The sequence below is a fragment of the Sphingobium lactosutens DS20 genome (assembly GCF_000445105.1).
Taxonomy (GTDB): domain Bacteria; phylum Pseudomonadota; class Alphaproteobacteria; order Sphingomonadales; family Sphingomonadaceae; genus Sphingobium; species Sphingobium lactosutens.
In genome coordinates this window covers 2,501-60,171 of record NZ_ATDP01000088.1, presented here as the reverse complement: position 1 = coordinate 60,171, position 57,671 = coordinate 2,501, and the positions used below count along the sequence as shown (strand labels likewise).

The window sequence follows — 57,671 nt, the reverse complement described above, 5'->3', positions numbered from 1 at the left end:
GCCGACCAGACGGCCTCCTTCACCTCGGGCGTGACGGTGACCTTCTCGTGCGCCAGCAAGGCGCCGACCCATTCCGCCGCCCAGCTTCGCGTCGCGGGATCGTCGATGTCGCGAAGGGGCTGGAAGGCGAGCGCGTTCGTGATGTCATCGGGGGCGGCGCCAAGCGCATGATGTTCGCCGCCCATGGCCAGAGTCGCCGCTCGCGCGGAATTGCCCTTGTCGAAGATATAGACCTGAGCATCGGCATAGCGTCGGAACTGCAGCGTGATCAGCGACAGGAGAACCGATTTGCCCGCACCGGTCGGTCCGACGATCAGCATGTGGCCGACGTCGCCGACATGGGTGGACAGGCGGAACGGCGTCGAGCCGGAGGTTTCCGCATGGAGAAGCGGCGGGCCGTCGAGATGGGCGTTGCGCGACGGTCCGGCCCACACCGCTGAGAGCGGCATGAGGTGGGCGAGGTTCAGCGTGTGGACGAGCGGCTGACGGACATTGGCGTAGACATGACCCGGCAGGCTGCCGAGCCAGGCTTCCACGGCATTTACCGTTTCCCGAATGCAAGTGAATCCGAGTCCATTGACGATGCGCTCGACGGCGCGGACCTTTTCGTCCGCGGCCTCCCGGTCCTCGTCCCAGACGGTGACGGTGGTGCTGAGATAGCCGAAACCGACATGATCGCCGCCAAGCGCCTGAAGCGCCGCATCGGCATCGAGCGCCTTGTTGTCGGCGTCGCTGTCGACCAGGGGTGCGGCCTCATTGGTCAGCACCTCGCGCAGAATGGCGGTGATGGACTTGCGCTTGGCGAACCATTGCCGGCGCAGGCGCGTGAGCACCTTGGTCGCTGCGGTCTTGTCGAGGGGCAAGAAGCGCGTCACCCAGCGATAGGCAAAGTCCTGATGGTTCAGCGCATCGAGGATTCCGGGGCGGGTCGCGTTCGGAAAGCCGAGGATCGTCAGCGTCCGCAAGTGCCAGTCGCCCAGCATCGGCTCCAGGCCGCCGGTTAAGGGCGTATCGACCAGCACGCCGTCGAGATACATAGGCGTTTCGGGCACGGCGACGGGATGGCGTTTCGTCGAAATGACCCCATGCAGAAAGCTCAGCATTTCGGCATCGTCGAGCGCACGGATCTCGGGCAGGAAACCGCTAAGCAAGTCCAGAACCCGCTCGGTCTCGTCCCGGAACCGGGCCAGTTCCTGCCGCCAGTTCCGGACGCCGCCCTCCCCTTCTCCCTTCCGGTCGGAATCTAGCAACGCATTCTCGGTGCGCGCCTGCGCGTCCGGCGGCGGCATATATAGAAGAGTGAGGTGATAGCGGCTCTCGAAGTGGCGGCCTTGTCTCCCTTCCTCAAAGGCCGCGCGGCGTTCCTCATCGACGATCCATGAGGCGGCATCCGGGAAGTTGGACTGCGGATAGTGCTGCGCCTCAAGCCGCTCCGCCTCGAAGAACAGCGCCCAGCCAGAACCGAGGCGCTTGAGGGCATTGTTGGCCCGTGCGCAACGGCCGACCAGTTCCGCCTCCGTCGCGCTTTCGAGATCGGGACCGCGAAAGCGGAAGGTGCGCTGGAAACTGCCGTCCTTGTTGAGGACGATGCCGGGCGCGATCAGCGCCGCCCAGGGCAGCAGATCGGCAAGCCGGTCGGCCCGATTGCGATATTCGGCCAGGTTCAGCATCGCCACCACCCCCGTTGACGCAGGTGGCGGGCTAGCACGGGCAAGAAGTCCGGATCGCGCCTGGCCGCAAACACCGCCAGGGTATGCCCGGCGACGAACAGGCCAAGCCCGGCAATCCACTGCTGGAGCCCGAGGCCGATAGCAGCCGCCAGCGTGCCGTTGAGGATGGCGACGGCGCGCGGCGCGCCGCCGAGCAGAATCGGCTCGGTCAGCGCGCGATGGACGGAGATTTCGAAGCCTTCGATGTGGCGAGCAGCATCCATCAGACGAGCGCCCCGCCGCCGAAGGAGAAGAAGGAGAGGAAGAAGCTCGACGCCGCGAAGGCGATGGACAGGCCGAAGACGATCTGGATCAGCCGCCGAAAACCGCCCGAAGTCTCGCCGAAGGCGAGCGTCAAGCCGGTGATGATGATGATGATCACCGCGACGATCTTGGCCACCGGCCCCTGGACCGACTCCAGGATGCGCTGGAGCGGTTCTTCCCACGGCATGCCGGAGCCCGCCGCATAGGCCGGGGCCGTGAGCAGAAACGTGAGGGCGGCGGACGAAAGAAATCGAAGTTTCTTGCGCATGAGATGTCCTTTCAAGAGTGCTGGAGCTGCGGGAGGGAAAGGGCGTTGACGACGTAATCGCCGTTGGCGTCGAGGCCGGTGACTTCGGCGATGGTCTCGATGCGGCGGGATGAGCCGCGGCCCGCGATAAACACGACGAGATCGATCGCCTCGGCGATCAGGCGACGCGGGATGACGCTGACGCTCTCTTGGATGAGCTGCTCGATCCGGTAGAGGGCGGCGTGGGCGGAATTGGCATGCACGGTGGCGATGCCGCCCGGATGACCGGTGTTCCACGCCTTGAGCATGTCGAGCGCTTCGGCACCCCGCACCTCGCCAACGATGATCCGGTCGGGGCGCAGGCGCAGGGTCGAGCGCACGAGATCGGCCAGAGATACGACACCCGGCCGCGTGCGCAGCGCCACGCAATCCACCGCCGCGCATTGCAACTCGCGCGTATCCTCGATGAGGATGACCCGCTCGTCGCAGTCGGCGATCTCGGCCAGCAGCGCATTGGCAAGCGTGGTCTTGCCCGAGGAGGTTCCGCCCGCGACCAGTATGTTCCTCCGCTCCCGCACCGCGTGCTTGAGGGCTTCGGCCTGGATCGGGACCATGATCTGGGCACGGACGTAGTCGGCGAGGGTGAATATCTTCGCGGCCGGCTTGCGGATGGCGAAACACGGTGCCAACGCGACCGGCGGCAGCACGCCCTCGAATCGCTCTCCCGACGGCAGCTCGGCGCTGACAATGGGATTGTCGGCATGCACCTCGGCGCGGACATGGGAGGCGACCAGGCGGATGATCCGCTCGGTTTCGGAGGGGTGAACACGCAGGCCGGCATCGCTTCGCCCCTCACCAAGCCGATCAATCCAGAGTCTGCCGTCGGGGTTGATCATCACCTCGATGACGGCGGGGTCACCGAGGGCCTCGTTGATCGCCGGTCCCATTGCTGTCTTGAGCATGGCGCGGCGGCGTTCTTCGGCGGTCGTGCTCATGGGATTTCCTCCCCGTCCCTGGGGCCGAGCGAGCGCTTGCCGCCCGCGATTTGGCGGCCAACCTGCTCGACGAATTTCTGGTAGCGTTCCTGCGCGACCGCCTGCGTCGCCTTGTCCGGGATCGGCGTGTGCGCGTTGAAGGTGAGGTAGAGCCGCACGAAGAAGGCGAGGCTCTCAGTCAGGACATCGATGTCGCGCCGGATCAGATTGTTCTCGCGCGTCAGCCGGTCGAGGCGGATCCTCAGCGCCTCATCGAGCGCATGGGCGCCGCGGTGACGGATGTAATGGCGGATCGCGTCGGTGATGATCGCGGATTTGGAGACGCCGGGCCTGGCCGCCAGCGCTTCGAGCTCGGCGCTCGTTTCCTCGTCGATGTAGATGTTGTGGCGCGGCTTCATGCAGTCTTGCCCTGACGGTCTTGAAAAAGTCAGGACAAGGATCGCCGGATGCGCCGGAATCTCTTACGGCCTTTATGTACGACGGAATGCGACGATGCGCGGGAGACGCGGCTCGAACGTCTTGGATGTGTTGGGTCAGCTACGATTGATCGCCGGGTGTCAGTGACATCAGAAGCTCAAGGCAAGCGTCAATCATGGACCATCGATTTCTGTAACAGCAGGGAAGCGGCCGTTCGGATGCCGCGGAGTCGGCGACCCAATTACGTGGTCAGGAGATCAAGCACCTTCCAGCAATCCAATACCGGTTGGAGAGCATCGTTGAGCTCGAGCGGCACCGGCGGAGCAAGCTACTCACCTGTGCTTTTGCCAAGCTCCGGCACGGTTCAGCTCTTAGCGGGCGGGCCGTATTGCAAGACCTTGACCTTCTCCAGCGTAACCAGGCCGCTCGTCATCAGGCCGTCCAAGGTCGGCAAAAAGGCGTTGATCTTCTCTTCGCTGTCGACGATCTCGATGATCAGGGGCAGGTCCTCTGATAGCCGCAAGATCTTCGCCGTATGCAGCCGGCTCGAGTGACCGAACCCCATGGCGCCGCGCAGCACGGTAGCGCCGGCCAGGTGCAGCTCTCGCGCCTTCAGGACAATCGCCTCGTACAACGGGCGGTTGCCGTCGCGATCATCCTCGCCGATGAAAACGCGAAGCAGAACCGCCTCCTTGGGAATTTCCATGATCATGCTCCTCCTAGTTTGTTGATACGCGTCGCCAATGCGTGGCCGAGCCAGGCTGCGGCAAGCCAGGTGACGAGCGACAAGCCCACATAGACCGCAGCCATCCAATAGAGCCCCTCTACGGCGAAACGCAGGGTCTCCAGGCTGAACACCGAGAAGGTGGTGAAACCGCCGCAGATGCCGGTCATCACGAAATGGCGCTGCCGCGCGCCGACAAAGAGTCGTCCATCCGGCGCCGACAGAGTCGCATAGAAGCCGATGATGAACGAGCCCACGAGGTTTGCGGCCAGTGTTCCCCAGGGAAGGCCGGGACCGGCAAGCTCGATCGCCGCCAGGGAGACCAGCGCCCGGGCGACACCGCCGATCGCGGTGCCCAGCGCCACCGCCAGATACAGCAGCAGGCCATCGCGCAGCGCCCGCCAACGAGGGTGCGTTGTCGGCGCCGCCGTCACGGGCCGCTTCCTCTGGTCAATTCAAGGGCCGCCGCCATACCCAGCGCCGCGGCGGTGAGACAAAGGGCGAGAGACAGCATGATGTTGCCAGCCGCCCGGAACCACTCTCCCTCGCGTGCAAGAGTAAGCGTCTGAAGGCTGAAAGACGAGACCGTGGTGTAACTGCCGAGGAACCCGGTGACCGCGATGGGCCAGGCCTCGGGAAGGGTCAGCAACCCCTGGCGCCGGGCCAAGGCCGCCAACACGCCGATGGCGAAAGCGCCGCTGACGTTGACGACCATGGTGCCCCACGGAAAGGTCTCGCCGAAAGCGCGCGCCACCAGGCCCGACACGAAGAAGCGTGCGAGACCGCCCAACGCACTTCCGGCCGCCACCCAGGCGGCCAGCCAGACGATCTCCAGCATTATGCGGAATCCCGCTGGTTCCCCGACCCCGGATCGGTCGCACGCAAGGCGGCTCGCCGCACGGCTGCGAGCAGGACGATAAGGCATCCGACCAGCAGGACACCGCCACCGATGAGGGGTTCGACACGACCAATCTCGATCAAAAGCGCAGTGCCGGCGACGACCGCAAGAATGGCGGCTGAAAGTCTGGCGTCGCCGACGAACATACCGATGAGCTCGGCGAGAACATCTCTGAGAATGGTCATTTCACCGCCTCCGCGAAGGGGCGCCGAGCGATCGACGTCGCCAGCAGGCCGGTGCTCAGGAAAAGGATGGCGAAGACGAAGAGGGCAAGGTCGTGCCCGGGCCATTCAATGCCGAGGCCTTCGCCCGTCCAGAACACGCCGAAGGCCGAGAGCATGACCCCGACGCCGAACTTCAGCGTGTTCTCGGGAACGCGCGAGAGCGGCCGGTGAACGACGGTGCCGACCAGCAGGACCAGCGCGCAAGCGGCCAGCGCTCCGAGACTGGCCGGGCCGAGGAGGCCGCGACCGGCGCCGACCGCGATAACGATGAAGACCACTTCCATACCTTCGAGAAGAACCGCCTTAAAGGCGGTGATGCCGGCAATCCAATCGAGGGAGGTCTTGCGGCGCCGAGCCTCCTCGCTGAGTTGAGCCGTCTCGGCGGCGAAGATCGCGTCCTCATCGTGCAGCGGGATGACGCCGGCCGCCTTGAGCGCCGCCTTGCGCAGCCAGCCGATGCCGAACAGCAGAAGCAGGATGCCGACCACCAGCTGCAGCAGATGCAGCGGCACGCGGTCGAGCAAGGGCCCGAGGGTGAGGACAATGGCGCCAAGCACGGCGAGCGCGCCGACGGTGCCGAGCGCTGCCGGCCGCCAGCCGCGCAACGTGGCGACGGCAAGCACAATGGTGAAGGCCTCAACGACCTCCACGAGGGAGGCTAGGAAGGCCGCGCTGATGGCGGGCGCGGCAGTGGACCAGGTGAACATGCGCTACTCCTTCCCGATTAGGGTTCCGATCAAGTCGGGCAACCGGGAAGCAGTGTGGGCAGTAAGCTCCTACCTGCGTCCCAGGACGCCCGGTAGGAGTCATCAGCCTCATCGGCGGTTATCGGGGGACCCCATCCCCATCATCATCTACAAGCTTGTCCTGCTTCGCTTTCTCTCCCTCAGCCGTTTTCTTCGAGGGCCTCAAAAACCTGCTTGGCGTAGGCGTCTAGCACGGCCTCGCAGCCCTTGAGCCGCTCTTCCGCCTCGGCGGCCCGGGAGGCACCGTAGAAGTCTAGCTTGCGGATCTTGGCCAGCCAGCCCTGCAACTTCTTCAGATCGACGTCGTTCTCCTCCAGCTCCGCGTAGGTGAAGTGATTGGCCTCCACCTCCTTGGCGACTTCGCGTTCGAAGTCGTCGCACTTGTCGATGAACTCCTCGTAGGCGTCGTCGCGGTCGGCCTTGAAGCGGGCGATGACCTTTTCCTCCTGACCTCGGTCGAGGGCGACCGTCTCCAAGATCACACACTCCCCTTTGGCCTCGGCCACATCGTTCTCCAGCATCTTCAGGCGCCGCACGTGGTCGTCCGTCTTAGGCAGCAGGCAGACACCGTTCTGCAGGTAGACCGCCCCCATGCCCTTCAGCCGCCGCCAGATCGCGATCCGCCGCGCCGCGGGTTCCGGCGGCACTTTGTAGGTAAGCAGCAGCCAAGCAATCTCAGACATAGGTACATGAATAATGTAACAGCCGTAACAAATCAAATGAAAATTTCGTTCATGCTCTCCGTTGCCCGGCAACAGTGCCTCCGATGACGATGGAAGTGGAGCCTAAGCCGGAGCTTGCAGGACGATAGCTAACCATCAGCAGTCGGCATCAGGAGTGGGCGTGAGGCGGCATCTAGTTGCAAGGACCTGCATCATCGGCTTTGGGATCAACCGCAGACAGCCCGCGCTCGCCGCCAAAGGTCCAGCCTCGGCCGTGATGCGATCTTAACCGCTGATATAGCTGGGCGTTCCGTGTTCACGACGAGAGAGACCGCGTTGCCCGAGGCGAGGCTCCCTGCGCCCGGAAGCGACGGGCGCGTCGCTCGTTCTCAAAAGCCGTCCAGAATGTCGCGGTCCGGTCCCATCGCTTCATTGACGCCATAGACGCGCGCCGGCTTCGACAGCCGATCCAGGGCGCGCTTGTCGGCGACGACATCCGACTCGTCCGCGTCAAGCCCCGGAAGATCCGGCTGCCCCGGCTCGATGGGTTTCGCGATCTGTTCCTCCACCAAGCCCGGATGGCGCTGCTGCTGAAGCCCGCCTTCCTCGCCAAGGGAACCGCGCTTGGTGCCGTCCTCGTCGGATGGCATCAGGCGGTCGTCGGTATCGCGCACCTGGCCGCTCCAGTCGTCGGGGCGCGGTGCGGGTTTGTCCTCGTAGCCGCCTTCGGAAAGATGTGGGGCCGCCAGAACACGCTGCGTAAAGTTCCGATCTTCGTAATAGCGGAGCTTCTTCGCCCGGATCGGCGGCAAGCCGGAGACCAGCACCAGTTCGTCCGCGGGCGGCAATTGCATCACCTCGCCGGGCGTCAAGAGCGGACGCGCCGTCTCCTGGCGGCTGACCATGACATGCGACAACCACGGCGCCAGCCGGTGGCCGGCATAGTTGCGCTGAGCGCGCAGTTCGGTCGCCGTTCCCAGCGCGTCGGAGATGCGCTTCGCCGTCCGTTCATCATTTGACGAAAAAGCAATGCGGACATGGCAGTTGTCGAGAATGGCGTTGTTCTCGCCATACGCCTTGGAAATCTGATTGAGCGACTGCGCAATGAGGTAGGCGCGGATGCCATAGCCGGCCATGAAGGCCAGCGCCGTCTCGAAGAAGTCAAGCCGTCCCAGCGCTGGGAACTCGTCGAGCATCATTATGAGTTGATGCCTGCGGGTCTTCTTCGGATCGCCCTCCAGCCGCTCGGTCAATCGCCGTCCGATCTGGTTCAGGACCAGTCGGACTAACGGCTTGGTGCGGGAGATGTCGGACGGCGGAATCACCAGATAAAGCGAGACCGGATGTTCGGCATCCATGAGATCGGCAATGCGCCAGTCGCAGGCCGAGGTCGTCGCCGCGACGGTCGGGTCGCGATAGAGGCCGAGGAAGGACATGGCGGTGGAGAGCACGCCCGAGCGCTCGTTCTCCGACTTGTTCAGCACCTCCCGCGCGGCAGACGCTACCACCGGATGGACCTTCGGATTCTCCGGCGTGCCGAGATGGTTGGTCGCCATCATTCGCCGCAGCGTCGCGGCGAAGGACCGGCGCGGATCGGACAGGAAGGTGGCGACACGCGCCAGCGTCTTCTCCTCCTCGGCGTACAGTACGTGCAGGATGGCGCCGACCAGCAAGGCGTGACTGGTCTTTTCCCAATGGTTCCGGCGTTCGAGCGCACCCTCCGGATCGACCAGAATGTCGGCGATGTTCTGGACGTCGCGCACCTCGTCCGGCCCCTTGCGTACCTCCAGCAGCGGATTGTAGCGGGCAGAGCGTGGGTCGGTCGGGTTGAACAAGAGGCAGTGCGAGAACTTCGCGCGCCAACCAGCAGTGAGCTGCCAGTTTTCGCCCTTGATGTCGTGGATGACGGCCGAGCCGGTCCAGGTGAGCAGCGTCGGCACGACGAGGCCGACGCCCTTGCCCGAGCGCGTCGGCGCGAAGGCCATGACATGCTCCGGTCCGTCATGGCGCAGATACCGGTCCTTGAGCCGCCCGAGGAAGACCCCTGCCGGTCGGAACAGCCCGGCCCGTTCGATCTCGCGCGGCAAGGCCCAGCGCGACGAGCCGTAGGTGGTGACGAGCCGGCTCTGCCGCGCCCGCCAGAGGGAGCCGGCGATCGCGGCGGCACACCCCATGAAACCGCTGCCCGCCGCCAGCATACCGGCCTTGTCGAAAACCTCCGGCGCGTAGGCCTCGTAGAAATACCACCATTCGAACAGCTTCCACGGCTCATAGACCGGCCTGCCGAACAGAACGAACCAGGGGGCGCCGAGCTGCGTCTGATAGCCCAGCATGTCCGCGCACCACTGCGTCGCCGCCCACACGCCCAGAATGACGATGGCGAAGACAACGGCGATCTGGCCGATCAGGAGCTTGGTGGGTGTCATGGGCGTCGTTCCGTTGATCGAGGCAAACGGAACGAGCATCATAAGAAATGGCGGAAACGCTTATGGCCCTTATGTACGCTGGAATGCACTCAGAACGCCAAAGTATCGGCGTGATCCCAACGCGCCGCTATGATCCTTTCTGTAGAAGATTGAGGTTCAGCCCGCCGCATCCACAGCGAAGGGCCTCTTTCTGGCCGCGATCAGGTGTCACAAAGTACATCTCTCCGCACGTCGCGCAACCGAATGAGGCAGTGAAGGCCTTGAAGGCGGCCACGACGGGCGCAAAGTCTTCCTTCTTGAGGTCGGCCCAGGCATTGAAGTGAACGGCGGTGTTGACCTGCCATTGCTCGTGGTTGGTCTTGACCTTTGCCTCCCCGAAGGTGGCCTCAAGGGATCCGACCTTCTCGATAACGTCATTCTGATTCCAAGAGTTCGCAGCCACCTTGGCCTTTTTCAGCAACTCGCCAAGGGCATTGGTCGCGTTTGGCAGGAGGTCGCCAAGCATGAATTGCGCGTCGCCTCGGAATTCCACGCGCGCTCTCAGGCGGTCACAAGCCTCCTTCGCGAAATGCTCCAGATAGTGACGCAGAAGCGCGGCCGCGCCCCTCACATCGCTTTTGGCGAGATAGTCCTCGATTTCACTCCACACATCGCGGTCGTCCCATTCGGTGGGGCCAAGATCAACCGTCCACGTGCGGAAGTGGGCAAAGTTTCGCCCTTTGATCAAGCCCTCGGATTTCATATGCCGCAGCCAGATCTCGTCATGCGTCGTGAAAATGAACTGCGTGTCCGGAAAGCTCTCTTTGAGGAGCGTGCAGACTTGACGCCGGTGGCCAGCATCCACCGACATCAACACGTCGTCCAGTACGGCGAACGTAAAGCTCTTTCCAAGCAGGTGACTCATGAGTGCCAGATAGAGGCAGAGTCCCATCCCGTCCTGATGCCCCTCGCTGTGATAGGCACCCGGGGGAAAGTGTCCACGGCCGTAAAAGTCGACATCAAAGCCGAGCTTCCCGATCGACGGCATCAACTTGGCGGTAAAGGCGCTTTCGTCATCCTCGTTGATCTTACGGTAGTAACTTGAAAAAGCGGCCTCGACGTCCTTGTAGATCTTCTCCAGGCCTGCCGTAGTTACCCGGCCAAAGGTAGTGAAAACCTTCGTAGCACGTTCCGACCGCATCTTGGCCGCCGCGACCTTAAGCTTTGCCGCTCTGTACTGTTCAAGCCGCTCTTGGGCAAGGACGAGAAACTCACGCGCGGCATCCTGCTTCGTTGGCTCCGGGATAGCATTGATAGCGGCTGCGAGTGCATCCAGTGTCGGCACCAATTCGGGGACGACATGCGCCTTTGTCAGCACGGCGCGCGTATCGTCTAGTGGGAGGAGCTTCTGAAGCTGTTGGTAGCGACCGAGAAGGACAGCCTTAAAGGCCCTAAGTGCAGTCGCATCGACCTGCGGTGACAACTGCGACGCATAGCCAATCATGGTCGCCAAGGCTGTTCCTGCCGCGTGTAACGTGTCGAGGATCGGCTTAATCTCCGCTTCCAAGGCAGCCCGCTTCTTGGTGACGGCATCGAGATGGCTGAGCTTGGCTGCCAGATGCTCCTCGAAAACACCTGGTTCGAAGGGAGTATCACAGACCGGGCAGGTAGTTCCGTCATAAAGTTCGACGGCCGATTTGAGCAGCGCTTCCCGTGATAAGCCGTTCAAGCTGTCAGCGTCTTTCTCAAGCTCGGCCGCAGACGCCTCTGCTTCCTTGCAAACCCTTTGAAATGCCTCCGATCCGATCTTCTCCAACGCTTCCTTCAATGTCGATAGATCGGCATTGGCCTGAACTTTGGGAACACGCCCTGGGGCGCCAATCGCAGCGGTCGTCGCCAATCCGTCTTTCAGAGACGTCGTAGCCTCGAGGTCGGCCAGAGGAGCAAGCCCGAGCATCTCACGCCGTGGGTTCACCGCATCGAGAATGGCCTTTTTAGTCAACTGCGGTGCGCCCAGTGCAGTCAGCAGACTCGTCTTCGCATCGGCTTCGGCACGCTCGAAGCCAGGCAATTCCCTGCTGCAGGCATTTGCTATTTTCTGCAGTACAACGCGCAGCCTCTCGATGTCGTCGAGACGAAGCAGCGCTTGAACTTCCTTCGCACGCTGGCCAGGTTCGGAGAGGACGTAGCGGATCAGTTCCCGTCGGGAGAGAACGAATTCAGGATGCAAGTTCACGCTGTCAAAGGCGGCGGCGACATCGGCGTCTGCCGGTGTGATCTTCGGGCTTCCCGCCGCCTTCACTGTGCGATGAATGGTCGCCTTCTTGCCGCCGAGCGCCGGGATGATGACGTCCAGCGTAACGAACGCCGCCTCTGGTTTGTCGCGGCTATCAACGTGAGGGCCGTGAGACTTGACTGACAGGCCGCCTGTGCCGCTGCCGGAAAGCCGTGAAATGTTGCCTGTCAGGGCGAATTCGATTGCATCGACGATGCCGCTCTTACCCGTCCCGTTCGGCCCGCAAGCGGCGAAGTTCTGGCTCTTAAGGTCGAGCTTCAGTTCCCGGATACCGCGGAACTCATGAATATGGATCCTCTCGATGCGAATCATGATGCCTCAGGGAACAGAGCCGCGCGTATCGCAGGTTCGCTGAACACGCCGTCGTCCAGAACAGTTTTTCGGAGGACAGGCGCGATCTCGCTCAGCGACTCGTCCTTTGCTAGTTCATCAAAAAACTGCTTCAAGATATTCTCCGATACGGTGGCGGTCTTCGCACCGCACTCTTTCGCATCATCTTGTGTTGGCGATGTTTCCATTTGCACACCCCGACATTAACAGGTTCAGTTAATATCCATCTCTATGAATTCCCCGTGTTGCCCACCACTCAATTCCGCGCCATCAACACGTGCCTTAAGCTGGCGCTCGCGAAGTACATCTTCTGGCAGGGAGTGAACCGTCACCGCCGGGCAAACCTGACGAGCGATCTCGCAGAGGTGGCGATGATGGGTGAGGTAGATGACTTGTCCCGTCTCCGCCATTTCCGCGAACAGGCGGAAGGTTTCCTCCGCGCGGAAGTCGTCAAAGGTCTCCATGATGTCGTCGGCGATGAAGGGAACCGGGCTTCTGGCTTTGGCGAACTCGGAATAGCCGGCGACGCGCAAGGCAAGGTAAAGCTGATAGCGGGTTCCCCTCGACATCTCGGTCACCAGCTTAGAACTCTTGTCCGCGGCGACGGCGACCAGAATTTCGCTCTCTTTGTCCGGCTGAGTCGTCAGGCTCACATAGGCGCCGCGGCTGATGGTGAGAAGCGCCTCGGAAGCGCGCGCCATCATGGAGCTGCGATGCTGCTCTCGGTACAGGCGTAACGCCTGCTCCGTGGCGGCAATGCCTGCGCGCAGTTGCATGTAGCGCCGAGCGCCTTCCTCTATCTCCAACAGGACCGTGCGCCCCTGTTCCTCGATTTCCGCGACCTTGGCGTCGCCGCCGATCGCCTCGATCTGTTTCTCTGCTTCTCTGTACGCGGCATAGGAGTCGCGCCACTCCTGCTCCAGGAGTTCGGCCTGCGCTGCGACTTCGGTAATCTCTGCTTCAAGCGCGGGCTGGTCTGCCGAATCAAGGGCAGCTTCGGCGTCAGCGAGATCGGTAAAGCGCAGCGCATCAAGGATCTCTTGCTCCACCTCGGTAGCTTGTTGGCGTAGCCTGTGCCGTTCCGTGATCTGATCGAGTCTTGCGGCAACATCCGTGAACGTCCCCACCCCGAAAAACGAGGTCATTTCTTGCTTACGCCGCTCAAGGGCCAATTTGTCAGCGGCCAGTGTTCGCGATGCGGCGCGTGCCGCATCGAGTCGCTTCGTCTCCTCGGCTTTCCGCTCGCGCTCGGCCTCTGCCTTTCGCGCTCGCCCCTCAATTTCCCGAACCAGGTTCATGACCGCGGAAGCGTCCGCGGAGGCAATGCCCAATTCCGCCGCCAATGCGATCACCGCATCTTGAAAGGCAGCCTGATCCTTCTCCATCTTGTCGATGCGATCAGCGAGGATCGCTCTTTCCTTCACGGCGAACGCCAAGTCGGCGATTACCTTGAGAGCGCCCCGCACGTCTGCAATTGAGGGCGCGCCGCCGTTCTCCCCGAGCCAACAGGAACGGCAAGCCTGTTTCCAGTCGGTATCCCATTGCCGGATAGCCGTTTCGGCCCGTTCAAGGGCGCGCTCACGAACGCTGACCTCGCGCTGCCGCTCTTCCAGCATCTGACGGGAGCGCTTAAGCTCAGCTTCAGCTTCAAGCGCATTTTCGGCCGTGGCTGCGAGGTTCTCGATCTCAGTATCCGACGGAACAGGCAGTTTCACCGCGCGGAGCGCCGCTTCGAGACGTTCCTTCACCACACGGGCGTCGTTCTGCGCCTGCTGCAAATCTCGCTCTGCTTCTCGCAGGTGGCCACGCGCCTCCAGTGTCTTCTGCCGGCGGGATAACCACGCCTCAAGTTGAGACAATGGCCAATCGGACGACAGCAGGGGCGAGATGTCGCCAATCGCTACTGCGGCCTCGCGCGCCAGATCGTCGGATTCGGCACGCGCCGCAGCGTGAAGTTCCTCGGCGCGAACAAGGTCAGACCGGGCGACCTTGAGCGTCCTGGCCGCTTCATGAAGCTGAGCCAGTTCCGCCATGTGTCCGAAGCGCCGGGCGGCAATGTCGTCATCGTGGCGCAGCAACTCTTCGAACCGATCTGCGGAATCCGCATCGAGACGGCTTCGATGGTCAGCCCATGCGCGGTCGCGTTCCGCTCGAATTGTCGCCGCGTCCTGATCGGTCACCAGCCCGGTCACGCTGCTCACCGCGTCCTGCTGTGTCGACAGACGCGCACAGTCTGTCCTGAGCCGCTCGATTTCGCTGGCATGTTGGTCGACCCTCTTCTGGACGGCCTGCTGCGCCGTCTTCCACTCCTGAAGGGTCTCCATCGAAGGGACGGCCATGGCGACGAGTTGCTCGACGTCGCCACGCCAGGGTGCCAGGGTGGCCAGAGCATCATCGAGCGCCGCCCGTGCATCCTGACAAGCGCGCTCCGCCAGCCGCTGCCGGGCGGCATGATCACTCGTGCGGAAAGCGGCCAGCGCCTCCCTGAGGCGCGCAAGAAGCGTTTCCCGCTCAGCACTCGCCGGTGTAATTCCAACGGCGTCGGCCAGTTTGTCTGCGGTCTCCTTCAGACGGAGCCGCGCTTCGGACAGTTCTTCAGCCGCCTTGTTCCGCGCCGTCTCAACGCCTGAATGGGATTCGATCAGTTCGCGCAGGCGTTCGACCGTCGATGCCGGCGGAATGAGGCGCTCCGGATTTGGCTCGCCTTCACGCTCAAGCTGCCGCAGGTGAATGGAGATGTCGTGGTCGAGATCCCTTAGCTTCTGGCGACGATCCGGGAGATCCTTCTCGGCAGTTACATACCGGGCACGCAAGGAAGCGGTCTCGTCCAACCTTTCCGCCATACGCAAGCCCGCATCATCAACGACGATGGCATCGACGGCTAATGTCAGCCGCTCGACCTCTTCCCCATTCAACTGGATCTGCGTTTCAAGCCTGACCTCTTCGTCGCGCAGAGCGGGCACCTCTTGCGCCCATCCTGGCGGCGCACTGGGCAGTTCTTCGAGCGGTGCAAGCTGCCCCCGGATCGTGCGCAGCTTCGCTAGGCGCGGGCGCGCATTCAAGAGGCGCTGAATTTCGTCCTTACGCGCCTGGATCTGGCCGCGCCTGGTGGCGGTTTCGTCATAACGAGCCTTGGCGCGCCTGGCAATTTCCGAGAGCTCGGCGTGTTTCGAAGCCTGCGTATCGATCTGCTCCCTTTCCTCCTTCAGCCGGGTCAACTCCTTTTGCAAATCGTGCAACTGCCCACTGCGCGCGTGAAGCCTGTAGAATCCGTCGGCTTCCGACCTCAGATCACCGATCTTGCGGCTGAGATCGGCAAGCCCGCTGGCGCCGGAGAAAAGAAGCTGACCCAACTCCCCCTTGGCCTTCAGAATGCTTTCGCCGCCTTCCTCCAGCGTATCGTCGTCGAGCGAGAACATGGTGCGGTAGGCTTCGCGATCGATGCCACCAAGCTCTGCCAGGATCGCGCTATCGGCAACAGGCTGCTCATGCGCATCAAGAAGGCTGTTCTGCGCCCGTTTGACGCGCACGAATTCGCGTACACCGCCGGCGAATTCCAGTGCGCCGCCGATCCGCATCGTCGAATAGGGATGCATAAAATTAAACGGACTCTGCATCCCGATCCCGTAAAGGAGGTCCAGCCAGGCGGCGAACAGGGTGGACTTGCCGGCTTCATTGGGGCCGTAGATGACATGAAGATCCGGCGTCCCGGGCGTGCCTTCGCCGAAATCGACCCTGTGGTCGGTGAACTTGCCATAGCGGGTCAAATCGAGACGTCGCAGGCGCATCAGAGTTGCTCGCCCTTCTCACCTGCGTGAAGACGAGCAAGTACATCTTCCATGCCCTCCCGCGCCAGAAGCGCTAGACTGTTTTGAAAGGCTGCCTCGTTGGAACCGAAAATCCCGCGACACTCGGCCGGCAATTTCCTCCGCAACTCGTCTGCCGCAGCGGTCAGCTCGGCCCGGAATGCATCCGACCCCACCACATCGTCCTGGATCAAGCGCCGCAGCTCCATAAGTGGATCGGATGATCCGGCCGCGGCTGCGCCGGGTGCCTGACAGGACGTCTCAAGCTTTTCCACCCAACAGCCGCCAATCACGGAAGCCCTGTCCTGCGCTTCCGTCGTGAGGAGATCGATGTCCCGCCGAATGCGCCAAGCCAGAGGCGTCTCGCCGGTGAAATGCAGACGCGCCACCAGATGCTCGGACGGGATATCTCGCCGGACCTTCTCCAGGGTGCGGCCGATGGCCACTGCAAGTTTCCCCCAATCTTCAATTCCGGTTGCGTCGATGCTGATCCGCTCGAACTGCGCAAGGCTGGTAAAGCGTTGTTCAAGATGAATCGTGCGGTCGTCGTGAATAGTCACCAGTGTTGCGGATTTGGCACCTGCCTCATTGATGTCCCGCCCTTGGGGAATTCCCGGCATGACCACGGTGCACGGACCTTCCGAGACCATGCGTTTATGGACATGGCCGAGCGCCCAATATCGGAACTCGGTTCCATGCAGATCGGCAAGGCTGCATGGCGCGTAGACGTCATGTCCCGGCGCGCCGGCCAGGCTGGTGTGCATCAGCCCGATGTTCAAAGCGTCGGGTACCGGCGGCTTGTATTTGCTGAGCAGGCTCTCGGGCGCCTGCGGGTGGGTAAAGCTCAAGCCGTGGACGACAACGGGGAAGGCACCAGCATCCCGCTTCACGGGCACAGCTTCGGCTCGTCCGCCAAATACCTTTACGGACTCGGGTAAGACCAACTCCTTGGTAATGCGGGAAAGGGCGTCATGATTGCCCCGTATGATAAACGTCTGGATGCCAGCATCTGAAAGCCGCCGAAGCTGCTCGGCCAGGAAGCGAGCCGTCTTCATGGACGTCTGCTCGCCGTCATAGAGATCGCCGGCAAGAAGAAGAGCGTCAACCTGCTCGTCCAGGCACAAATCGACGATGCGCACAAATGCCTTCCGCGTGGCGTTGCCAATCAGCGACGCCAACTCAGGATCGCGCAGGGCAAGAGAGCGCAGCGGCGAATCGAGATGAATGTCCGCCGCGTGGACGAAACGATATGCGGCGATAACCCCCTCCAATACCAAAGAATCTTCGAAAGAGCGGTTTGAATCCAACCACCCCAACAAATTGTATCATAACTAGTTTCCATGGTTGAACTTTCCTCTTCTGAAGCAATCATGACTTCGCCAAGGAGGTCAGCCGATGACCGGCAGCGGTATTCTCACGAGATGCTCGGCCATCCCCTCTGCCGCCCGATGGTCCAGGAGATGCCGTCGCCGCGCATGATGCCGGAGACCTGCTTGCCGATGTGGCGTTCGAGGACGGGGCGCCAGGGGACGAGGGTGAATTCGCGGCTGTTCTCGACGAGGGCGTATTTGCCGCTGGCGAGTTGGACGGAACGGCGGAGCGTGCCTTCCACCGGCTCACCGGAGCGCGTCTCTACATAGGCGAGGCCGAGCTGGTCGGAGAGCTGACCGGCAACACGGGCAAGCTCGCGCCGACGTAGGATCGCCAACATGTTGGCGCGATAGACGATGCGATCCCGTTCCTCGTGAGCGAGGCCCTCGGCGATCAACCATTGCCGACGGCGCGCCTGGGCCTCACGCACCTCCCGGCCGAACCCGGAGTCGCGGCTGGGCTCGGCATGATCCGAGACGAGCTCGCGGTCGAGCCAGGTGGCGCCGTCGGTGCCCACCTGCTGGTCGAGCGTGAGATGGGACAGCTTCTCCACGATGACCGGCGCTGCGCGAGCCAGGCTCCGCTCGTATTCCATCACCCGGTCGAGATGGTCGGGCGTGATGAGCCAGGTGCCATTGGGCTCGCGGACAACGCCACCGGTGACGCGGCGGATGGCCTCGAGCCGCCGCACATGGGTCTCGGCATATTCCTCGGTGGCGCGGGGATCGTGCTTGAGGTGCAGGTCGATGGTGTAGCGCCCGTCGTTGGCGGCGGCGACCGCAGCGACAGTTCGGTCCACTCGCCGAGGCTCGATGTTCTTCGGCGTCACACGCACGATATTGCCGTCCGGGGTCGGCTCGGTCGCCTCGCCCCTGCCGATATCGACGTAATGGGTCCGCCCATCCACCCCGTCGACGATCAGATAATGGCGGTCTTTGAGTTCGTCGGACAGCCCGCGTGCCACCACGCGCCCGATGACGGGGTTCGCGGTCGGGTCTCCTGGGTCGAGGATCGCGTAATCGCCGGGGCTGCGAGCGATGTTTTGCCCGGCGATTTCGCGGTGCATGGTCTTGATGATGTCGCCGCGCTCGCCCATGCGGCGTAATGTGTCCTCCAGCCCCTCTTCGAGCCGCCATTGGCCGGGGCGGAGCTCTTCGGCCAATCCCAGCCGCCTCAGCTTCTGCAACCGGCCCACGCGCAGGCTCTGCTGGAAGGCGTCGCGATCGGTCGCGCCGACGAGACCAGTATCGTCCATGTCGCGGACGAGGCGGCGGTCGATGCTGGTCAGGCGCTCCTGCTCGACCTCGCGGCGCAGCCGATCCTCGATCTCGAAATCCGAGCGCGGTCCGAAATCCAGGCTGACGATCTCGGCGGCGCGCTCGCGCATGCCGGTGGTGATGTAGTCGCGGGCGATGATGAGGTCCTTGCCGCGCTCGTCGCGGCCGCGCACCAGGATATGCGTGTGCGGATGGCCGGTGTTGTAGTGATCGACGGCCACCCAATCGAGCTTGGTCCCGAGATCTTCCTCCATGCGGGCCATCAGGCGGCGGGTGAGCGGCTTCAGGTCGTCGTATTCCGCACCGTCCTCGGCAGAGACGATGAAGCGGAACTGGTGGCGGTCGCCCTCCGAACGCTCAAGGAAGGCCTTTCCGTCCGCCCGGTCCTGCTCGGCGCCGTAAAGCTCGCCCGGCTCCCCCTCGCGGGTCACGCCGTCCCGCTGGATATAGCGCAGATGCGCCCGCGCCCCGTCCATCCCCTTGCCGGCCAGCTTGATGATGCGGGATTTGATGATGACGCGGCGCTGGCGAAAAGCGGCATAGCGGTCTCGGCTCGCCAGCACATGTCCGACGCCCGCGCCGCGCCCGATGCGGCTGCCGGTGAAGCGGGACTTGCGTGTGTCGCCTGTCCCGCCTCGCGCGAGGTTCGAGGCGGCCAAAACCTGATGCAGGAATTTGCGTCCGCCCTTCGAGCCGCGCGAGCGGATCTTGCCGAGCTTGGGTTTGAAATCGTCGTCGTCGAACACGGTCTGCTCCTCATAGACCCCAATAGAATGGCGACGAAACGAGCCTTTGGAAATTGGTGCCAATCACGCCTAAGAAAACCGGGGCGTTGCGGCGCCCATGGCACCACGGCGGGGGTGCGTAGCACCATCCGCCTACGGAAAAACCGATGTGCAGACAAAGGCTTACGATCCGCGACACCGCGGATGGTGCCGGAGCTTCATCTTGCCCTTACGCGGCTCCCATCAGCCTGTCTGCGACCATCCACGATCATCTGCGATCACATCGACTGATGGCGAGAAAGCCCGGCAGCGGCGAAGCCGCGCCGCCGGGCGAAGAAAGGAACGAGAAGCGCATGGGGAAGCGGACTCTGGCGCCGCATTTCTCGCCTCATTTTTCATCCGATTTTCGCGTCGAAAGCGGCACGAAAAGCTCGCCATTCGGGACGGAATTTTCGTCACTTGCGGCCTCGTTTTTCGTCGGCGAGAGCGAGAAAAAAAGCCGCTGGCCGGAGGCGATTTGATCGGGATTCGGCGTGCCGGTCGGCGGAGAAATCGCTTCGTGCCGAGCGAATCCGCCCGCGTCCGCGAGCGTCTTTTCGATGCGTGCGACATAAGCACGGGTCTCGGCGGGAAGCGGCTTTCTGTCACGGAGATATGTCTCGTAGCGGCCCGGCCCGGCATTATAGGCCGCGAAGAGCGCCGGATGACCGAAGCGGTCATGCATGGCCTTGAGATAGGCGGTCCCGGCGAGAATGTTGGCGCGCGGATCGAAGGGATCGGCGCCGAGATCATGCTGATCGCGCAACTTGGCCCAGGTCTCCGGCATGAGCTGCATCAGGCCCATGGCGCCCTTGGGTGAGACGGCGCGCACATCGCCGTTGCTCTCGGCCATGATGACCGCCTCGATCCATCTGGCGGGGATGCCAAAACGCTGCGACGCTTCGACAATGTGCGCCTGAAACTGGTCGACAGCGGCGGCCTCGGCGTGCGTGACGATGACAGCCGCCGCGAAGATAAGGGGGCTCAGTCGATCCATAGCGCGGCGAGCCTCCCGATCACGCGGGCGCTCGTCACCGGCCCGAAATAGCGGCTGTCGAAGGAGTCCGGGGCCTTCGTCAGGAGGAAGAATTCGCCCGGGACAAGTTCCCGGCATCCATTCCAGCGCGGCAGGGAACGTCCTGCCCGATCCACCTTGCGCTGGCGGGCAACGATTTCGCCATTGACGATGATGGCCCCGTCGAAGGCGCAAACATCATCCCCGGCGACGGCGGCAATGCGCTTGATGAGCGGCACGCCGGCGGGCAGATAGCCGCGGATGGAGGCCAGCTTTTCGATGGATTTCGGGATGCGGACCAGGACGAAATCGCCGCGTTCCGGCGCGCCGGAAACGACGCGATAGAGACCGATCGGCGCGCTGGCGGAGGCGTTCCAGACAAGGCGCGGCTGGGGGTGCGCGATGGCGGAGAAGCCGACGAGCGCGATGCCCGCAAGCGTGGCGACGAGAGGAAGAACAGCGGGCCTTTTCATCCGCGTTCTCCCTCGTCAGATGTGGAGGAATGCCGTCGTCCTTCCGACCAGGCATCGAGGTCGGCGATGTGATAGCGGACAAAGCGGCCATGCTTGCGGAAGCGCGGGCCGTTCCCCGTCAGGCGCATCTTTTCAAGGGTGCGGAAGGAGAGGCCGAGATAGAATGCGGCCTCCCGCGTGGAGAGGAACGGCGAGCCTTTGCGGGCCTCGGCCGCCCTTGATGTGTGATCGGTCATCCTTGGCTCCTTTCGGCGAAGTTCGACGCGAATGGGCGAAGGATGTCGGCGGGGACCGTGCTTGCTCAGGATCGAAAAACGGGGGGTGGCAAAAGCGATCCTCCCTCGCGATGAATGGACGAGAGACCGGCGTCCGGATCGAAAACGCCGCGAAAAGCGGGGCTCAATGCCCCGCCTCCGCGGTGTTCAGCAGCGCCTCAAGGCACGATTCCATCTCCGCGATCTGCCGCTTGGCCTCGATGCGCTCGCGCCTCGGCAGGCCGTTGCGCAGCTCCATATTGACGAGCCAGATGCTCTCGCGCAGCTCGTCCTCGGCGTAGAAATGGCCGCGATATTCAACGCGGATGTCGTGGGCGAAATTGATCTGGATGGACATGGGAACCTCCTTGATTGAGCCGTTCTCCCGTCGAGAACGGGGTCCCCGGTCATCCGGATAGAGCCTGTCAAGGACGGCGAAGCCGCCGCGAAGCGGGCGCGGGAGGAGCCAAAATGCGGAGTGGAGCGCCAGCGGAACGGAGCATTTTGGAGGGTGCCCGCGATCCTTTACAGGCTCGTTGTGCCGGATGGCAGAATGGGAAGATCGAGACGGAAAGCCCGTCGGCGCGACCAGCGTCGACACCGCTTGGATTGCGGCGGTCGGGCGCGGCGGAATGCATGAAGACAGGCCCCGCCGGATGCGCTCCGGCGGGGCTTCGGGAGTGGGCGAGATCAGCGCTCGCGCGGCTCCCACAGGGCGAGGTGCGAGGTGCCGTCCTCCATCGGCGTCTCCAGCTTGACGAGGCGGGCGCGCACCCAGTTGGGGCCGAATTCCGGCGCGGCGATCTTGAGGTTCAGGTAGGTCTCGCCGCTCGACTTGGCGACCTGGCTCCAGCCGGCGCCGACCTCGTAGCGCTGGCCGTTGCCGGCATAGACGCGATAGTCGGGGGCGTTTTCGGACATCTTGTCCACGGGGACGACGACGAGGTTGGCGGTGACGTTGAGGGTCTTGAGGGTCCCGGTGAAGCTGCCGTCGTTCTGCTTGGTGAACGTGCCGAGGGTGATGGCCATGGTGATGATCCTTTCGCTGTTCGTCGCAGGGACCATCCCTGCGATGGCTCCAGCGGAAAGACCGCATAGGCGGGCCTGTTCACCCGCAGCGTGAGCGGAGGGCCGGAACGAAGTGGAGGACCCGCCGGGAGGGAAAATTTGGAGCGAAGCGGGCGCGAGGAATGCCGGGAAAAGTTGACGGCTTCGCCGTCACCCGAAGGGGCGCAGCGTCAGCGGAGCACTTTTCGCGGCAGGGGAAATTTTCCCGGACGGCGGGTTGAACGGACCGGCGCGGGATTTACGCGATGAGAGGCATGCAGGGATGGTGACTGCCTCGATGAACAGCCGGCGAAGGAGCGCCATAGCCTTCCCCCGCCACCGAGTTTACCGCATCGGACGACGGCTTGGCTTGGGGGTGCAATGGCACGAAAACCGCCAGTCACTCGGGCTGCGATCGTGCTCAGGACATGTCCAAAGCCCCTGTTCCGCGCCGTTGACGGCATCACTGCGCCGATGAAACTGGCGCTTGGGCGCCACTGTAGCCGCAGGCAGCGAGACCAATTCGACTGCCTGCGTGCCGCGCCCCTCTTCGACCGCATGCGCACGCCCATCGGAGCCGGAGATGCAGGAAGGATGGCGTTCCAACCTGCCCTCGGGAGCCATGGCCAACGCCGCATTCTCCCCTCCATGCCCCGTCACCATCGCGTCTGGCGGGGCGCGTCTTGGCCGGCGCCTGTTGGACCGCCATCCGCCCGCGGAGCGGGCGCTCGCGCCAGGGATCGAAGCCGAAGGCCGAAACGCCGAAGGCGGTTCGGTTCACGAGAGCCCGGCGCGCGGGGCTTGTCCCCGCGCGGGCGCCCATTGGACAGAGAAATACTCGATGTGTTTGCCAGCAAAATTCTTGACGTTCGCAAGTCATCACATTGACAGTGGGGAAACGAAATCTGGATGGGGGAAATAGCGTGGCGCGGCGACCGGGTAACACGTTGGAAAAATGGGAAGTCGCCATCGTCAAAGCGATGCTGGCGAAGAAATATGTGCCGCAAGACATCCAGGCCTATTTCTCGCGCCCTACGCGGTCGATCAATCACGCCCGCATTTCCGAGATACGCGACGGGACCAAACACAAGGGTATAAAGCCTGCTTCCGATGCAGAACTGGATGCTTTTCTCGCGGCCTGGCCGAATATCGATCCGGCAACCGGTTTGCATCTTCAGGGCGACGAACTGCTGATCAAAGCGCGAGAAGCAATGATCGCGGCCGTCCACACCTTCAACAGCGCCGGGCTCTATTTCAGGGCCGAGCTTTTCATCGTCACCAGCATCATCGCCTGGACCTATCTCTTGCACGCCTACTACAAGCGAGAGGGCATCGACTACCGGCACAAGAAGGGCGGTGTCATCGAGAAAACACCGAGCGGCGCAGACAAATACTGGGAACTTGGCCAATGTCTGGCACACGGGAAATGCCCGCTGGAGAAAGGTATTATCAACAACCTAAAATTCCTGACCGAGATTCGTCACGAGATCGAGCATCGCTCCACGAACAGGATCGACGATGCCCTGAGTGCCAAGCTTCAGGCCTGCTGCATCAATTTCAACGATGCGATCAAGTCGCTGTTCGGTAAAGAGTTCGCCTTGGAGAAACGGCTGCCGATCGCGCTGCAGTTCGTGACCTTCGACGGTGCACAGAGGGCAAACCTGATCGGCGCGGACCTGTCGCCGCACATCGCAGCCGCGATGGACAATTTCCACAATGGACTGACCGAGGATGAGCAGAAGGACCCGAAATTCCGGTACCGAGTGGCCTTCGTGCCGAAGGTATCGGGCAAGGCCGCGAAGGCCGACCTCGCCGTCGAATTTGTCAAGCCTGGATCGCCAGAAGCGGAGGCTGTCGAGAGGGTGCTGCTGAAGGAGGTGGAGCGGCCGAAATATCTGCCCTCCGAGATCGTGGCGAAAGTCAAGGCGGCCGGATATCAGGCGTTCAGCATGTATGACCACACATTGCTTGCGAGGCAGCTTGACGCACGCAAGCCCGGCAAGGGCTACGGCGTCATGGTCGCCAAAACCTGGTACTGGTACGAGAACTGGTTCGAGAAGGTAATTGAAAAACTGGCGGAAGGATGGACCCGCCCCTGACAATTTTCCGCTCGCTGGAAGTGCCAGAAAGTAGCGGCGCCTAATCGGCGCCGCTGTCGAACCGCCACACCGCGATCCCCATCTTCCGCGCCTTGTCGGCGAGGTTCTGGCTGATGCCAGAGCCAGGGAAGGCGATCACACCAATCGGCAGCGCTTCGAGCATCTGGTCGTTGCGCTTGAAGGGGGCTGCGTTCCGATGGCGGGTCCAGTCGGGCTTGAAGACGATCTGCGGCACCTTGCGATTATCGGCCCAGCAGGCAGCGATTTTCTCGGCGCCTTTCGGTGATCCGCCATGGATGAGCACCATATCGGGATGCTTGGCGCGGGCCTTGTCGAGGGCCTCCCAGATGCGGGCGTGATCATTGCAGTCGACGCCGCCGGTGAACGCGATCCTGGGGCCGGCGGGCAACAGCGGCTCGATCTCGGCCCGGCGCTTGGCGGCCAGAAAATCGCGGCTGTCGATCATGGCCGCCGTCATCGTCTTGCGGTTCGTCATCGAGCCGGTATGCGGCCGCCAGGCAGAACCGGTTGCAGATTCGAACTGGATGGCGGCAAGGTCGCGGAGGTTCTCGAAGGCGGCGCGGCGTTCGAGCAATGCCTCGCCACGGGCAATCAGGCGCTCGAGCTCGACGGACTTGACCTCCGAGCCGTCCTGCTCGCTTGCCAAGCGCCGCTGCGCCATCTCGTTGTCGTCGAGCATGCGATCGAGATACCCTAGGCGGCGGTGGAAGAGATTGGCGAAGCCCCAGAGGACATCGTCGAGATCGTCATCGAGCGCCGTATCGGCCATGAGGGCAATGAGGGCGGCTGCGGCGGTCTCGATCTCCTGCTCGGACCGGTCGGCTTCGGGCACGGTCAGGCGCTCCGGATCGTCCGGGCCGGGACGGGTACCGTGAAGCGCCATTTCGTCGAGGACATGGGCGGTTGGCGAGGAAGCGTGATGGGGTTCGAAGGCGTCGTCGGTGAAGAGGTCATGCAGCATGGGTCTGTCTCCCGGTCTCAGAGCCGCGCCCGTCGCGGCCTTTCCGGGGATCGCCCGCCAGCGCCAAGGGGCGGCTTTGCACCCGCAGGGCCGCAACGAAGTGGAGGACGGCCGTCAGGCCGTTGCAAAGCCGACCGGCGCTGGCAGATCCCTCTCTTGGAAAGGCCGTGGCGCGGCCCCTTCAAACCGGGAGGCCGGCCCAGATGCTTGCTCCTTCCATCCGGCGCAGACGACCATCACACGCATCGCGCCCACCCGCCCGCGACAAGGAAACGCTGAACATCGTCCGGGACGAGCTGCTCGGCGAGCCATGCCCTGAGCCGATCCGGACCGAGGGTGAGGAGATCGGCGTTGAAATCCTCCGTCCTCGGGGCGAGCGCGCGGATGTCGATATCGCCGGCTCTGGAGCGGGCGCGCAATCGTTCCAGTGCGAAACGCCCGGCCTGATCATTGTCGCGGGCGACATAGAGACGGCGCAGCCCGGCCGGCAGGATCAGGGCGGCGAGGTGGGCGGCGGAGAGTGCGGCGACGACCGGCATGGCGGGCATCACGGTCTTGAGCGCCAGCGCCGTTTCAATGCCTTCCGCCGCCGTCAGGACGTCGGAGGCAACGCCAAGCCGGACCGCGTTTCCGGCGAGATGCCCCATGGCGCGGCGGGGCTGATCGAGAGGCGCCTTGCCGCCGCCAGGATCAAGCCAGGTGCGATGCGCACCGGTGATGGCGCCATCGAGATCGGTGACGGCGGCGATGAGCGCCGGCCATATCTCGCGGCCTTGCGGCCCGCGATGAAAGCAGCGCGGATGAAAGCGCAGGACGGAAACCTCCGCAGGCAGAATGATGCCGCGGCTTTGGAGATAGCGTTCCGCCAGCGTGCCTCGGATCGGGTTCGACGCGGCGAAGAGCCGCCGCGCCGCTTCGGAAGAGCCGGACGGCGCGGGCGGTTCGACCCGCCGGATCATTGGTGCCGGCAAGCTGAGGAAACGGCGCGCCTCGTCGAGCGCGGCGCGAAAGTCGAGGCCGCGATTGATGGCAATGAGGTCGAGCAGGTCGCCGTGTTCGCTGGCGACGGCGGCATCGGCCCATTTTCCGGCACGTTCGCCGGACAGGCGGACGTAGAGCGAGCGCCCCGGCGTTCCCATGACATCGCCGCAGATCCAGTATCGGCCCAGGCGGCGGCCATTCGGCAAATAATGGCGGCACACCGCCTCGGCCTGTTCACCGAGACGGCGCGCCAGATCGGCGGCGCGGGACATATGTCACCCCCGATCCGCGATTTCGGTGAGCGGCCAACGGTCGGCGAGGCTCTCGAAAATCACCTTGCCGGATTCGCCCATTGGCACGAACAACCGCAGCTTCCAGGAGATGATCTCGCCGAACAGGCCGCGCGCTTTCAAGGCATCGACCATGCCGGAGGTGAAGCCGGTGAGTTCGACGCGGTGCTCGTTCATCACGCGCACGCGGCGGAGCACGAGGCCATCGGCGAGATGGGCCGTGACCTTGCCTTCGTTGATCAGGCCCCAGGCGTCCCCGGCGGAGAGCTTCGGCGCCTCCATGCCGATATTGCGGCAGAACGCTTCCACCTCGATGGGCGTTAGCATCCTGCCGATGATGCGTTCGCCATCGTCGGTTTGCAGCCGGTAAACGCGGGCGTTGCTCTCCGGAAGACGCCGCCAGATCGGCAGCAGCAGGCCGGTGACAAGATGGAACGTGCTCGTCGAGAATTCCGGGATTCCGGCGATCTCATTTTCCCATGCGGCGATAAATTCTTCCCTCTCCGCTTCCTTCCAGTGCGTGGCGGCGAAGTCATCGACGCTCATCGTGTCGCGCTGCATGGGGCGCAACAGCCGGACGCGGCGTTCCATGCTGCCGTCATCGCGCATCAGGCTCGGCGCGGATATCTTGACAGCGGCGCGGCCGGAACGTTCATTGACGAGCAATCGCCCGCCTTCGATGGTGATCGCCTCTTCCGCCGCCATGGGACGGTTGCGATCGTGCCGCTCGATCGTGAACAGCCGCGTCTCGGCGCCGCTGTCGTGCCGCCAGACCGCGCGCCGGTCGGTGACGATCAGACTTTCGGCGCGGATGGTCTCCAGGCCGATATCGTGGACACCCGCTGCAATCGCCGCCTCGATGCGGGCGTTCAAAATCTCCTCGAACGCCGCGAACAGCGTGTTCTGCATGGCGATGGGCAGCGCCAGCAGTCGGTTGAGGAACGTCGTGATCGGCGGCAATTCCTCCTTCATGTTGCCGCCCTCGAAGGTCAGCGTCAGGCCGGTCATCTCCTCGAACTGCGTCAACGAACAACCCTGAATGGCGCCCTGCGCCAGCCAGTAATAGAACTGCCTGAGCGCCGCGCGGGCCTGATCGCCTTCGAGATTGTCCTCGGCTCGGAACAGCCCCTGGCCGCCTGTCTGGCGCTGTCCGCGCGTGATGGCGCCAAGTGTGTCCAAGCGGCGGGCGATGGTGGACAGAAACCGCTTTTCCGCCTTCACGTCTGTGGCGATGGGGCGGAATAGCGGCGGCTGCGCCTGATTGGTGCGGTTGGAGCGGCCGAGTCCTTGAATGGCGGTGTCGGCCTTCCAGCCCGCTTCGAGCAGGTAATGGACGCGCAGGCGCTGATTTTTCGCGCCCCGGTCGGCATGGTAGGAACGGCCCGTCCCGCCGGCGTCCGAGAAGATCAGGATGCGCTTCTCGTCATCCATGAAGGCTTGCGTCTCGGCGAGATTTGCCGATGGCGGACGATTCTCGACGCAAAGCCGATCGCCCTTGCGCACGATTCGCCGTGTCCGTCCCGTCACTTCCGCTACCTTGTCTGTCCCGAAGCGTTGAATGATCTGGTCGAGGCTGCTTGGCACGGGATCGAGCGAGGCGAGACGCTCGACCATCCGGTCACGGGCGGCGACGGCTTCGCGGCACTGGATCGGGTTACCCTCGGTATCGAACGCGGGGCGCGAGCGCAGATTGCCGTCTTCGTCGGTGTAGGGCTCGAAGAGCTGCGTCGGAAAGGCATGCTGGAGGTAAGTCAAGATCACGTCGCGGGGCGACAGATCTACATTGAGATCCGTCCATTCCTCGGCGGGAATCTCCGAAAGCCGCCGGTCGAGGATCGCCTCACCGGTAGAGACCAGTTGGACGATTGCGGCATGGCCCGTTTCCAGATCCGCCGCGATGGATTTGATGAGCGTGGCGGTCTTCAACCCAGAAAGCAGCGCGGCGAAGAAGCGCTGCTTGGCGCCCTCGAACACCGACAGGGCGGCGGACTTCGCTTGGCCGTTCAGAGTCCGGCGCTCGCCGGTGACATTAGCGGCTTCCAGCGCCTGACTCAGGTTCCGATGGATGATCTGGAAGGCTTCGGCATAGGCGTCATAGATCGCTGTCTGCGCCGGGGTCAGCGCGTGTTCGACGATCTCGACTTCGACGCCCTCATAGGAAAGCGACCGCGCGGTGTAGAGACCGAGCGCCTTGAGGTCGCGGGCCAGCACTTCCATCGCCGCCACACCGCCTGCTTCGACGGCTTGAATGAACTCGGACCTGTTCGCAAAAGGAAAATCCTCGCCGCCCCACAGGCCGAGCCGCTCGGCGTAGGCGAGGTTGCGCACGTCGGTGGCGCCGGTGGCGGAGACATAGACGATGCGAGCGTCCGGCAAGGCGCGCTGCAGGCGCAGGCCGGCACGACCTTGCTGGGAGGGAAGTTGGTCGCCGCGCTCACCCTTGCTGCCGGCGGCGTTGGCCATGGCATGGGCTTCGTCGAAAACGATCACGCCGTCGAAGCCGTCTCCCAGCCAGTCGATGACCTGGCGCAGGCGCGGCTCGTTGCGCAGAGTGGCGTAGGTCACGAACAACACCCCTTCCGACAGCCGGACCGGCGTGCCTTGCTTGAAGCGCGATAGGGGCTGGACGAGCAGTTGCTCCATGCCCAGCGCCGACCAGTCGCGCCGCGCGTCCTCGATCAGCTTGTCGGACTTGGAGATCCACACCGCCTTGCGGCGGCCCTTGATCCAGTTGTCGAGGATGATGCCCGCGACCTGCCGGCCCTTGCCGCAGCCGGTGCCGTCGCCCAGGAACCAGCCGCGGCGGAAGCGCACGGCATTCTCGGCGCCTTCCGGTGCGGCATGGATATTGTCGAAGGTCTCATCGACCGCCCAATATCCCACGAGATGCCCGGAATGCACATCGCCGGCGTAGATGACGCTCTCAAGCTGAGCGTCGGAGAGGATGCTACTCTTTATTATATGCACCGGAAGATGCGGTCGATAGGAAGGGTGCGGCGGCGCCACCGAGGCCATGGCCGCCGACTGCACCAGCTTCGTCGGATGCGGCTTGGCGCCTGGGATATGGATCGATTGCAGGGCGTAGCCCTCGTAGAGCGCGTCGGTCAGGTCGGCGCCCTCGGCCGGCTTCCATTCGATGGGCTCATAGATGAGCTCGACAGCATCGGGCGCCGCAGAAATGACGGGTTGCGGCCTGCGCGCGATTGGCGCGACCTTGCGCACAACAGCGGGCTTCGCCGCTGTCCCGAGCCCGATCTCGCCGTCCGCCTCCAAGCGAGGCGGCAGATGTTCGATGAGGCGCGCGAGCAAATCGGCGGCGTTCTCCGCGCGCGGCAAAACCGGCGGCGAAGCCGTTTCGAGCGACTTGTCGATGACGGTGAGGCGCGTGTCGAAGGTGGTGCCGTGCTTGTAATAGACGGAGCCGTCCACGACGCAGGTGAAGCGTACCGCGCCGTTCAGCCTATCGGCGGGGAAATTGTGCCCGGTGATGGCAACGAGGCGGCCGCCCTCGGGCAGCCGCGCCAACGCCGAGCGCACGTGATGGAAGTCCGCATCGGAGACACGCCCCTGCACGTGGAGCGCCGCCGAGAAGGGCGGGTTCATGAGAACGACCGACGGAGCGATATCGTCCGCCAGCCGATCGTCGATGCTGGCGGCATCATGCGTGCTGACCAGGCTGTCCGGGAACAGCCGCCGCAGGAGCGCCGCCCGCGTCTCGGCGATCTCGTTGAGCGCCAGCCGCGCGCTCATGATCTCGGCGAAGACGGCAAGCATCCCCGTGCCGGCCGAAGGCTCCAGCACCACATCTTTGCCGGTGAGGCCTGCCGCGATGCTGGCCACATAGGCAAGCGGCATAGGGGTGCTGAACTGCTGGAGCTCATCAGATTCCTGCGTGCGGCGGGTGTGGGTGGGAAGAAGCCCGGCGATGCGGGACACCATGGCGAGTTGTGCGGCGGGCGAGCCCGCCTTCTCCCGCATGGCGCGACCATATTTGCGGAGGAACAGCACCTGCGCGGCTTCGCAAGCTTCGTATGCGGCTTTCCAGGTCCAGAAGCCCTCGGCGTCCGAACCGCCGAACGCCTCCTCCATCGCCTGCCGCAGGACGCGGGCCTCGATGAGAATGCCGCGTTCGAGACCGGTGAGAATGCGCTCCGCCGCCTTGAGGATGCAGGCGGCCTCTTCTTCGGGCGCACGGATGGGTGCGGCGGACGTCACCGCCGCCGCTGGCGTCATCAGATTCATGAGATTGCTCCGGGATTGAGGTTTCAGGAAAAGGCCGGGGCAGGCTCTCTCTTGCCCGCTCCCGGCCCGTCCTCATCCCGGTCTGCTCTCACTCTGGCGGGTGGTAAGCCTCGTAGGGATTCCCCTCCGCCAGATGGCCGAAGGGCGTGAAAAGATATTCGCCGCCATCGTCACGCTGCACGGCCGCGAGCACATAACGCGGTATGCCATTGGACGCATCCGTGCATTCCATCAAGGCGAGGTCGCCGTTTCTGGCTGCACGCAGCAGAGTCTCGAAATTGGCGCGGATGTGATCGGGAATAGCCATGTGTCAGGCTCCCGAAACCAGATGAACGAGCGCGCCGCAGTCGGGACAATCGCCCGCCGGCATAATGTCGCCCGGCAGCACACGCGACCACATATCGTGAACGGGGTCGGCCTTATCGACTGACCCATGCCAATTGCAGTTCCGGCATTGGCAGCATGGTTCTTCTTCCGAGGGCGCCGGGATGATTGACAGAATCTCGCGGTCGCGTTCTTCGCCGAGAACCTTGTCACGGATGAATCGGTGCTCATGGAGCAGGCCATCATCGATGATGGCTTGCGCTTCTTCCGTACTCGTGGCTTCAATTTCCCAGCACTCCTCGATTTCGGCCGTGACCTGAAGGGTGACGATGAATTTCATGAGGCCGCCCTCCGTGCGATGAAGCTGGATGGGCCGTCATAGAGCGCGTGGCGGGTGGGATCGATGATGAAGCCGAATTTGCCGCGCTGGTCATATTCGGCATCCGGCACGAGATAGCGCCGCTCGGCAGAATCGGGCTTGCCCCATTGCCCGCGTCGGCCGCCTATTGTGGCGATGCACTCGACCATGTCGGGATGCTGGTCCGACCTGATCGCGCTGATGACGATCCAGTCGCTGGCGTGGCGTTCAAGGAACAGCCGGTCGTTTTTGACGTGGGATTCGCCGGGGGCAAGGATAACGCCTGTGACAGTCTCGTATTCGTCGGGATACCATTCCTTCAGCGTGCGGATCGCCGCTTCGCGGTCCTTCTCGGAGAAGACGTCGGGGAAGGTGAAGGCAACTTTCGCCCAAGCGCAATCCTCCTCGTAAAATCGGTCCCTCTCGCGCAGAGCAGGATGAACCTTGGCGTTGCGCTCGCGGTCGAGCTTGAAGCCGCCATGGGACGGTGTGCCATAGAAAACGATGCCCTCGGCATAGACCTTCTCATAGTCGGCTTTGCCCCATGGGGTGTAGGCAGGGTTGGTCGGATTCAGCATTTCGATCTCCAGAAAAGCGCGAAGCCCGGCCCCGCGCGGACATTCCGCCGCACGGGGACCGGGCTCGGTGGATGGATTTGAAAGAGCAGCCGCTTATACGGCAGCGGTGAGGAAAGCCGGCAGTTCGGCGGCGGCGGAAGACTCCGAGGGCGAGGCATCCGGCTCCGGGGACCTCGGTTCGTCCGTGACCACTACGGGCTCGACGCCGGGCGTGCGCAGCGGCTCGGGCAGCCAGCCGGTACCAGTCAGAAGTCGCTCGGCCTGCTCGGCCATGTCGGATTTCTTCAGCCCCTCGATGAGATCCGCCATACCGGCGCCTTTGGCCTCGGTGATCGCTTCAAGGATGCGGGCCTTGGGCACGCGATTGAGGTAGTTCTCTACCGTCGGCTTCCACCCGGCAGCGGTCATGTCGAGCGAGACCGCGCAGGCGAGTTGGTCGGCATGACGCCGGCGGCCCTGCGTCCGATTCCACAGCTCATGCACCGCGTTGACGGTGAGCGAGACGCAATGAGCAAAGAGCGCCATGCGGCTGTCGTGGTCGAAATCGCAGAGGAACTCCCAGAGCAGTTCCGGCTCGTCGGGAAGCTGCTTCTCCCAATTGGCGTGCCGGTCGTCGATGGCCTTCGCCGACTGGCTCTCCTTCAGCCCCGGTCCCTGAACGGTCGGCATCGGGCTTTCGGCGCGAAGCTCCAGGCAGCTCGCCGTCGGATAACGCCAGAAGGTCTGGAGAACGAGGGCGTGCAGTGCGGCGAGGAAGGCGATGTCCGGGTCGTTCGCCAGCGCGTCCCGCAGGGCGAGCGTCCGGTGCGCCGTCAGTTCCATGACCAGGCGCTCGGACAGCGGCTTGATGCCGTCTTCCTCGGCTTCGGCATCGTCAGCTTGCGCCCCATTGCCCGATAGCGCGGCGGTAGGATCGACCTGCCGCGTCTCGCCGTTCCGGCCGACGTGGACGATCTCGACATGATCGCGGATGAAGGCATCCGTGTCCTGACCATCGCTGCCAGGTTCTGCCTGCGCTTCGTCCTCGGGACGGACATAGCCGCGCTCGATCTTCAGCCGGCCGTCGCCGTCGATGGAGACGAACGCGCCGGCGCGGGTGATCTCGTCGGGATCATAGCGAACCGGCCGCTCCTCGAAAGCATCGAGCTGCGCCTCGATCTCGGCGAGACGCCGGTCAACTTCCTCGGGTAGATCCTCGTCGCTTTCCTGGAAATAGCGCTGTTCGATTTCTTCGAACTCCGACCGCAGGGCTTCGCGCCGGGCGTGCTCCTCGTCGGACAGCGGCTCCGTTTCGCCCATGACGCGGCGCAGGCCGGCGGTGTGGCCATAGGGGAAGTCTGGAGCGACCTCGATCCACTTCCAGCCTTCGGCCTTGATCGTCTCGGCCTCGGCCGCGAGCTTCTTGGTGACAAGCTGCTCCAGCAACGCCACATCCTGGAGCCAGCCTTCGTCATCCTGCGAGAACAGGTCGCGCAGCACGATGCCGCCGGCTTCCTCATAGGCCGCGAGCCCGACGAAGCGGGCACGCTTGTCGGTGGCGCGGACGGTGTTTTCTGTCAGCAGCTTGCGGATGTAATAGGGCTCCTTGTTGTAGCCGCGGTGCACGGTCTCCCAGACCTGCTCCTGCCGGGCATGGTCGTCGGAAATGGTGAAGCTCATGAGCTGTTCCAACGACATCTCGTCATCGGCATAGACTTCCAGCAGCCTGGGCGACACGCTGGCCAGCTTCAGCCGCTGCTTGACGATCTGCGGCGTCACGAAGAAGCGGGCGGCAATCTCTTCCTCGCCGAGGCCCTGCTCCTTGAGCGACTGGAAGGCGCGGAATTGATCCAACGGGTGGAGCGATACGCGCTGGCAGTTTTCGGCCAGCGAATCCTCTTCCAGAATGCCGTCCTCCCGCACGATGCAGGGGATCGGGGCATTCTTCGCCAGCCGCTTCTGTTTGACCAGCAGTTCCAGCGCCCGGTAGCGCCGCCCGCCGGCCTGCACCTCGTATCTGTCGGTGGGCTGACCGTCTTCGCCGATCACCGCCCGCACGCTCAGGGACTGCAACAGCGTGCGCCGGGCGATGTCCTCGGCCAGTTCCTCGATCGATACACCGGCCCGCACCCGTCGGACGTTGCGGCTCGAAAGCGCCAGCCTGTCGAATGGAATGTCCCGCGCCTGGGACAGCGTGATCTTCTCAACTTTCGCCTTTGCCATGTCAGTTTCTCCGTGACGAGCCGGAGAAAGCCCTCTTTCCCCAACCAGGCTCGTCACGAAGACACCCGCTTCCCTCTCCCTCTCAGGCCGCCGCCCCCGCCGCTTCCTCCAGGTCGAGGTTGTAGACCTCCGCCCCGGCCGCGGCGTAGGCGCGCGCGACCGCGATCAGCGGCGCATAGGAGAACGCGCCCCATGGCTCAGGGTCCGGCGCACCGCCCACACAAATCATGGGCCCGGAGATGGCGAGCCTGGCCACCTTGTCGAAGTCGACACAGCGGCTGTCGATCACCGGAAGTCCGGCGGCGATGGCCTGCTGTTTCACGGCGTCGCAATCGTAGCCGGACAGGCTGCTCTGGCCGCCATACTCATTCAGGTAGTGCAGACTGAACCCTCCGCGGCCGATCTTCAGATGGCCGCCCGGCGTGGCGAGGGCCTTGGCGATGTCGGCACTGTAATCGCGATCGTGCATCGATGTTCTCCCGCGACGGGCGGCCCAGAACCATTCCGGACCTGGCAACCCGTCACGGGCAAAACGGCCGCTCTCGAACTTGTCGAGAGCGGCCCTATAGGCGATCAGGCAGAACAGGTCACACGCCGCACATGCCGTCGCATTCATCGGCGAAGAGGTCGAGCTGTCCCTTGTCCGCCGGCGTGTCGAGATCGGCCTCGTCGAGCGGCACGCAGGAGCGATGGAGATACACCTCGCCGCGCAGATTGCGGAAGCCGGTGCGGATCAGCCGGTCGATGGCGACAGCATCGGCGAAGCCGTCCGGATCCTCCTCGCGCATCTGCCGCCACAGGGTGTCGGAATGATACGGACATCCGATGCAGGCGCTCTTGGGCGGCATGGGATAGCTGTGCCGTTCCAGCCAGCGCAGGCAGTCGCGGCGCGTCATGCCCAGTTCGATGAGGGGCCAGCGGTTTACCTGCCAGGGCTCGAAGGACATTTTCATGCGCACGATCTCGTCCAGGGAGATACCGATCCACTGTTCCACGACGGGGCGGTCCGGCGAGCGCTTAGCCGTAAGCCCGACCAGCTCACGCACCTTGCGGCGGATCGGCACGATCTTCAGTTCCTTGGTGCACTGCCGGCGGATCATGCCGACGTTGCCAGACGCGGATTTGGTGAAGGCGGGGATCGAGGCCCAGCGCTCGCCCTGCGCGCCGCGGACCAGCCCGTCGCGGATGTTGCCGGCGGTCACAATATGAACCGGGAACGGCAGGACATTCGGCGATCTCAGCCAGGCGAGATGCTCATAGACGGCCTTCGGCTCCCAGCCGGTGTCGGCGAAGATGGCGCAATCGGGCATCGGCCCGATCTCACCGTGGGCTGCCATCAGGGCAAGCGTGGTGGACTGTACGCCGGCGCCGAGCGAGAGCACGCGCAGCCGTATGGTGGGAATGTCGGGTGGCGGAAACAGCGCGTTCATGGCTGCCCTCCCGCCTGGTGCCGGCGCCGCCATTCGGCGGGTGGATCGAAGGTTCCGTCCCACATGCCGCGGCGCAGAAAGCGGGCCGTGCCCTCGTCGCTTGTGTAGTTGTAGAGACGATTGGCGTCGCGATCGGCGACGGCCCAGCCGTTCTTCGCCACCCAGCTGCTGATGTCGTCGCCACCGGCGTAGCAGACAGATACGAACCGGCCATGGGCATCGCGCGTCGTTCCCTGCCAGACTTCGCAGTTGACCTTTCGGCCTTCGAGAAATTTGGTGAGCGCAGCGGCGGCCTCTCTGCCGCAAGGCCATGCCGCGCTATCGCGACGGCGGCAGCGCTGGTCGATCTCCACGGCATCGACGCCGTAGAGGCGATGCTTCTCGCCGCCCACTTCGATCGTGTCGGCGTCGATCACATTGGCCGGGCCGGAATGCTCTTCGTCGAGCGCGGGCCAGAAGGACAGACAGGCGAAAAATACAATGCCGATGACGGCGGACAGGCGGACGAACTGGAACATGGGAGGTCTCCTCACGGGTTGCGGGCGGGCCGGTGTTCTCTTGCCGGCTTCAGCCCTTCACCCGTCAGAAGCCTCCCTTTCCCTCTGTTGCCCGCCCCAGAAGTCCCAGGTAGCCGCCGTTGACCATCTCCTCGGCCTCGCGGACTAGCCGTTGCATGCGGGAGCGGTAACCGGACTCCCAGAGCTCGTGCGCCGCCGTCTCCCCGAAGATCGCCGCAGCCACCTGCCGCCGGCTCGCGCCCGCCATTTCTCCGTCCCAGGCGCGCAGCATCATCGCCCAACGCCTGGCCCGGCGCTGCGGCGGAAAGAGGCCGCGCGGCAGACGGCCGAGGCGGCAAAGCCCAAACAGCCGTTGCAGCGCCAGAACCTTCGCCTCCATGTGCCGGAGACCCGACAGCAGGTAGCGGAGGCGCACCGGACCATCGAGAACACTGCCCACCGTCACCATCAGTTGGAGATGGCGCAAGCCATCGCTGAAAAGCACGTGCTCGGATCCGCCGCAGCACAATACGGTCGCCATAGACGCAAAGCATCGGATGTCGAAGGCGTCGATGTGGCCGGGTGCAATAGGCTGCGCTTCCACGACGAGCACGGAGGGATTGAAACCGGGCAGCCAAAAGACGTCCGTAGCCGGCAGGGCAACGCCAGTGGTGAAAGAAGACGCCCCAGCGTTCGAACGGCCCCGGATTTTGGATACCGAGGATTCGGGGTTGAGCGGCCTTGAGCCGGCGCTCGGCGGCGGCCGGAGGAAGTGGCGGCGACACCTGTGGCAGCCGACCGGCAGCCGCGGCGAAGTCGGGATTGCGCTTGAGCCACTCCCAGGCCCAGCCGGCCCGGTCCAGATCGATGAGGGACTTGTAGCTTTCGGGATCGCGCCAGTCGGCGCGCGGACTTATGCCGGGGACGGTCTTCTCCTTGGACATGGGGCTTGTCTCCTCCCATGTGGCCACCCGGCCATGACGGGCGCGGCGCGGCCATTTGACGATCCGTCGCGCGACGCGCGGGACAAGCCGCCTCGTGCCAGGTCGATTTCACTGGCGGGAGGGCGCCGACGACATCGATTACTATCGATAGTTGAAGCGCGGGTTGGCTTCCGTGTTTTCGCGGCGTCTTTCAGGAAATCGTTACAATATTCGCAACGCCAGACCTGCAAACTACAGAATTTAATTAAAGTGCAAATGAACTCGGGCAGAGAAAACGAAACCCGGGATTGCCACAGTTGTGCCGCCCTCATCACAAAGTTGTCACAGGATCATCGATTTTGAAACACACACTCTGCCGGGAATGGAACTTGTTGAAGGCCGGCAACCCGCTATCGGCCGAGATATCAATTTTCAGGCGATGGAGATTGCGTTATGGCCGGAACCACTCTGGTCGATTTCACGTCGGAAATTGCATCCCCGGTATTGTCCGTCACACGGCGCATCGCCCGTAACGGCATTGTCGTCAGCCGGTGCGATATCCCGATCAATCCCGGGACACAGATCGTCACGGCACAGTTCGCCCTCTTCATGCACGAAAGCGAGCCGCTGGACCTCATCTGCCGTTTGCCTGAAAGCCGCCGCACCGAGAAATATCCGGTCGCTGCGGGACACTTTCATTTGAGCCCGGCCGATCGGGCCGCCCATGTCGGCTGGACGGCCGACAAGCAGTCTTTCGTCATTGCCATGGAAAATAGCTTCATCGAACGGACAATCGGCAACGCCTTCGACGGGCGCGTGCCCGAGATTAGAGGTAGAGCGGCGCTCCGCGATCCGGCGGTCGAGGAGCTGATAGCCTGCCTCAGGCGCAGCTTGACCGACGATAGCCGCTGCGGCGGGCTCTGCCTGGACCTCGTCGGCACATCGCTCGCTCTGCGCTTGTTCGAGACCTATGGCGAAAACAGCAAGCCGCCGCCGTCGATCCGGGGCGGTCTCGGCGCCTCGCGCCGGCGGCGGATCGTCGACTTCATCGAGGCACATTTGGACGAAGATATCGGACTGGCCGCGCTTGCCGCGGAAGCGGGACTCAGCCCACATCATTTCGGCAAGGCCTTCAAGGCGACGTTCGGCAAGCCGCCCTGCCGCTACATCACCGAGCGGCGGATTCAGAAGGCAAAGGAGATGCTGCTGACGGACCGCGCGTCGATCACGGACATTGCGCTCGCCCTTGGCTTTTCCAGCCACAGTCATTTCACGGATGTGTTCCGCAAGATGACGGGGACGACGCCGTCGCTGTTCCGCAGGAATTGCGCCTGACCGGAGACATTAATCGACATATGCCCGCAGGCCTCCGGCGCCATTCCGTATTATGATGGGCGGAGCAGCGCCTCGCACCCGAAGCCCGGAGGCAGCCCCGAACGGGCGCCATGGATGCGCACGGCATGGAGGACGGGCACATGGCCAAACTCGATCCCGAGATCGCCGACGAGGTGTCGTGGGCGGACGAAATCACGTCCTATGACGAGGACCATTTCATCACCTATCTGCGCCTGCTGGACGCCGAGGCCGAGGGCGCCGACTGGCGCGAGGTCGCCCGCATTGTCCTGCATCGCGACTCGGACGCGGAGCCCGACCGCGCCCGCCGCTGCTGGGAGGCGCATATGAAGCGCGCCCGTTGGATGACCGAGCACGGCTACCGGCACTTGCTCAATGCGGCGCGGGATGATTGAGACGGCGCCATTCTAATCGACATCCGTTCCCAGTCCTGCTAAACAAGGTCTAATCGGCTTCAATCGGTCAATCTTGGCAAGGCCTCCTGGTTTCGCTGAGGTCCGTAGGGGCTTGACTAAACACATATTCCGGCCGTCCGGCCAAAAGGCTAAAGACTCTGCGGTGAAGATGCGAGGCGAGCGCAATGGATGAGCGGTGGCTGACGGTCGAGGATATCTGCGGGTATCTGAACGTTAGCAACGAGACGATCTACAAGTGGATCGAACAACGCAACATGCCTGCCCACCGGGTGGGACGGCGCTGGATGTTCAAGCAAAGTGAGGTGGACGACTGGGTGCGCTCTGGCGGCGCAGCCGATAAGGGCGATTCGCCCGACGCCAGGGAATCAAAGGGGTAGAGATGCCGGAGGCGATCCAGAACAGAATTAAGCAATCGCTCCACGAGGCAGCGGCTCTTTATCACCGACTGGTGCTGTTAGTCGGAGAAACCGGCTCTGGCAAGACGGCAGCCCTTCGCACCGTCGGTGGGGAGCTTGGCGCCGATGTGATCAATGTCAATCTGACGCTTTCTGCGAAGCTGATCGAATTAACGGAGCGGCAGCGCGTACTGCATCTTTCGACGCTGCTTGGCGAGGTTCTCGAGAAGGCCGGCTCTGTCGCGTTGCTCGACAACACCGAGATCTTGTTCGATCGCGACCTGAAGCAAGATCCGCTCCGCCTTCTCCAGGGCCTGTCGAGAAAGTGCAGCATTGTGGCAAGCTGGAATGGCCGCCTAGCCGGTGACAAGCTGACCTATGCGGACGCCGGACACCCTGAGTACCGGGCCTACGACCGCGCTGAAGCCTTGATTGTGGATATGAATGGGACATCCGGGCATGAGCCCCAAGAAAGGCGGCAAGCGTGAAATACGGCGACCTTATTCACTTCGATCCCATCGAGTCCGTCGTCCAACTGCGTGACGCGAACAAACTGGATGCCGCTCGTCAGCTTGTGAACACCTACGTCATCTCGAATGAGATGGCGGAACGATTGATTCATCTGGTTATTCCCCAGTTGCAGTTCGACGAACCGGCGGACAATAAGGGGCTGCTGGTTGTTGGCAACTACGGTACCGGTAAATCGCATTTGATGTCGGTGGTGTCGGGCCTTGCTGCCGATGAAAGCCTGAAAGACGCTCTGCACCGCGACGATGTGCGGGATGCCGCAAGCCGGATCGCCGGGCGCTTCAAGGTGATCCGTACCGAGATCGGCGCGACCACAATGTCCCTACGCGACATCCTGATTGCCGAACTGGAGGAAAACCTCGAAAAGCTCGGCGTAGATTACATCTTCCCTGACCCAGACACGATCTCCAGTCACAAGCGGGCTTTCGAGGACATGATGGAGAAGTTCGGTCAGGTGTACCCTGACCAAGGGCTTCTTCTGGTCGTGGACGAACTGCTGGATTACCTGCGCACGCGCAAGGACCAGGAGCTGATTCTAGACCTGAACTTCCTGCGTGAGATCGGCGAGAGCGCCAAGGACCTGCGCTTCCGCTTCATTGCCGGCGTCCAGGAAGCCATCTTCGACAGCCATCGCTTCAATTTCGTGGCCGACAGCATCCGGCGCGTGAAGGACCGTTTCGAGCAGGTGCTCATCGCCCGCAACGATGTGAAGTTCGTCGTGGCCGAGCGCTTACTCAAGAAGACGGCCGAGCAGCAGGCGCGCATCCGCGAGCATCTTGCTCCCTTCGCCAAATTCTATGGCAATCTCAACGAGCGGATGGACGAGTTCGTCCGGCTCTTCCCCGTGCATCCCGACTACATTGACACTTTCGAGCGGGTGACCGTCGTCGAAAAGCGCGAAGTGCTGAAAACGCTCTCGCTCGCCATGAAGGAGCGTCTCGACCAGCAAGTGCCTATGGACGAACCTGGCCTGATCGCCTTCGACAGTTATTGGACCAATCTGAAGGCCAACGCAGCCTTCCGCGCCATCCCCGAAATCAGGGCCGTTATCGATTGCAGCCAGGTTCTGGAGTCGCGGATCGAGAACGCCATCGGTCGCAAGCAGTACAAGCCGATGGCGCTACGCCTCATTCACGGTCTGTCAGTGCATCGTCTGACAACGGGCGACATTTATGCGCCGATGGGCGCGACGCCCGAGGAGTTGCGCGATCGTCTCTGCCTTTTCGAGCCGATGATTGCCGAGATGGGCGGCAGTGAGCCCGACAAAGACTTGCAGACGCATGTTGAGACGGTGCTGCGCGAAATCCACAGAACGGTCAGCGGCCAGTTTCTGTCCGTGAATGCAGACAACCGACAATATTATCTCGATCTCAAGAAGACGGACGACTTTGACGCGCTGATCGAGAAGCGGGCCGAGAGCTTTTCCGATTCCCAACTTGATCGGTACTATTATGAAGCGCTGCGCCGCGTGATGGAGTGCCAGGACGTCACCTATGTGACTGGCTACAAAATCTGGCAGCACGAGCTCGTCTGGCAGGAGCGGAAGGCGGCGCGCACGGGCTACCTGTTCTTTGGCGCACCCAACGAGCGCTCCACAGCGGTGCCGCAACGGGATTTCTACATCTACTTCCTCCAGCCCTACGATCCGCCGCGGTACAAGGATGAGAAGAAGAGCGACGAGGTCTTCTTCCATCTGTCGGGCGCCGATGACACCTTCCTCACGGCGCTCAAGTCCTATGCGGCGGCGCTCGATCTCGCCCAGACCGCATCCGGCCCCGCCAAAGCAACCTATGAAGCGAAAGCCAACGGGTTCCTCAGGACCTTGGTGCAATGGCTCCAGAAGAACATGAGCACGGCCTTCGAGGTTACCTGGCAAGGGCGCACCAAGGCTCTTGCCGAGTGGGCGAAGGGCAGATCCATCCGTGACCTGTCGGGGCTCGCACCCCATGAGACCGTCAATTTCCGCGATCTCGTCAACACCATTTCCGGCATCTGCCTTGCGCCGCATTTTGCCGATCAGGCGCCAGACTATCCGGCCTTCTCGGTCCTGATCACCGGCGCCAGCCGCGCACAAGCGGCGCAAGATGCCCTGCGCACCATTGCTGGTCAAAACCGCACCAAGCAGGCGGTCGCCGTACTGGACGCCCTTGGATTGCTCGATGGTGAACGCATCGACCCCGGCAAATCCCGCTATGTCCGGCCCATCCTGGAGGCAGTCCGGGCCAAGGGACACGGACAAGTCATTAACCGCGACGAGATCATCAAGGACGACCACGGTCTGGAATATATGGACCCGCAAGCGAGCCGGCTGGAGCCCGAATGGGCGGTCGTCCTGCTCGCCGGTCTGGTGTGGTCCGGGGATATCGTGCTCGCTATTCCCGGCAGGAAGTTCGAGGCGACCGACCTTGCTCCAGTGGCTGGCACGAGCGTCGATGAGCTGATCCGGTTCAAGCACCTTGAGCAACCGAAGGAATGGAACCTCGCCGCGCTCAAGGAGCTGTTCCAGCTCATGGGACTCTCGCCCGGCATGGCTCAGCTCGTGACCCAAGGGCAGGACGAGCCGGTGAGGAGCCTGCAAAGCGAGATACAAAAGCATGTCCGCCGCTTGGTCGAGGCTCAGCAAATGCTGCAGGAGGGGATTTCCTTCTGGGGCGTCGATCTTCGCAATATCGGCGACCTGTCCACAAGGGCCGACAGGCTTGCGGACGCCAAGGCATTCCTTGAATCCTGCCAGGCCTACTCCTCGCCGGGCAAACTGAAGAACCTGCGCTATTCAGCAAGCGACATCAGCACGCACGCGGAAGCGATCCGGACGCTTGGGGCTCTGGAAGCGATGAGGGATTTCGTCGCCCGGCACGGGGCGACGGCGCATTGGCTGAGCCTTGCCGAGACGGTTCTGCCCGCCGACCATGACTGGGTGCAGCGCGTGCGTGTGGCGCGGGCTGAGCTGGAGACGACCATCCGGGAAGCCGATCTGTCGAGGCTGCCGCAAGAGTTCGAGCGTCTCTCGGGCGTGCTCCGCCCCTTCAAGCGCGAGTTCATTACTCTCTATATGGACATGCACATGCGGGCACGCCTCGGCGTGAACGACGATAGACGCAAAAGCGCGCTGCTTGCCGATCCGCGCCTGCAGACGCTTCAGCGGCTTGCCGGCATCGAGCTGATGCCGAGGCAGCAACTGACCGACTTCCAGAATCGCCTCGCCAATCTGAAGAGTTGCTTCGCATTGACCGAGCGCGATCTCGACGCCTCCCCGGTCTGCCCGCATTGCGGCTTTCGCCCGCAAGCGGGAAGCATGCCTACGGGCAGCGCCACGCTGGAGCAGATGGATCGGCAGCTCGACGACATGCTGGCGAGTTGGACCGCCGCATTGCTCTCCGATCTCGAGGATCCCATCACAAGGCACAATCTCGATCTTCTCCACTCCGAGGACGCCGAGGCGGTCAAGGCGTTCATTGCCGCTAAGAGCCTGCCTGACCCGCTCAATCCGGGCTTCATTCAGGCTTTGCGCGAGGCTTTCTCCGGGCTGGTCCGGGTAACGGCGAGCCTCAGGGAACTGGATGACGAGCTGCTGGGCGATCAGGGCGCCGTGACGCCCGATGAATTGCGGGCGCGTTTCGAGAATTGGCTCGACAGGCTCCTCAGGGGCAAGGACCGTCAGAAGGCGCGCATCGTGCTGGAGCCAGACCGGCACGAAACGGATGATACGCGGGGGGATGACGCATGAACCGGGATTCGCTGTTCCAGTCGAAACTAGTCCCAGGCAAGCCAGGTTCGGGACGCCTGTTCGATGAGGAACTGACCGTTCAGGACGGTCCAGTCGCCTGCCTTGGCATGACCTTCGCCAATGATGCTGAGCGCCGCGTATATTTCGCCGAGCAGCTTCGGGAAAAGCTGAAAGACCCCGAGTTTCGCAAAATCGAGGGTTTCCCCATCGGCTCGGACGAAGACATCCTCGCGCTCTCCGATCCGCCATACTACACGGCGTGCCCGAACCCCTGGCTTGCGGATTTCATCAAAGAATGGGAGGCGGCGAAGCGTGCCGGAAACACGCCCTATCATCGCGAGCCCTTCGCTACCGATGTGAGCGAGGGAAAAACGCACCCAGTCTACAAGGCGCATTCCTACCACACCAAAGTGCCGCACCTCGCCATCGTGCCGTCGATCCTCCACTACACCGAGCCTGGCGACATCGTTCTCGACGGCTTCAGCGGATCGGGCCAGACGGGCGTGGCGGCGCAATGGTGTGGCGCGGCACCGGCCAAGTATCGTGCGGAACTGGAGAAGAAATGGGAGGGTGAAGGCCACCCAGCGCCCAAATGGGGCGCACGACATTGCGTGCTGAACGACCTTTCACCTACCGCCACCTTCATTTCATCGAACTACAACCAGCCCTTCGCCCCAAAGGCGTTCGCATCCGCCGCCCAGAACCTGCTTGCCGATGTTGAGCAGGAACTCGGGTGGATGTACGAAACCTTGCATAGCGACGGAAAGACCAAGGGGCGCATCGAGTTTACAGTGTGGAGCGAGATTTTCACCTGCCCGGAGTGCGCAGGAGAAATTGTGTTCCTAGAGGAAGCTCTCGACGGAGACTCAAAATCGGTTGCTGAAGAGTTTTCTTGCCCGAACTGCTCCGCACGGCTGAACAAGCGGAATCTGGAAAGGCGCTTCGAAACCGGCACGGATAAGAAGTTGGGCACGCCGTGGCGGCGCGTAACATTCCGACCAGTGCTGATTTTCTACAAGATTGGTGAACAGCGTTTTGAGAAAGCGCCCGATCCGCAGGATCTGGAGACGTTGAAGGCGATTGATGAGATGGAGTTTCCGAAGGAGATCCCATCGACGCGCTTTCCTGTTGAAAAGATGTACCACGGGTCCCGTATCGCACCGAAGGGCTTCACCCACATTCACCACTTCTTCCTTCCTCGCGCTGCGCAAGCGTTGGGCGCGATGTGGCGGCGAGCGAAGTCGCATCCGGACGTCCGTATGCGCCACATGCTGATGTTCTTCGTTGAACAGGCGTTTTGGACAGCTTCGCTCCTTAATCGATATCGCCCTACCGGCTATTCGCAGGTCAATCAGTACCTCACGGGGGTCTACTATATTGCCTCCCAACATGCAGAGCCGAGCCCTTGGTACATACTGGATGGTAAAGCGGATCGTCTGCCGAAAGCCTTCGAAGCCGCCTATGCCCGCAAAACAGGAACGGTGATCGCTACCTGTTCGACAACGGCCAAGCTTTCCCTGCCGGACGCCTCGATCGACTATATCTTCACCGACCCGCCATTCGGCGAGAACATCTACTACGCGGACCTCAATTTCCTGGTGGAGTCGTGGTACGGCGTGCTCTCCAATGCCGGCGCCGAGGCCATCGTGGACCGGGCTAAGAACAAGGCCCTGCCCGACTATCAAGAGCTGATGCGGCAGTGTTTTGCCGAATACCATCGTGTCTTGAAGGCCGGCCGCTGGATCACCATCGTCTTCCACAACTCCCGTAACGCCGTATGGAATGCTATCCAGGAAGCCTTGCAGGCTGCCGGCTTCGTGGTCGCCGACGTCCGTACCCTCGACAAGAAGCAGGGCTCTTACCGGCAGGTGACCAGCACGGCCACGAAGCAGGATCTGGTAATCTCCGCATACAAGCCTAACGGCGGACTGGAAGAGCGCTTCCAGCTTTCCGCCGGAACGGAGCAAGGCGTATGGGATTTCGTCAGTACGCACTTGAAGAACCTGCCCATCTTCGACCAGGCCGGAAACCGGGGCAAAACCATCGCGGAGCGCACCGACTTCCGGCTCTTTGACCGAATGGTGTCGTTCCACGTTCTACGCGGCGTCACCGTTCCCCTGTCCGCGTCCGAATTCTACGCCGGGCTTGCTCAACGCTACCCCATACGTGACGGCATGTACTTCCTGCCCGAGCAAGCCGTCGAGTACGACAAGAAGCGCCTTACTGTGGAGGAAGTGGATGAGCCCGAGCTGTTCGTGCTCGACGAGGCGACGGCGCGCGAGTGGCTGCGGGAATTCCTCAAGAAGCGCCCCAGCACCTTCCAGGAACTGCATCCGCAGTTCATGCGGGAGATCGGCGGCTGGCAGAAGCACGAAAAGCCCTTGGAACTGTCTGAACTTCTGCAACAGAATTTCCTGCCCTATGACGGCAACGGCCCGGTGCCTGAGCAGATTCACGCCTATCTCTCCTCCAACTGGAGGGAACTGCGCAATCTCGCCAAGGATGATCCGACGTTGCGTGCCAAGGCGCGCGACCGCTGGTATGTGCCCGACCCCAACAAGGCGGGTGACCTCGAAAAGCTCCGCGAAAAGGCCCTTCTCAAGGAGTTCGACGCGTACAAGCAGGAAAAGAAGAAGCTCAAGGTCTTCCGCCTTGAAGCCGTCCGCGTCGGCTTCAAGAAGGCATGGGCCGACCGCGACTACGCCACCATCGTGGCCGTGGCCGACAAAATCCCCACCAGCGTCCTCGAAGAGGATCCGAAACTGCTCATGTGGTACGACCAAGCGACCACGCGGATGGGAGGTGACGCATGATCACCGGTTGGAAGGTTTCCAATTTCAAATCCATCCGTGACGGCGACGATCTGCCTCTGGGGCCGCTGACGATCTTTGCCGGAGCAAATAGCAGCGGCAAGAGCACCTTCATTCAGTCTGTTCTACTCGTCGCGCAGACTCTCTCGAACAAGGTCGGCTCGCGGTCGGTGATTCTCAATGGTGCGCTCACCAGCCTCGGGCAGTTTGATGACCTGAAATCCACGGGCAGTGAGTCTGATCAGATCGTTATCAAGTGTACGTGCCGCCCATTGTCAGATGCGGAGGGTTACCCCTTATGGGGCGGTCCTTCCCTCCCCACGCGAAGGGGAGTTTACTACGGCCGAAGAGCAATGGGGCTACGCGAAGTCTCCTTTGAAATCGCCTTTGATGCCGATCCGTCAAGCCCAGAGCGCGATGTATTTCAGATTCAGCCGAGGCTGTTTTCCAGCGCGCTGGACTGCACATTGCGCGACGAGGACAACGTCGATCAGAAATATTCTATCTTTGTCCGGCATGCCGGCTCCGCGCAAAAGATTAGCCTCCTGGAAGATAGTTCGGATGCGGACGAGTATCTCCGAGCGGGATTGGCGTATGACGTAACGCTCGACGAAATGTCCATGTCCGAGGTGAAAGAGGAAGCCCATTCGGCTCAGCCCGTCGGATGCGTTTTGAGGCACTTCCTCCCTGCGCGAATTCTTCACACCGTCGACCCTGTTCAGGAAGAAGCTCGGGCGATCACCGCAATATTGCAAAGCAGTCGGCTTGTCCGTCCCTCTGTTTTGACGTCGCGCCCGTGGCGCACGAGAGACGTGTTGCTGAGCGGCGCCATTTTGCAAATCCTAAAGGACATCCTTAGCAAGGAAGGTATCGACCTCGATGGGGCGATCGCGGCTCGAACTCAGCAAGCATCTCTGTTTGGGCCTGACGATACAGGTATTCCACTTGACCTATGGCCAGAGATTCTGCGCTCTCTGTCAAGGGAAGAGCGCCTCAAGGCTCAGCAAGCTCTGCAGGATGCCGACGACCTGCTGGAAAGGATTGCGGAAGCTTTGAAGAAGTCCGCTTCTTCCACTGACACCCCCACAGTCATTATGCCTTACGGGCCACGGCATATTTTGGAATCGTCAAGATATATCGACGAGCTTTTTGCCACGTCTGTAAAGTATCTCGGCCCATTGCGTGATGCGCCAAAACCTCTTTATCCGTTGGCGCCATCCGCTGACCCCTATGACATTGGATTGCGTGGCGAGAATACCGCCTCGGTTCTGGAGCAGCACAAGAGCCGTCGGGTCCGCTATATTCCTTCGGCGCATTTCAGATCGTCTTCGATTGAAAGGCGGACCGTCACCCGGACGTTAGAGGCGGCCGTCGTGGACTGGCTGCAATACCTAGGGATCGCAAGCTCGGTCGAAAGCAAGGACATGGGCAAGCTTGGCCACGAACTCAAGGTGGCCTTGGCCAACTCCGAGGGAAAGCATGACCTAACCCACGTCGGCGTCGGTGTTAGCCAAGTGCTCCCGATCCTGGTCATGTGCCTTTTGGCTGACGCGGATTCCACGCTGGTATTTGAGCAGCCAGAGTTGCACCTGCATCCGAAGGTCCAGACGCTGCTCGGCGATTTCTTCCTCTCCATGGCCCTGTGCAACAAGCAATGCATTGTCGAGACACATAGCGAGTATCTGATTGATCGCTTGCGCTTCCGGATCGCCGCCGCAGAAGGAAATGCCCTTACCGATCAAGCGAAGATCTACTTCGTTGAAAAGCCTGGAGCTGCATCAACGTTCCGCGAGATAAAGGTCAACGAATATGGAGCCATTACCGATTGGCCAGAGGGTTTCTTTGATCAGTCCCAGCAACAAGCCGAGGAGATACTCAAAGCTGCGGCACTGAAACGAAAAGTCACTCGAAACAAGGGTGATGCCTGACATGCTCGACCTCACCATTGACGCAGGCGTCATCGCCGTTCCAAACCCCGTCCATTCTGCCGACGTCGTGCATGATTACGTCGACACGTTGCTAGATTGGAGCAAATTACTTGAGGAGCCCTGGGTAGCCATCCACATCAGCCAAGGAGCTTCAGAAGCGCTCTTTGCGGACGGGCTGTATCCATTGCGTGAACAGCTCAGGACTCTTTTTGGCGATCACGGAATAGTCGAATATGACATCAATACGGTCGCCAAACTCATCGATAAATTGCTTACCTTAACTCCGTCATTCGAGACGTACTATCGAGTAAAGGATGTACTGGCAGACGCCCTTGATACCGACCCCGACATCATAAAACTGACGACGCATAACGGTTTGCAGTCAGATCTGGCGCGTTGCGTCATATTGATTGCGATCCTACGCAAGCACTGCCGGCAGCCGATAGCGGGGCATTCACTTATTCTCCGCTCCGCACCGGATTCAATCGTGAGGGTTCGGGCGCAGATTCATGACATTGAGCATGAGCGCGACGATTTGCCCGAGTTACCGTCGCCGCCAGAGTATTTCGAGGGCGACGTCCTCGTGTGCGACGACTTCAAAGGGCTTGTTAGATGTCTTGATGAAGGCGCGATCCTGACGGAGGCATGTGACAGCTCGGGGGCTGAGCTAGCCATCAAAATAGCTTTGTTCAAAGCCAGCCTCGCGTGGGGCCAGGAACCTAATTGGTCGGACACACGGACCCCAGTGATCGGGGCCAGCTTTCTTGAGACATGTCGAGAATGCTGCCGGGACCAAGGAGGTGGGCTCTCCCCGAGGATATTGCGCGCAATTGTCGAGACCATGCAAAGCCAGAACATGGCAGCGGTTCATGCTTTGAGAACCGGCAAGGGAGGTGATGATCCTCAGCGCATGAGGGGGAACGACAAAGCACAGAGAAGAGATATCGATTATGAGTTTCATCTGCACTACTGGGAATGTGCAAATGGATTGGTCGAACTGGCATCAGTCGTTCACCACAATGATTTTTCGATACCAGAGTAATAGCAGTGTTGGATCAATGGCTCTTCAGCACCGTTCACAACTGCATTTGCAAGGTCATCGAGGAACAGACCTTGTGGGGGCAGACGGTGTGCCGTGTGTGGCTGCCGAACCAGGACGCCGTCGTCCGGGTGTCGCGCGCCGCCCTACAGCCGCTGGGGGCTGAACTACGGCCCGTCATTGAAGCGCATCGCATCGCCTATGTCGCGGCGGCCGCCAAGGTCGCCGAGGTTCTGGAAGGCGGGACCACCACCGAGCATGGCCCCATCTTGCTGGCGCCGATGGAATCCAACGTCATTCCACTTCCACACCAGCTCCATGCGCTGTCGCGCGCCATTTCCGGTGATCGCGTTCGCTATCTCCTGGCCGATGAGGTAGGCCTCGGCAAGACCATCGAGGCCGGTCTAGTCATGCGCGAATTGAAGCTGCGCGGTCTCGTCCGGCGCACCTTGGTGGTGGCGCCCAAGGGGCTCGCCACTCAGTGGGTGGCGGAAATGGAAAGCCATTTCAATGAGCGGTTCCAACTCGTTCTCGGTGAAGACATCGGGGCGATCCAGCGCCTCGTTGGGGACGGCTCCGCCGTTTCCCCATGGACGATGTTCGATCAGGTGATTGTCTCACTGGACTCGGTCAAGCCGCTCGACCGGCGGCGCGGCTGGTCGGCGTCCCGGATCGCCGAATATAACCGCAGCCGCTTCGAGGATATCATCACTGCCGGCTGGGATCTCGTCGTGGTGGATGAGGCGCATCGCCTTGGCGGCAGCACCGACGCTGTCGCGCGCTACAAGCTCGGACGAGGGCTCGCCGAGGCCGCGCCCTATGTGCTGCTGCTCTCGGCAACGCCCCATCAGGGCAAAAGCGACCCCTTCCATCGTCTGATCAACCTACTGGACAGCGACGCCTTTCCGGATCTGGAAAGCGTGACGCGGGAGCGTGTTGCCCCCTTCTTAATCCGGACAGAAAAACGCAAGGCCATCGACGCGGAAGGCAATCCGCTTTTCAAACCGCGGCGCACGCAGATGGCTCCAGTTGCCTGGGAGACGCGGCACTATCCCCAACAGCGCCTCTACGAGGCGGTCACCGACTATGTGCGGGATGGCTATAATCGGGCTCTGCGCGAGAAGAAGCGGCATATCGGCTTTTTGATGATCCTGATGCAGCGCCTGGTCACTTCCAGCACGCGCGCCATCTTGACCACACTGGAGCGCCGGGAGGCCGTTCTCAAGGGAAACGAGCTGCGTGACCGGCAATTGAGCCTGCGGCTCGATGCGGCCAGTGGCGCCGATGCTGAAATCCAAGAACTGTACGACATGGACGGGCAGGAATTGCTCGATGAGCTTCTGTCCCGCGTCTCAGCGCATCAGTTTGAACGCAGCCATGTCGGAACATTGCTGGATGCCGCCCGCGCCTGCGAGCAGGCTGGCCCAGACGCCAAGGCGGAGGCTCTTATTGATTGGCTCTATCGGCTTCAGGCTGAGGAGAACGAGCCTGATCTGAAGGCGCTCATCTTCACCGAATTCGTCCCCACACAGGAGATGCTAAGAGAGTTCCTTGAGGCGCGGGGCATTTCGGTGGTGACGCTCAACGGCTCGATGGACATGGACGCTCGCAAACGGGCGCAGGACGCCTTCCGGCATGAGGCGCGCGTTCTCATTTCGACAGATGCTGGCGGCGAAGGTCTCAATCTTCAATTTTGCCATGTCATTGTCAATTACGACATTCCGTGGAACCCGATGCGACTGGAGCAACGGATCGGCCGCGTTGACCGTATCGGCCAGAGGCGACCGGTACGCGCAATCAATTTCGCGATCGAAGACTCGGTCGAATACCGGGTTCGAGAGGTGCTGGAACAAAAGCTCGCCGTGATCTTCGAGGAATTCGGCATCGATAAGACTGGCGATGTGCTCGATTCGGCTGATGCTGGTGAGCTGTTCGAGGAAACCTTTGCCGCCGCGATTCTCGACCCCGGGAGCATCGAGCGAACGGCCGACGAAACGGCCACGCGCATTCGAAATGAAATCCGCAAAGCGCGCGAGGCGTCGTCTCCGCTTGGCCCTTCCGCGGAGCCGGACATGCAGTCGGCCGAACGACTTCGCCTTCACCCGCTACCGAACTGGCTCGAACGCATGACCGTCGGGTATCTCGGCGCTCATGGCGGCAAGGCGGAGAAAAGACGCGATGCGTGGGACCTCACCTGGCCAGACGGAGAGCGACTTTCTCGCTGCGTGTTCAGTGCTCAAGACGCCGAGCGTATGCCCGATGCCGACTTACTTACTCTGGAGAACAACCGAATTCGCGGGCTGGCGCTTAGCTTACCCCTGGTCGCGGCGGGACAGCCGATTCCGATGGTGTCTATAGGAGACCTACCTCCCAACGTTGGTGGCGCGTTCGGCTTGTTTGAGATCCGTGTGCAAAGCGGGCTATCGGGAGGTGGGCGGTTTATCCGGGCACCACTCGTGCGGCGGCGGCATCTCGGCGTCTTTGTCGATGCGCAGGACAGAGTGTTCCTGCCCACGGCGCGGCACATCTGGGATTCGATTCAATCTGCGGAATTGTTGATTGAAGACGTTCTGAGCGCGGAACAGAGCCAGGCGCTCCATGACCGCCTCATGGATGCCGCAGAGCAGGCAGGCGAAGCGGTCTTCTCCGCCTTGCGCCAAGAGCATCAACACGCAATCGAACGGGAGGAGGAGCGCGGCGCGACAGCCTTGCGGGCACGGCGTCGAGCGATAGAACGGCTAGGCCTGCCGGAAGTGCGCCAGCACCGGCTAAAGCGCTGCGATGCGGATGAGGCGGAGTGGCTGCGAGAAATCGAGGGGGCGCGGCAGATCATGCCCGAGATCCGGCCGCTCCTGCTGATGCAGATCGCTGGCAAGGGCGCGCCATGACGAGTTGGCGCGACACGGTCCTCAAACATTTCGTGCCGGAGGTCAGCCGGCTGACGCTCGTGGCTGATCCGGATGCGCTGCTGACTGAAGAGAGGCTGGCGCTGGAATTACGGCGGCGAGGATTCGACCTAATCGAATTCAGCGATTCTATCGAGTTTCGCTATGCCTACGAGTCACAATATCGATCACTGTGGGACCGGGGCGAGCGCACCGATCTTGTCGTTGCGCTACGCCTGCCGGATTCTGCTTTCGACGGGCTCCCCTACGACCTGTTGCGTGCAGGCAAGCGGTTGGCCTTCGACCTGGGCAACCTGTTTCCCCATTTCAGCTATCCTGTCCTGCAATCGCTCGACCGCAGCCTTCTGGATGCACTCTTTGAAGCCCAGACCAGAGCAGCGCCCGATCGAATGGGGGATAACGCGACGAAAGATTACGTCCTCCGCCATGTTTTCGGCATGGCCGCCGAACTGATCGCCACAGATGTCGACCTGCTGCGGGCACTGCTCCGGTTGCACTACCGGAGCACACCTCTGCCGACAGCACTGAGTGCTCGTCTCGTGCAGGTTCTCAAGGCGCAAAGCACATTCCGCAACTGGCCGCTCGAAGCAATCGTCGCGGACGAGGCTACCTTCTATGCCTTCCTCCAGGAGCGCTGGCCAGCGTATCTGCGACACCATGACAATTCCGGCTTTCGGGAAGAAGGCGCGGAATATGGTCTTGCGTATCCCGGTCCTGATCGTCTCCCCTTCGGCCACCACGATATTCGCGTCTACATCGACAATCTGTTCGTCGAGGGGAAGCTTAAGCCGGTCGGTGTGCCGGAAGGCGCGCCTCGGCCTCAAGGCTGGATGCAGAGCGGCATCGCCAGAGATGCCGCCGACGTCAACGCTACGCGCATCGACCGTCTGTTCGAGTTAATCGAGGCCGAACGTCCAAATGAAGATAGCCGGTATACAGACTGGATCGCTTTTGCCCAAAGGTGGGCGGAGCTGGGCGCGCTGGTGCATTCCGCCGCTGGAGGAGAAGTCAGGAAACGGCATCGCCGACTGGGCGAGGAAGTGAATGAAACCTTCGCCCGCTGGCTGGAGGGGCACTATGCAAGCCTGATCAACCTGCCACCTAGCAACCCCGCGATGGTGCATCATGTCGCCCGACGCATTGCGCGTGAACTCGAGCAGTCGAAACAAGCGCGGGCGGCGCTCATCGTCGTGGACGGACTGGCGCTCGATCAGTGGATTACGGTTCGCCGCGCCCTTGAGGAGCGCGATCGGGAGCTTCTCATGCACGAGAGCGCGATCTTCGCCTGGATTCCGACGCTCACGTCCATCTCGCGGCAAGCCATTTTCGCCGGAAGGCCGCCCCTTTACTTCCCGGCTTCCATCCATTCGACCAACGCCGAAGGCAATCTCTGGCGCAAGCAGTGGGAGGATGCCGGTTTCTCAAGGGGCGAGATCGCCTATCAGCGGGCCTTGGGCGACATGCCGGCGAGCGGCGACATTGCCGAGACGCTTGACGCCGCTCTGATCTCTCCCAAAACACGGCTCGCCGGTCTTGTCGTCGATAAGGTCGATCGTATCATGCACGGCATGCAGCTTGGCAGCGCAGGCATGCACAATCAGGTGGCCCAGTGGTGCCAGGGCGGGTTCCTCAGTTCCCTGATCGGTGGGTTGCTCGACCGCGGCTTCGACGTCTGGCTGACGGCCGATCACGGCAATATCGAATGCAAGGGACTCGGGCGACCAAGCGAAGGTGTGATCGCGGAGATCCGCGGCGAGCGGGTGCGAATTTATCCGACACCGCAACTCCGCGACCAGACAGCAGCAGCTTTCTCATTCGCCCGTAAATGGAACCCTGTCGGCATGCCGGCCGAGAGCTTCCCCCTAGTTGCGCAGGGCGAAGGCGCTTTCGTCACGCCAGGCGAGACGCTCGTTGGGCATGGGGGCATCGCGATCGAGGAAGTCATCGTGCCCTTGGTCCGTTTCGAGCGGCGGATGGCATGATGGGAAGCCGCCACCACTCGATCGGCGTCAAGCAGGTCATTCCGTATGAATGGATGCGGAAAACGGCGCGTTTCATGCTCGCCGGGATGAGCGCGAAGGAGATCCGGCAGGAGCTGCACGCCGCGCTCTCCGCTGCGGGCAAGCAGGTTCAGTCGGGCGAGCGTAGCGCGTGGACGCGGACTTTCCTGGTCAACAACCTGATGGCGATCTGGCCGTCGCCGTCTGTCGAACTGACCCCGTTCCGCGACAGGGCCCTGCGCGCGCTACACGAGAACCCAGATCAAGAGCTGGCCATCCATTGGGCGATGATCTCGTCCGTCTACCCTTTCTGGTTCAATACGGCGCGGCAGACCGGGCGCCTTCTCAGCCTTCAAGCGCAGACTACCCAAGCGCAGATCGTCAGCCGGCTGAAAGAGCAATATGGCGACCGCCAAACTGTCAGCCGGTATGCGCGTTTCGTGGTCCGCTCCTTCGTCGATTGGGGAGTGCTCAAGGATACAGGGTTCGCTGGCAACTATCAGAGGGCGGAGCCGATTGGCATCGCCACTCGCGAGCTGACGGCGTTGCTGCTCGAAGGGGCACTCCTCGCCACGCCGGAAGGCAAGGCACCGCTCACCGTATTACTAGGCAGCCCAGCTTTTTTTCCCTTCTACCTTCCGGCCATGCGCGGGGAGGCGCTTATAGAAAATGGCGGATGCCTGAAGCTTGTTCGCTATGGACTGGATGACGAGCTTCTGGCGCTCGCGAAGTGAGCGTTGGCGCAGCATGGGATGCCGTCACCCCTCGCGGGCTGTATAGCGCGCTCAGAGCCAGAAGCAGCAAAGGCCGCCTTACGGCGGCCTAAGTGATTGTTATATCTCGCATTCTATGGAGTTATAACGAAAGTGGTTGCGGGGGCAGGATTTGAACCTGTGACCTTCAGGTTATGAGCCTGACGAGCTACCGGACTGCTCCACCCCGCGTCACCATAGGGTTTGTTGGACAGGAACCGGAGACGGCGTCTCCGCCTTATTGGCGCTAAGGCCAAGGCCGGGGATATGGCCGCCGGCGCCTGAGGCCAACACACAAAGTGAATGGGTTTTATCCGTAAGCGCGAGCTTCAATGCCTGGCGACGCCCTACTCTTCCGGGGCTTGAGCCACAGTACCATCGGCGCAGTCAGGTTTCACGGCCGAGTTCGGGATGGGATCGGGTGGGTCACTGACGCTATGGTCACCAAGCAATGGAGCTGGCGCTGTTTGGATTTGGGTTTAATCGATGCCCGTGCATGTGGGTAATCTTGTATCTGGCTTATGTTTCTGACCACCATGGCAAGGACAGTGTATCAGGACTGTCGTTGATGGTGGGGCTCTACGGTTCGTGTGAACCGTTTCAAGCGCGAACAGAGCAATTAGGACCGGTTAGCTCCATGCGTTACCGCACTTCCACATCCGGCCTATCAACGTGATGGTCTATCACGGCTCGATGAAATCTTATCTTGAGGGAGGCTTCCCGCTTAGATGCTTTCAGCGGTTATCCCGTCCATGCATAGCTACCCTGCTGCGCCGTTGGCACGACGACAGGTACACCAGAGGCATGTTCAACCCGGTCCTCTCGTACTAGGGTCAACTCCTCTCAAATTTCGACGCCCACGGCAGATAGGGACCAAACTGTCTCGCGACGTTCTGAACCCAGCTCACGTACCACTTTAATTGGCGAACAGCCAAACCCTTGGGACCTGCTCCAGCCCCAGGATGTGATGAGCCGACATCGAGGTGCCAAACGATTCCGTCGATATGAGCTCTTGGGAATCATCAGCCTGTTATCCCCGGCGTACCTTTTATCCGTTGAGCGATGGCCCTTCCACGAGGGACCACCGGATCACTATGACCGACTTTCGTCTCTGCTCGACTTGTCAGTCTCGCAGTCAGGCGGGCTTATGCCATTGCACTCTAACAGACGGTTTCCAACCGTCCTGAGCCCACCATCGCGCGCCTCCGTTACTCTTTAGGAGGCGACCGCCCCAGTCAAACTACCCGCCACAGAGGGTCCCTGCACCGGATGACGGTGCGAGGTTAGACATCAGAAAACAACAGGGTGGTATTTCACCTATGGCTCCACGACAACTGGCGTCATCGCTTCAAAGCCTCCCACCTATGCTACACAGTTCTTTCCTAATGCCACTCTGAAGCTGCAGTAAAGGTGCACGGGGTCTTTCCGTCTAACCGCGGGTACTCCGCATCTTCACGGAGAATTCAATTTCGCTGAGCATATCCTGGAGACAGTGGGGAAGTCGTTACGCCATTCGTGCAGGTCGGAACTTACCCGACAAGGAATTTCGCTACCTTAGGACCGTTATAGTTACGGCCGCCGTTTACCTGGGCTTCAATTCAGAGCTTGCACTCCTCCTCTTAACCTTCAGGCACCGGGCAGGCGTCAGGCCCTATACGTCGTCTTGAAGCCGACTTAGCAGAGCCCTGTGTTTTTGCTAAACAGTCGCTACCCCCTGGCCTGTGCCCCCCATCAAAAGTTGCCTTAAGATGGGGCCTCCTTCTTCCGAAGGTACGGAGGCAATTTGCCGAGTTCCTTCAGGATACTTCTCTCAAACGCCTTGGTATACTCTACCATTCCACCTGTGTCGGTTTAGGGTACGGTCTATACGGTGGGGCTATTTCCTGGGACAATTTCCCTGCCAGGAGCAATCCAATAAGCCCTGACAAGTTACACCATCCGTCACACACCACCAGGCCCACGAATATTAACGTGGTTCCCATCGACTACCCCCTTCGGGCTCGTCTTAGGGGCCGGCTTACCCTGCTCAGATTAGCTTTAAGCAGGAACCCTTGGAATTTCGGCGAGAGGGCATCTCACCCTCTTAATCGCTACTCATGTCTGCATTCGCACTTCCGATACCTCCACGGTCGGTTACCCTCCCGCTTCAACGGCCTACGGAACGCTCCGCTACTGCTCAGTCCAAAGGACTGAACCCTAAGCTTCGGTGCACGTCTTGAGCCCCGTTACATCTTCGCCGCAGGATCTCTTGTTTAGACCAGTGAGCTGTTACGCTTTCTTTAAAGGATGGCTGCTTCTAAGCCAACCTCCTGGTTGTTTTGGAAATCCCACATGCTTTCCCACTTAGACGTGACTTGGGGACCTTAGCTGTAGGTTAGGGCTGTTTCCCTTTTGACGACGGACCTTAGCACCCGCCGTCTGTCTGCCGGACTAGACTCGTTGGTATTCGGAGTTTGGTTAGAATTGGTAGATCTCGCGACCCCCGCATCCATCCAGTGCTCTACCCCCAACGGCAATCATCCGACGCTCTACCTCAATAGATTTCGCGGAGAACCAGCTATTTCCCGGCTTGATTGGCCTTTCACCCCTAAACACAACTCATCCGATAATTTTTCAACATTAAACGGTTCGGCCCTCCAGTGCGTGTTACCGCACCTTCAGCCTGGTCATGCCTAGATCGCCGGGTTTCGGGTCTAATGCATCATACTCATGTCGCCCTATTCAGACTCGCTTTCGCTGCGCCTACACCTAACGGCTTAAGCTTGCATGATACACTAAGTCACAGACCCATTATGCAAGAGGTACGCTGTCAGGCTTCAAGAGCCCTCCAACTGCTTGTAGGCATCCGGTTTCAGGTACTGTTTCACTCCCCTCATCGGGGTGCTTTTCACCTTTCCCTCACGGTACTGGTTCGCTATCGGTCATGTACGAGTATTTAGGCTTGGAGGGTGGTCCCCCCATGTTCAGACAGAGTTTCACGTGCTCCG

45 protein-coding genes, 1 tRNA gene, 2 rRNA genes, 1 pseudogene and 1 riboswitch (2 of these 50 running past the window's edge) are annotated in these 57,671 nt (G+C 62.0%); of the genes and pseudogenes, 12 read left to right on the top strand and 37 right to left on the bottom strand.

The features are described 5' to 3' along the window. The 22 genes from trbE to RLDS_RS39865 form a co-directional block, all read right to left on the bottom strand. A protein-coding gene (gene trbE / locus RLDS_RS39970) for a conjugal transfer protein TrbE (protein ID WP_021226016.1) crosses the window boundary here: on the bottom strand, nucleotides 1–1,670 show its 5' portion. It extends 796 nt beyond the left edge of the window; only the first 1,670 of its 2,466 coding nucleotides appear in the window; the start codon lies at nucleotides 1,668–1,670; its stop codon lies beyond the left edge, outside the window. Then, on the bottom strand, nucleotides 1,664–1,933 hold the full coding sequence (locus RLDS_RS39965) for a VirB3 family type IV secretion system protein (protein ID WP_021226015.1): 270 nt from the start codon (nucleotides 1,931–1,933) through the stop codon (nucleotides 1,664–1,666). The genes trbE and RLDS_RS39965 overlap by 7 nt, the downstream gene beginning before the upstream one ends. Further along, nucleotides 1,933–2,241: a TrbC/VirB2 family protein gene (locus RLDS_RS39960; protein ID WP_021226014.1), complete on the bottom strand. Its 309-nt coding sequence runs from the start codon at nucleotides 2,239–2,241 to the stop codon at nucleotides 1,933–1,935. Before RLDS_RS39960 ends, RLDS_RS39965 begins: the two co-directional genes overlap by 1 nt. 11 nt (nucleotides 2,242–2,252) lie before the next feature. After that, nucleotides 2,253–3,215 carry a P-type conjugative transfer ATPase TrbB gene (gene trbB / locus RLDS_RS39955; RefSeq protein ID WP_021226013.1) on the bottom strand — a complete coding sequence of 321 codons (963 nt, stop codon included), beginning with the start codon at nucleotides 3,213–3,215 and terminating at the stop codon, nucleotides 2,253–2,255. Continuing rightward, complete coding sequence (locus RLDS_RS39950) at nucleotides 3,212–3,613, bottom strand: ribbon-helix-helix domain-containing protein (protein WP_021226012.1); 402 nt, start codon at nucleotides 3,611–3,613, stop codon at nucleotides 3,212–3,214. The genes trbB and RLDS_RS39950 overlap by 4 nt, the downstream gene beginning before the upstream one ends. 383 nt (nucleotides 3,614–3,996) lie before the next feature. Beyond that, entirely contained in the window at nucleotides 3,997–4,338 is a 342-nt protein-coding gene (locus tag RLDS_RS39945) for a DUF190 domain-containing protein (RefSeq protein WP_031298107.1), read from the bottom strand. Between the two features lie 2 nt (nucleotides 4,339–4,340). Further along, complete coding sequence (gene crcB, locus RLDS_RS39940) at nucleotides 4,341–4,790, bottom strand: fluoride efflux transporter CrcB (RefSeq protein ID WP_021226010.1); 450 nt, start codon at nucleotides 4,788–4,790, stop codon at nucleotides 4,341–4,343. Then, nucleotides 4,787–5,194, bottom strand: a complete 408-nt coding sequence (gene crcB, locus RLDS_RS39935; protein WP_021226009.1) for a fluoride efflux transporter CrcB — start codon at nucleotides 5,192–5,194, stop codon at nucleotides 4,787–4,789. Before crcB (RLDS_RS39935) ends, crcB (RLDS_RS39940) begins: the two co-directional genes overlap by 4 nt. Next, a complete protein-coding gene (locus RLDS_RS39930; protein WP_021226008.1) occupies nucleotides 5,194–5,439 on the bottom strand; it encodes a hypothetical protein in 246 nt (81 codons plus the stop codon). The genes crcB (RLDS_RS39935) and RLDS_RS39930 overlap by 1 nt, the downstream gene beginning before the upstream one ends. Continuing rightward, nucleotides 5,436–6,185, bottom strand: a complete 750-nt coding sequence (locus RLDS_RS39925) for a COG4280 domain-containing protein (RefSeq protein WP_021226007.1) — start codon at nucleotides 6,183–6,185, stop codon at nucleotides 5,436–5,438. Before RLDS_RS39925 ends, RLDS_RS39930 begins: the two co-directional genes overlap by 4 nt. 86 nt (nucleotides 6,186–6,271) lie before the next feature. Next, a riboswitch (Fluoride riboswitch) is annotated at nucleotides 6,272–6,333 on the bottom strand. Between the two features lie 31 nt (nucleotides 6,334–6,364). Beyond that, nucleotides 6,365–6,907 (bottom strand): Chromate resistance protein ChrB, encoded by a 543-nt coding sequence (locus RLDS_RS39920; RefSeq protein WP_021226006.1) that lies wholly within the window; start codon nucleotides 6,905–6,907, stop codon nucleotides 6,365–6,367. 368 nt (nucleotides 6,908–7,275) lie between these two features. Continuing rightward, the gene (locus RLDS_RS39915; RefSeq protein WP_031298103.1) at nucleotides 7,276–9,312 is read right to left on the bottom strand and encodes a conjugal transfer protein TraG; all 2,037 of its coding nucleotides are present in this window, start codon (nucleotides 9,310–9,312) and stop codon (nucleotides 7,276–7,278) included. Between the two features lie 127 nt (nucleotides 9,313–9,439). Then, nucleotides 9,440–11,899 carry an AAA family ATPase gene (locus RLDS_RS39910; RefSeq protein WP_021226004.1) on the bottom strand — a complete coding sequence of 820 codons (2,460 nt, stop codon included), beginning with the start codon at nucleotides 11,897–11,899 and terminating at the stop codon, nucleotides 9,440–9,442. Next, the gene (locus RLDS_RS39905; protein WP_021226003.1) at nucleotides 11,896–12,105 is read right to left on the bottom strand and encodes a hypothetical protein; all 210 of its coding nucleotides are present in this window, start codon (nucleotides 12,103–12,105) and stop codon (nucleotides 11,896–11,898) included. Before RLDS_RS39905 ends, RLDS_RS39910 begins: the two co-directional genes overlap by 4 nt. A 24-nt stretch (nucleotides 12,106–12,129) precedes the next feature. Next, nucleotides 12,130–15,705 carry an AAA family ATPase gene (locus RLDS_RS39900; RefSeq protein WP_021226002.1) on the bottom strand — a complete coding sequence of 1,192 codons (3,576 nt, stop codon included), beginning with the start codon at nucleotides 15,703–15,705 and terminating at the stop codon, nucleotides 12,130–12,132. Further along, entirely contained in the window at nucleotides 15,705–17,039 is a 1,335-nt protein-coding gene (locus RLDS_RS39895; protein WP_201767475.1) for a metallophosphoesterase family protein, read from the bottom strand. Before RLDS_RS39895 ends, RLDS_RS39900 begins: the two co-directional genes overlap by 1 nt. Before the next feature lie 98 nt (nucleotides 17,040–17,137). Next, the gene (gene rlxS, locus RLDS_RS39890; RefSeq protein WP_021226000.1) at nucleotides 17,138–19,117 is read right to left on the bottom strand and encodes a relaxase/mobilization nuclease RlxS; all 1,980 of its coding nucleotides are present in this window, start codon (nucleotides 19,115–19,117) and stop codon (nucleotides 17,138–17,140) included. A 367-nt stretch (nucleotides 19,118–19,484) separates the two neighbouring features. Beyond that, complete coding sequence (locus RLDS_RS39885; protein ID WP_021225998.1) at nucleotides 19,485–20,132, bottom strand: lytic transglycosylase domain-containing protein; 648 nt, start codon at nucleotides 20,130–20,132, stop codon at nucleotides 19,485–19,487. Continuing rightward, nucleotides 20,120–20,623 (bottom strand): conjugative transfer signal peptidase TraF, encoded by a 504-nt coding sequence (gene traF / locus RLDS_RS39880; RefSeq protein ID WP_021225997.1) that lies wholly within the window; start codon nucleotides 20,621–20,623, stop codon nucleotides 20,120–20,122. Before traF ends, RLDS_RS39885 begins: the two co-directional genes overlap by 13 nt. Continuing rightward, nucleotides 20,620–20,859 carry a helix-turn-helix transcriptional regulator gene (locus tag RLDS_RS39875; RefSeq protein WP_021225996.1) on the bottom strand — a complete coding sequence of 80 codons (240 nt, stop codon included), beginning with the start codon at nucleotides 20,857–20,859 and terminating at the stop codon, nucleotides 20,620–20,622. The genes traF and RLDS_RS39875 overlap by 4 nt, the downstream gene beginning before the upstream one ends. Nucleotides 20,860–21,022: 163 nt before the next feature. Then, a complete protein-coding gene (locus tag RLDS_RS39870) occupies nucleotides 21,023–21,235 on the bottom strand; it encodes a hypothetical protein (protein WP_021225995.1) in 213 nt (70 codons plus the stop codon). Between the two features lie 332 nt (nucleotides 21,236–21,567). Further along, entirely contained in the window at nucleotides 21,568–21,906 is a 339-nt protein-coding gene (locus RLDS_RS39865) for a DUF736 domain-containing protein (protein WP_031298097.1), read from the bottom strand. A 941-nt stretch (nucleotides 21,907–22,847) separates the two neighbouring features. On the opposite strand from RLDS_RS39865, the gene RLDS_RS39860 reads away from it, so the two are divergent. Further along, entirely contained in the window at nucleotides 22,848–24,023 is a 1,176-nt protein-coding gene (locus RLDS_RS39860) for a DUF3644 domain-containing protein (RefSeq protein WP_031298096.1), read from the top strand. 40 nt (nucleotides 24,024–24,063) lie between these two features. On the opposite strand, the gene RLDS_RS39855 is transcribed toward RLDS_RS39860, so the two are convergent. The 12 genes and pseudogenes from RLDS_RS39855 to RLDS_RS57390 all read right to left on the bottom strand — a co-directional run. Next, the gene (locus RLDS_RS39855; RefSeq protein WP_021225992.1) at nucleotides 24,064–25,005 is read right to left on the bottom strand and encodes a DUF2493 domain-containing protein; all 942 of its coding nucleotides are present in this window, start codon (nucleotides 25,003–25,005) and stop codon (nucleotides 24,064–24,066) included. 236 nt (nucleotides 25,006–25,241) lie between these two features. Further along, a complete protein-coding gene (locus tag RLDS_RS39850) occupies nucleotides 25,242–26,258 on the bottom strand; it encodes a DUF7146 domain-containing protein (RefSeq protein ID WP_021225991.1) in 1,017 nt (338 codons plus the stop codon). 3 nt (nucleotides 26,259–26,261) lie between these two features. Continuing rightward, nucleotides 26,262–30,518 carry a strawberry notch-like NTP hydrolase domain-containing protein gene (locus RLDS_RS39845; protein WP_021225990.1) on the bottom strand — a complete coding sequence of 1,419 codons (4,257 nt, stop codon included), beginning with the start codon at nucleotides 30,516–30,518 and terminating at the stop codon, nucleotides 26,262–26,264. 88 nt (nucleotides 30,519–30,606) lie between these two features. After that, on the bottom strand, nucleotides 30,607–30,825 hold the full coding sequence (locus RLDS_RS39840) for a DUF6117 family protein (RefSeq protein WP_021225989.1): 219 nt from the start codon (nucleotides 30,823–30,825) through the stop codon (nucleotides 30,607–30,609). 3 nt (nucleotides 30,826–30,828) lie between these two features. After that, nucleotides 30,829–31,182, bottom strand: a complete 354-nt coding sequence (locus tag RLDS_RS39835; RefSeq protein WP_021225988.1) for a hypothetical protein — start codon at nucleotides 31,180–31,182, stop codon at nucleotides 30,829–30,831. Beyond that, nucleotides 31,179–31,778 carry a DUF7007 domain-containing protein gene (locus RLDS_RS39830; protein ID WP_021225987.1) on the bottom strand — a complete coding sequence of 200 codons (600 nt, stop codon included), beginning with the start codon at nucleotides 31,776–31,778 and terminating at the stop codon, nucleotides 31,179–31,181. The genes RLDS_RS39835 and RLDS_RS39830 overlap by 4 nt, the downstream gene beginning before the upstream one ends. A 93-nt stretch (nucleotides 31,779–31,871) precedes the next feature. Continuing rightward, the gene (locus RLDS_RS39825) at nucleotides 31,872–33,980 is read right to left on the bottom strand and encodes a ParB/RepB/Spo0J family partition protein (protein ID WP_021225986.1); all 2,109 of its coding nucleotides are present in this window, start codon (nucleotides 33,978–33,980) and stop codon (nucleotides 31,872–31,874) included. Nucleotides 33,981–34,062: 82 nt separating this feature from the next. Continuing rightward, nucleotides 34,063–34,449 carry a hypothetical protein gene (locus tag RLDS_RS39820; RefSeq protein WP_021225985.1) on the bottom strand — a complete coding sequence of 129 codons (387 nt, stop codon included), beginning with the start codon at nucleotides 34,447–34,449 and terminating at the stop codon, nucleotides 34,063–34,065. A gap of 118 nt (nucleotides 34,450–34,567) precedes the next feature. Further along, nucleotides 34,568–35,410, bottom strand: coding sequence for a hypothetical protein (locus RLDS_RS39815; protein ID WP_021225984.1), 843 nt, complete (start codon nucleotides 35,408–35,410; stop codon nucleotides 34,568–34,570). After that, on the bottom strand, nucleotides 35,407–35,928 hold the full coding sequence (locus tag RLDS_RS39810; RefSeq protein WP_021225983.1) for a thermonuclease family protein: 522 nt from the start codon (nucleotides 35,926–35,928) through the stop codon (nucleotides 35,407–35,409). The genes RLDS_RS39815 and RLDS_RS39810 overlap by 4 nt, the downstream gene beginning before the upstream one ends. A gap of 64 nt (nucleotides 35,929–35,992) precedes the next feature. Continuing rightward, nucleotides 35,993–36,448 (bottom strand): DUF2285 domain-containing protein, encoded by a 456-nt coding sequence (locus tag RLDS_RS39805; RefSeq protein ID WP_152528044.1) that lies wholly within the window; start codon nucleotides 36,446–36,448, stop codon nucleotides 35,993–35,995. A 217-nt stretch (nucleotides 36,449–36,665) separates the two neighbouring features. Continuing rightward, a pseudogene (locus tag RLDS_RS57390) lies at nucleotides 36,666–36,851 on the bottom strand (transcriptional regulator domain-containing protein); the annotation flags it as partial. Between the two features lie 432 nt (nucleotides 36,852–37,283). Here RLDS_RS57390 and RLDS_RS54515 point away from each other — a divergent pair. The 11 genes from RLDS_RS54515 to RLDS_RS39750 all read left to right on the top strand — a co-directional run bounded on the left by RLDS_RS54515 (nucleotide 37,284) and on the right by RLDS_RS39750 (nucleotide 54,666). Continuing rightward, entirely contained in the window at nucleotides 37,284–38,165 is an 882-nt protein-coding gene (locus tag RLDS_RS54515) for a helix-turn-helix domain-containing protein (protein ID WP_021225981.1), read from the top strand. 140 nt (nucleotides 38,166–38,305) lie between these two features. Further along, nucleotides 38,306–38,578 (top strand): DNA -binding domain-containing protein, encoded by a 273-nt coding sequence (locus RLDS_RS39795; protein ID WP_031298090.1) that lies wholly within the window; start codon nucleotides 38,306–38,308, stop codon nucleotides 38,576–38,578. A gap of 185 nt (nucleotides 38,579–38,763) precedes the next feature. Continuing rightward, nucleotides 38,764–38,976, top strand: a complete 213-nt coding sequence (locus RLDS_RS39790) for a helix-turn-helix domain-containing protein (RefSeq protein ID WP_021225979.1) — start codon at nucleotides 38,764–38,766, stop codon at nucleotides 38,974–38,976. 2 nt (nucleotides 38,977–38,978) lie between these two features. Beyond that, on the top strand, nucleotides 38,979–39,482 hold the full coding sequence (gene brxF, locus RLDS_RS39785; RefSeq protein ID WP_021225978.1) for a BREX-3 system P-loop-containing protein BrxF: 504 nt from the start codon (nucleotides 38,979–38,981) through the stop codon (nucleotides 39,480–39,482). Then, nucleotides 39,479–43,249 (top strand): DUF6079 family protein, encoded by a 3,771-nt coding sequence (locus tag RLDS_RS39780; protein WP_021225977.1) that lies wholly within the window; start codon nucleotides 39,479–39,481, stop codon nucleotides 43,247–43,249. Before brxF ends, RLDS_RS39780 begins: the two co-directional genes overlap by 4 nt. Next, on the top strand, nucleotides 43,246–46,062 hold the full coding sequence (locus tag RLDS_RS39775) for a DNA methyltransferase (RefSeq protein ID WP_021225976.1): 2,817 nt from the start codon (nucleotides 43,246–43,248) through the stop codon (nucleotides 46,060–46,062). The genes RLDS_RS39780 and RLDS_RS39775 overlap by 4 nt, the downstream gene beginning before the upstream one ends. Then, nucleotides 46,059–47,987, top strand: coding sequence for an AAA family ATPase (locus tag RLDS_RS39770; RefSeq protein WP_021225975.1), 1,929 nt, complete (start codon nucleotides 46,059–46,061; stop codon nucleotides 47,985–47,987). Before RLDS_RS39775 ends, RLDS_RS39770 begins: the two co-directional genes overlap by 4 nt. A 1-nt stretch (nucleotide 47,988) precedes the next feature. Next, nucleotides 47,989–49,029: a hypothetical protein gene (locus RLDS_RS39765; RefSeq protein WP_169534105.1), complete on the top strand. Its 1,041-nt coding sequence runs from the start codon at nucleotides 47,989–47,991 to the stop codon at nucleotides 49,027–49,029. Nucleotides 49,030–49,295: 266 nt separating this feature from the next. Continuing rightward, a complete protein-coding gene (locus tag RLDS_RS39760) occupies nucleotides 49,296–51,914 on the top strand; it encodes a DEAD/DEAH box helicase (protein ID WP_201767474.1) in 2,619 nt (872 codons plus the stop codon). Further along, nucleotides 51,911–53,914, top strand: coding sequence for a BREX-3 system phosphatase PglZ (gene pglZ, locus RLDS_RS39755; protein ID WP_021225972.1), 2,004 nt, complete (start codon nucleotides 51,911–51,913; stop codon nucleotides 53,912–53,914). The genes RLDS_RS39760 and pglZ overlap by 4 nt, the downstream gene beginning before the upstream one ends. Beyond that, nucleotides 53,911–54,666 (top strand): hypothetical protein, encoded by a 756-nt coding sequence (locus tag RLDS_RS39750; RefSeq protein WP_236616847.1) that lies wholly within the window; start codon nucleotides 53,911–53,913, stop codon nucleotides 54,664–54,666. Before pglZ ends, RLDS_RS39750 begins: the two co-directional genes overlap by 4 nt. A gap of 133 nt (nucleotides 54,667–54,799) precedes the next feature. Here RLDS_RS39750 and RLDS_RS39745 read toward each other — a convergent pair. The 3 genes from RLDS_RS39745 to RLDS_RS39735 all read right to left on the bottom strand — a co-directional run. After that, a tRNA-Met gene (locus RLDS_RS39745) sits at nucleotides 54,800–54,876 on the bottom strand. 142 nt (nucleotides 54,877–55,018) lie between these two features. After that, nucleotides 55,019–55,133, bottom strand: a 5S ribosomal RNA gene (gene rrf, locus RLDS_RS39740). Between the two features lie 150 nt (nucleotides 55,134–55,283). Continuing rightward, a 23S ribosomal RNA gene (locus RLDS_RS39735) occupies nucleotides 55,284–57,671 on the bottom strand (it continues 409 nt past the right edge of the window).

What these genes read in the sequence shown, in the direction of transcription:
- RLDS_RS39900 (WP_021226002.1), bottom strand. Translation starts at nt 15,705, where the DNA reads ATGCGCCTGCGACGTCTCGATTTGACCCGCTATGGCAAGTTCACCGAC.
- RLDS_RS39790 (WP_021225979.1), top strand. Translation starts at nt 38,764, where the DNA reads ATGGATGAGCGGTGGCTGACGGTCGAGGATATCTGCGGGTATCTGAAC.
- RLDS_RS39870 (WP_021225995.1), bottom strand. Translation starts at nt 21,235, where the DNA reads ATGTCCATCCAGATCAATTTCGCCCACGACATCCGCGTTGAATATCGC.
- RLDS_RS39920 (WP_021226006.1), bottom strand. Translation starts at nt 6,907, where the DNA reads ATGTCTGAGATTGCTTGGCTGCTGCTTACCTACAAAGTGCCGCCGGAA.
- RLDS_RS54515 (WP_021225981.1), top strand. Translation starts at nt 37,284, where the DNA reads ATGGCCGGAACCACTCTGGTCGATTTCACGTCGGAAATTGCATCCCCG.
- RLDS_RS39810 (WP_021225983.1), bottom strand. Translation starts at nt 35,928, where the DNA reads ATGTTCCAGTTCGTCCGCCTGTCCGCCGTCATCGGCATTGTATTTTTC.
- RLDS_RS39945 (WP_031298107.1), bottom strand. Translation starts at nt 4,338, where the DNA reads ATGGAAATTCCCAAGGAGGCGGTTCTGCTTCGCGTTTTCATCGGCGAG.
- RLDS_RS39965 (WP_021226015.1), bottom strand. Translation starts at nt 1,933, where the DNA reads ATGGATGCTGCTCGCCACATCGAAGGCTTCGAAATCTCCGTCCATCGC.
- RLDS_RS39865 (WP_031298097.1), bottom strand. Translation starts at nt 21,906, where the DNA reads ATGGCCATCACCCTCGGCACGTTCACCAAGCAGAACGACGGCAGCTTC.
- RLDS_RS39930 (WP_021226008.1), bottom strand. Translation starts at nt 5,439, where the DNA reads ATGACCATTCTCAGAGATGTTCTCGCCGAGCTCATCGGTATGTTCGTC.
- RLDS_RS39950 (WP_021226012.1), bottom strand. Translation starts at nt 3,613, where the DNA reads ATGAAGCCGCGCCACAACATCTACATCGACGAGGAAACGAGCGCCGAG.
- crcB (WP_021226009.1), bottom strand. Translation starts at nt 5,194, where the DNA reads ATGCTGGAGATCGTCTGGCTGGCCGCCTGGGTGGCGGCCGGAAGTGCG.
- RLDS_RS39905 (WP_021226003.1), bottom strand. Translation starts at nt 12,105, where the DNA reads ATGGAAACATCGCCAACACAAGATGATGCGAAAGAGTGCGGTGCGAAG.
- RLDS_RS39960 (WP_021226014.1), bottom strand. Translation starts at nt 2,241, where the DNA reads ATGCGCAAGAAACTTCGATTTCTTTCGTCCGCCGCCCTCACGTTTCTG.
- RLDS_RS39815 (WP_021225984.1), bottom strand. Translation starts at nt 35,410, where the DNA reads ATGAACGCGCTGTTTCCGCCACCCGACATTCCCACCATACGGCTGCGC.
- RLDS_RS39765 (WP_169534105.1), top strand. Translation starts at nt 47,989, where the DNA reads ATGCTCGACCTCACCATTGACGCAGGCGTCATCGCCGTTCCAAACCCC.
- RLDS_RS39875 (WP_021225996.1), bottom strand. Translation starts at nt 20,859, where the DNA reads ATGACCGATCACACATCAAGGGCGGCCGAGGCCCGCAAAGGCTCGCCG.
- RLDS_RS39840 (WP_021225989.1), bottom strand. Translation starts at nt 30,825, where the DNA reads ATGGCTATTCCCGATCACATCCGCGCCAATTTCGAGACTCTGCTGCGT.
- RLDS_RS39910 (WP_021226004.1), bottom strand. Translation starts at nt 11,899, where the DNA reads ATGATTCGCATCGAGAGGATCCATATTCATGAGTTCCGCGGTATCCGG.
- RLDS_RS39825 (WP_021225986.1), bottom strand. Translation starts at nt 33,980, where the DNA reads ATGGCAAAGGCGAAAGTTGAGAAGATCACGCTGTCCCAGGCGCGGGAC.
- brxF (WP_021225978.1), top strand. Translation starts at nt 38,979, where the DNA reads ATGCCGGAGGCGATCCAGAACAGAATTAAGCAATCGCTCCACGAGGCA.
- RLDS_RS39775 (WP_021225976.1), top strand. Translation starts at nt 43,246, where the DNA reads ATGAACCGGGATTCGCTGTTCCAGTCGAAACTAGTCCCAGGCAAGCCA.
- RLDS_RS39885 (WP_021225998.1), bottom strand. Translation starts at nt 20,132, where the DNA reads ATGGATCGACTGAGCCCCCTTATCTTCGCGGCGGCTGTCATCGTCACG.
- pglZ (WP_021225972.1), top strand. Translation starts at nt 51,911, where the DNA reads ATGACGAGTTGGCGCGACACGGTCCTCAAACATTTCGTGCCGGAGGTC.
- RLDS_RS39835 (WP_021225988.1), bottom strand. Translation starts at nt 31,182, where the DNA reads ATGAAATTCATCGTCACCCTTCAGGTCACGGCCGAAATCGAGGAGTGC.
- RLDS_RS39830 (WP_021225987.1), bottom strand. Translation starts at nt 31,778, where the DNA reads ATGCTGAATCCGACCAACCCTGCCTACACCCCATGGGGCAAAGCCGAC.
- RLDS_RS39805 (WP_152528044.1), bottom strand. Translation starts at nt 36,448, where the DNA reads ATGGCGACCGTATTGTGCTGCGGCGGATCCGAGCACGTGCTTTTCAGC.
- RLDS_RS39770 (WP_021225975.1), top strand. Translation starts at nt 46,059, where the DNA reads ATGATCACCGGTTGGAAGGTTTCCAATTTCAAATCCATCCGTGACGGC.
- RLDS_RS39855 (WP_021225992.1), bottom strand. Translation starts at nt 25,005, where the DNA reads ATGCTGCATGACCTCTTCACCGACGACGCCTTCGAACCCCATCACGCT.
- RLDS_RS39750 (WP_236616847.1), top strand. Translation starts at nt 53,911, where the DNA reads ATGATGGGAAGCCGCCACCACTCGATCGGCGTCAAGCAGGTCATTCCG.
- RLDS_RS39925 (WP_021226007.1), bottom strand. Translation starts at nt 6,185, where the DNA reads ATGTTCACCTGGTCCACTGCCGCGCCCGCCATCAGCGCGGCCTTCCTA.
- trbB (WP_021226013.1), bottom strand. Translation starts at nt 3,215, where the DNA reads ATGAGCACGACCGCCGAAGAACGCCGCCGCGCCATGCTCAAGACAGCA.
- RLDS_RS39820 (WP_021225985.1), bottom strand. Translation starts at nt 34,449, where the DNA reads ATGCACGATCGCGATTACAGTGCCGACATCGCCAAGGCCCTCGCCACG.
- RLDS_RS39795 (WP_031298090.1), top strand. Translation starts at nt 38,306, where the DNA reads ATGGCCAAACTCGATCCCGAGATCGCCGACGAGGTGTCGTGGGCGGAC.
- RLDS_RS39850 (WP_021225991.1), bottom strand. Translation starts at nt 26,258, where the DNA reads ATGTCCCGCGCCGCCGATCTGGCGCGCCGTCTCGGTGAACAGGCCGAG.
- RLDS_RS39845 (WP_021225990.1), bottom strand. Translation starts at nt 30,518, where the DNA reads ATGAATCTGATGACGCCAGCGGCGGCGGTGACGTCCGCCGCACCCATC.
- traF (WP_021225997.1), bottom strand. Translation starts at nt 20,623, where the DNA reads ATGAAAAGGCCCGCTGTTCTTCCTCTCGTCGCCACGCTTGCGGGCATC.
- RLDS_RS39915 (WP_031298103.1), bottom strand. Translation starts at nt 9,312, where the DNA reads ATGACACCCACCAAGCTCCTGATCGGCCAGATCGCCGTTGTCTTCGCC.